Source organism: uncultured Limimaricola sp., assembly GCF_964022235.1.
Lineage (GTDB): Bacteria > Pseudomonadota > Alphaproteobacteria > Rhodobacterales > Rhodobacteraceae > Limimaricola.
Window position 1 is genome coordinate 1 of sequence record NZ_CAXHZL010000004.1, and the last position, 55,842, is coordinate 55,842.

At 66.9% G+C, this 55,842-nt stretch carries 53 protein-coding genes (1 of these 53 only partly in view); 32 read left to right on the forward strand and 21 right to left on the reverse strand.

Features of this window, described 5'->3' with window-relative positions; all coding sequences use genetic code 11:
- Positions 1 to 308: 308 nt before the first annotated feature.
- A complete protein-coding gene (locus tag AADJ02_RS06735) occupies positions 309 to 1,700 on the reverse strand; it encodes a M20/M25/M40 family metallo-hydrolase (protein ID WP_341212229.1) in 1,392 nt (463 codons plus the stop codon).
- A gap of 207 nt (positions 1,701 to 1,907) precedes the next feature.
- On the opposite strand from AADJ02_RS06735, the gene hemA reads away from it, so the two are divergent.
- The 5 genes from hemA (at position 1,908) to AADJ02_RS06760 (ending at position 7,503) form a co-directional block, all read left to right on the forward strand.
- On the forward strand, positions 1,908 to 3,131 hold the full coding sequence (gene hemA, locus AADJ02_RS06740; RefSeq protein ID WP_341212465.1) for a 5-aminolevulinate synthase: 1,224 nt from the start codon (positions 1,908 to 1,910) through the stop codon (positions 3,129 to 3,131).
- 121 nt (positions 3,132 to 3,252) lie between these two features.
- The gene (locus AADJ02_RS06745; RefSeq protein ID WP_341212230.1) at positions 3,253 to 4,548 is read left to right on the forward strand and encodes a helix-turn-helix domain-containing protein; all 1,296 of its coding nucleotides are present in this window, start codon (positions 3,253 to 3,255) and stop codon (positions 4,546 to 4,548) included.
- A gap of 47 nt (positions 4,549 to 4,595) precedes the next feature.
- Positions 4,596 to 5,729: a flavodoxin-dependent (E)-4-hydroxy-3-methylbut-2-enyl-diphosphate synthase gene (ispG, locus tag AADJ02_RS06750; protein WP_341212231.1), complete on the forward strand. Its 1,134-nt coding sequence runs from the start codon at positions 4,596 to 4,598 to the stop codon at positions 5,727 to 5,729.
- A gap of 175 nt (positions 5,730 to 5,904) precedes the next feature.
- Entirely contained in the window at positions 5,905 to 6,714 is an 810-nt protein-coding gene (locus AADJ02_RS06755) for a DUF1236 domain-containing protein (protein ID WP_341212232.1), read from the forward strand.
- A 177-nt stretch (positions 6,715 to 6,891) separates the two neighbouring features.
- The gene (locus AADJ02_RS06760; RefSeq protein ID WP_341212233.1) at positions 6,892 to 7,503 is read left to right on the forward strand and encodes a DUF1236 domain-containing protein; all 612 of its coding nucleotides are present in this window, start codon (positions 6,892 to 6,894) and stop codon (positions 7,501 to 7,503) included.
- Between the two features lie 6 nt (positions 7,504 to 7,509).
- Here AADJ02_RS06760 and AADJ02_RS06765 read toward each other — a convergent pair whose 3' ends face one another.
- Positions 7,510 to 7,704: a GNAT family N-acetyltransferase gene (locus AADJ02_RS06765; RefSeq protein ID WP_341212234.1), complete on the reverse strand. Its 195-nt coding sequence runs from the start codon at positions 7,702 to 7,704 to the stop codon at positions 7,510 to 7,512.
- 259 nt (positions 7,705 to 7,963) lie between these two features.
- Positions 7,964 to 8,713, reverse strand: coding sequence for a DsbA family protein (locus tag AADJ02_RS06770; RefSeq protein WP_341212235.1), 750 nt, complete (start codon positions 8,711 to 8,713; stop codon positions 7,964 to 7,966).
- A 139-nt stretch (positions 8,714 to 8,852) separates the two neighbouring features.
- Here AADJ02_RS06770 and AADJ02_RS06775 point away from each other — a divergent pair, with 139 nt between their 5' ends.
- Both AADJ02_RS06775 and AADJ02_RS06780 read left to right on the forward strand, forming a co-directional pair.
- A complete protein-coding gene (locus AADJ02_RS06775; RefSeq protein ID WP_341212236.1) occupies positions 8,853 to 10,013 on the forward strand; it encodes an aminotransferase class I/II-fold pyridoxal phosphate-dependent enzyme in 1,161 nt (386 codons plus the stop codon).
- A 47-nt stretch (positions 10,014 to 10,060) separates the two neighbouring features.
- Positions 10,061 to 11,239 carry an N-acetylmuramoyl-L-alanine amidase gene (locus AADJ02_RS06780; protein WP_341212237.1) on the forward strand — a complete coding sequence of 393 codons (1,179 nt, stop codon included), beginning with the start codon at positions 10,061 to 10,063 and terminating at the stop codon, positions 11,237 to 11,239.
- Positions 11,240 to 11,311: 72 nt separating this feature from the next.
- Here the strand turns inward: AADJ02_RS06780 and AADJ02_RS06785 are convergent, their stop codons facing one another.
- A complete protein-coding gene (locus AADJ02_RS06785; RefSeq protein ID WP_341212238.1) occupies positions 11,312 to 11,989 on the reverse strand; it encodes a class I SAM-dependent methyltransferase in 678 nt (225 codons plus the stop codon).
- 157 nt (positions 11,990 to 12,146) lie between these two features.
- Here AADJ02_RS06785 and AADJ02_RS06790 point away from each other — a divergent pair, with 157 nt between their 5' ends.
- From AADJ02_RS06790 to AADJ02_RS06800, 3 genes are all read left to right on the forward strand, one after another.
- Positions 12,147 to 14,669: a PBP1A family penicillin-binding protein gene (locus AADJ02_RS06790; RefSeq protein ID WP_341212239.1), complete on the forward strand. Its 2,523-nt coding sequence runs from the start codon at positions 12,147 to 12,149 to the stop codon at positions 14,667 to 14,669.
- Between the two features lie 96 nt (positions 14,670 to 14,765).
- Positions 14,766 to 15,890: a peptide chain release factor 2 gene (prfB, locus tag AADJ02_RS06795; RefSeq protein ID WP_341212240.1), complete on the forward strand. Its 1,125-nt coding sequence runs from the start codon at positions 14,766 to 14,768 to the stop codon at positions 15,888 to 15,890.
- A 141-nt stretch (positions 15,891 to 16,031) separates the two neighbouring features.
- Positions 16,032 to 16,409 (forward strand): DUF4260 family protein, encoded by a 378-nt coding sequence (locus tag AADJ02_RS06800; RefSeq protein ID WP_341212241.1) that lies wholly within the window; start codon positions 16,032 to 16,034, stop codon positions 16,407 to 16,409.
- 81 nt (positions 16,410 to 16,490) lie between these two features.
- Here the strand turns inward: AADJ02_RS06800 and AADJ02_RS06805 are convergent, their stop codons facing one another.
- From AADJ02_RS06805 to bcp, 4 genes are all read right to left on the reverse strand, one after another.
- Entirely contained in the window at positions 16,491 to 17,000 is a 510-nt protein-coding gene (locus AADJ02_RS06805) for a polymer-forming cytoskeletal protein (protein ID WP_341212242.1), read from the reverse strand.
- Entirely contained in the window at positions 16,990 to 18,315 is a 1,326-nt protein-coding gene (locus AADJ02_RS06810; protein ID WP_341212243.1) for a M23 family metallopeptidase, read from the reverse strand. Before AADJ02_RS06810 ends, AADJ02_RS06805 begins: the two co-directional genes overlap by 11 nt.
- A 212-nt stretch (positions 18,316 to 18,527) precedes the next feature.
- Complete coding sequence (locus tag AADJ02_RS06815) at positions 18,528 to 19,355, reverse strand: ferritin-like domain-containing protein (RefSeq protein ID WP_341212244.1); 828 nt, start codon at positions 19,353 to 19,355, stop codon at positions 18,528 to 18,530.
- On the reverse strand, positions 19,352 to 19,837 hold the full coding sequence (bcp, locus tag AADJ02_RS06820; RefSeq protein WP_341212245.1) for a thioredoxin-dependent thiol peroxidase: 486 nt from the start codon (positions 19,835 to 19,837) through the stop codon (positions 19,352 to 19,354). Before bcp ends, AADJ02_RS06815 begins: the two co-directional genes overlap by 4 nt.
- A gap of 166 nt (positions 19,838 to 20,003) precedes the next feature.
- On the opposite strand from bcp, the gene AADJ02_RS06825 reads away from it, so the two are divergent.
- The 7 genes from AADJ02_RS06825 (at position 20,004) to uvrA (ending at position 31,445) form a co-directional block, all read left to right on the forward strand.
- On the forward strand, positions 20,004 to 23,252 hold the full coding sequence (locus tag AADJ02_RS06825; protein ID WP_341212246.1) for an AsmA-like C-terminal region-containing protein: 3,249 nt from the start codon (positions 20,004 to 20,006) through the stop codon (positions 23,250 to 23,252).
- 14 nt (positions 23,253 to 23,266) lie between these two features.
- Positions 23,267 to 24,325, forward strand: coding sequence for a tRNA preQ1(34) S-adenosylmethionine ribosyltransferase-isomerase QueA (queA, locus tag AADJ02_RS06830; protein WP_341212247.1), 1,059 nt, complete (start codon positions 23,267 to 23,269; stop codon positions 24,323 to 24,325).
- Positions 24,326 to 24,423: 98 nt separating this feature from the next.
- Positions 24,424 to 25,701, forward strand: coding sequence for an MFS transporter (locus AADJ02_RS06835; RefSeq protein ID WP_341212248.1), 1,278 nt, complete (start codon positions 24,424 to 24,426; stop codon positions 25,699 to 25,701).
- A 108-nt stretch (positions 25,702 to 25,809) separates the two neighbouring features.
- The gene (locus AADJ02_RS06840) at positions 25,810 to 26,424 is read left to right on the forward strand and encodes a DUF924 family protein (protein WP_341212249.1); all 615 of its coding nucleotides are present in this window, start codon (positions 25,810 to 25,812) and stop codon (positions 26,422 to 26,424) included.
- Between the two features lie 108 nt (positions 26,425 to 26,532).
- Positions 26,533 to 27,927, forward strand: coding sequence for a dihydrolipoyl dehydrogenase (gene lpdA / locus AADJ02_RS06845; protein WP_341212250.1), 1,395 nt, complete (start codon positions 26,533 to 26,535; stop codon positions 27,925 to 27,927).
- 139 nt (positions 27,928 to 28,066) lie between these two features.
- Entirely contained in the window at positions 28,067 to 28,387 is a 321-nt protein-coding gene (locus AADJ02_RS06850; protein ID WP_341212251.1) for a peptidoglycan-binding domain-containing protein, read from the forward strand.
- 175 nt (positions 28,388 to 28,562) lie between these two features.
- Complete coding sequence (gene uvrA, locus AADJ02_RS06855; protein ID WP_341212252.1) at positions 28,563 to 31,445, forward strand: excinuclease ABC subunit UvrA; 2,883 nt, start codon at positions 28,563 to 28,565, stop codon at positions 31,443 to 31,445.
- A 70-nt stretch (positions 31,446 to 31,515) separates the two neighbouring features.
- Here the strand turns inward: uvrA and AADJ02_RS06860 are convergent, their stop codons facing one another.
- The 4 genes from AADJ02_RS06860 to AADJ02_RS06875 form a co-directional block, all read right to left on the reverse strand.
- Positions 31,516 to 32,190: a hypothetical protein gene (locus AADJ02_RS06860; protein WP_341212253.1), complete on the reverse strand. Its 675-nt coding sequence runs from the start codon at positions 32,188 to 32,190 to the stop codon at positions 31,516 to 31,518.
- 69 nt (positions 32,191 to 32,259) lie between these two features.
- Entirely contained in the window at positions 32,260 to 33,411 is a 1,152-nt protein-coding gene (locus AADJ02_RS06865) for a carboxylate-amine ligase (RefSeq protein WP_341212254.1), read from the reverse strand.
- A 66-nt stretch (positions 33,412 to 33,477) separates the two neighbouring features.
- On the reverse strand, positions 33,478 to 33,876 hold the full coding sequence (locus tag AADJ02_RS06870) for a cupredoxin family copper-binding protein (RefSeq protein WP_341212255.1): 399 nt from the start codon (positions 33,874 to 33,876) through the stop codon (positions 33,478 to 33,480).
- Between the two features lie 90 nt (positions 33,877 to 33,966).
- Complete coding sequence (locus AADJ02_RS06875) at positions 33,967 to 35,466, reverse strand: CoA-acylating methylmalonate-semialdehyde dehydrogenase (protein WP_341212256.1); 1,500 nt, start codon at positions 35,464 to 35,466, stop codon at positions 33,967 to 33,969.
- 119 nt (positions 35,467 to 35,585) lie between these two features.
- On the opposite strand from AADJ02_RS06875, the gene AADJ02_RS06880 reads away from it, so the two are divergent.
- The 6 genes from AADJ02_RS06880 to AADJ02_RS06905 all read left to right on the forward strand — a co-directional run bounded on the left by AADJ02_RS06880 (position 35,586) and on the right by AADJ02_RS06905 (position 40,498).
- A complete protein-coding gene (locus tag AADJ02_RS06880; protein ID WP_341212257.1) occupies positions 35,586 to 36,491 on the forward strand; it encodes a LysR family transcriptional regulator in 906 nt (301 codons plus the stop codon).
- Positions 36,492 to 36,536: 45 nt separating this feature from the next.
- The gene (locus tag AADJ02_RS06885) at positions 36,537 to 36,971 is read left to right on the forward strand and encodes a CBS domain-containing protein (protein ID WP_341212258.1); all 435 of its coding nucleotides are present in this window, start codon (positions 36,537 to 36,539) and stop codon (positions 36,969 to 36,971) included.
- Between the two features lie 127 nt (positions 36,972 to 37,098).
- Positions 37,099 to 37,593, forward strand: a complete 495-nt coding sequence (coaD, locus tag AADJ02_RS06890) for a pantetheine-phosphate adenylyltransferase (protein WP_341212259.1) — start codon at positions 37,099 to 37,101, stop codon at positions 37,591 to 37,593.
- Between the two features lie 61 nt (positions 37,594 to 37,654).
- Complete coding sequence (locus AADJ02_RS06895) at positions 37,655 to 39,016, forward strand: L,D-transpeptidase family protein (protein WP_341212260.1); 1,362 nt, start codon at positions 37,655 to 37,657, stop codon at positions 39,014 to 39,016.
- An 8-nt stretch (positions 39,017 to 39,024) separates the two neighbouring features.
- Positions 39,025 to 39,960, forward strand: coding sequence for an extensin family protein (locus AADJ02_RS06900; RefSeq protein WP_341212261.1), 936 nt, complete (start codon positions 39,025 to 39,027; stop codon positions 39,958 to 39,960).
- A 133-nt stretch (positions 39,961 to 40,093) separates the two neighbouring features.
- Complete coding sequence (locus AADJ02_RS06905) at positions 40,094 to 40,498, forward strand: ACT domain-containing protein (protein WP_341212466.1); 405 nt, start codon at positions 40,094 to 40,096, stop codon at positions 40,496 to 40,498.
- A gap of 106 nt (positions 40,499 to 40,604) precedes the next feature.
- Here AADJ02_RS06905 and gap read toward each other — a convergent pair whose 3' ends face one another.
- Together gap and AADJ02_RS06915 are read right to left on the reverse strand one after the other, a co-directional pair.
- Complete coding sequence (gap, locus tag AADJ02_RS06910) at positions 40,605 to 41,606, reverse strand: type I glyceraldehyde-3-phosphate dehydrogenase (protein ID WP_341212262.1); 1,002 nt, start codon at positions 41,604 to 41,606, stop codon at positions 40,605 to 40,607.
- A 126-nt stretch (positions 41,607 to 41,732) separates the two neighbouring features.
- Positions 41,733 to 41,876, reverse strand: a complete 144-nt coding sequence (locus AADJ02_RS06915; protein WP_341212263.1) for a hypothetical protein — start codon at positions 41,874 to 41,876, stop codon at positions 41,733 to 41,735.
- Between the two features lie 61 nt (positions 41,877 to 41,937).
- Between AADJ02_RS06915 and AADJ02_RS06920 the strand changes: the two genes are divergently transcribed.
- Entirely contained in the window at positions 41,938 to 42,303 is a 366-nt protein-coding gene (locus AADJ02_RS06920; RefSeq protein WP_341212467.1) for a DoxX family protein, read from the forward strand.
- On the opposite strand, the gene AADJ02_RS06925 is transcribed toward AADJ02_RS06920, so the two are convergent.
- Both AADJ02_RS06925 and tkt read right to left on the reverse strand, forming a co-directional pair.
- Entirely contained in the window at positions 42,300 to 43,112 is an 813-nt protein-coding gene (locus AADJ02_RS06925; protein WP_341212264.1) for a class I SAM-dependent methyltransferase, read from the reverse strand. The genes AADJ02_RS06920 and AADJ02_RS06925 overlap by 4 nt on opposite strands.
- A gap of 134 nt (positions 43,113 to 43,246) precedes the next feature.
- On the reverse strand, positions 43,247 to 45,262 hold the full coding sequence (tkt, locus tag AADJ02_RS06930; RefSeq protein ID WP_341212265.1) for a transketolase: 2,016 nt from the start codon (positions 45,260 to 45,262) through the stop codon (positions 43,247 to 43,249).
- A 222-nt stretch (positions 45,263 to 45,484) separates the two neighbouring features.
- Here tkt and AADJ02_RS06935 point away from each other — a divergent pair, with 222 nt between their 5' ends.
- Together AADJ02_RS06935 and AADJ02_RS06940 are read left to right on the forward strand one after the other, a co-directional pair.
- On the forward strand, positions 45,485 to 45,952 hold the full coding sequence (locus AADJ02_RS06935; RefSeq protein WP_341212266.1) for a hypothetical protein: 468 nt from the start codon (positions 45,485 to 45,487) through the stop codon (positions 45,950 to 45,952).
- Positions 45,952 to 46,359: a cell division protein ZapA gene (locus tag AADJ02_RS06940; protein WP_341212267.1), complete on the forward strand. Its 408-nt coding sequence runs from the start codon at positions 45,952 to 45,954 to the stop codon at positions 46,357 to 46,359. Before AADJ02_RS06935 ends, AADJ02_RS06940 begins: the two co-directional genes overlap by 1 nt.
- A gap of 5 nt (positions 46,360 to 46,364) precedes the next feature.
- Here the strand turns inward: AADJ02_RS06940 and AADJ02_RS06945 are convergent, their stop codons facing one another.
- The 5 genes from AADJ02_RS06945 to AADJ02_RS06965 form a co-directional block, all read right to left on the reverse strand.
- Positions 46,365 to 46,754 carry a hypothetical protein gene (locus tag AADJ02_RS06945; protein ID WP_341212268.1) on the reverse strand — a complete coding sequence of 130 codons (390 nt, stop codon included), beginning with the start codon at positions 46,752 to 46,754 and terminating at the stop codon, positions 46,365 to 46,367.
- Between the two features lie 135 nt (positions 46,755 to 46,889).
- Positions 46,890 to 47,270 (reverse strand): Grx4 family monothiol glutaredoxin, encoded by a 381-nt coding sequence (grxD, locus tag AADJ02_RS06950; protein ID WP_341212269.1) that lies wholly within the window; start codon positions 47,268 to 47,270, stop codon positions 46,890 to 46,892.
- A 26-nt stretch (positions 47,271 to 47,296) separates the two neighbouring features.
- Positions 47,297 to 47,539 carry a BolA family transcriptional regulator gene (locus AADJ02_RS06955; RefSeq protein WP_341212270.1) on the reverse strand — a complete coding sequence of 81 codons (243 nt, stop codon included), beginning with the start codon at positions 47,537 to 47,539 and terminating at the stop codon, positions 47,297 to 47,299.
- An 82-nt stretch (positions 47,540 to 47,621) separates the two neighbouring features.
- A complete protein-coding gene (gene purL, locus AADJ02_RS06960) occupies positions 47,622 to 49,811 on the reverse strand; it encodes a phosphoribosylformylglycinamidine synthase subunit PurL (protein WP_341212271.1) in 2,190 nt (729 codons plus the stop codon).
- A gap of 297 nt (positions 49,812 to 50,108) precedes the next feature.
- The gene (locus AADJ02_RS06965) at positions 50,109 to 51,014 is read right to left on the reverse strand and encodes a LysR family transcriptional regulator (protein ID WP_341212272.1); all 906 of its coding nucleotides are present in this window, start codon (positions 51,012 to 51,014) and stop codon (positions 50,109 to 50,111) included.
- A gap of 295 nt (positions 51,015 to 51,309) precedes the next feature.
- Here AADJ02_RS06965 and AADJ02_RS06970 point away from each other — a divergent pair, with 295 nt between their 5' ends.
- From AADJ02_RS06970 to AADJ02_RS06995, 6 genes are all read left to right on the forward strand, one after another.
- Positions 51,310 to 52,122, forward strand: coding sequence for an aspartate/glutamate racemase family protein (locus tag AADJ02_RS06970; protein WP_341212273.1), 813 nt, complete (start codon positions 51,310 to 51,312; stop codon positions 52,120 to 52,122).
- A 50-nt stretch (positions 52,123 to 52,172) separates the two neighbouring features.
- Positions 52,173 to 53,201: an N-acetyl-gamma-glutamyl-phosphate reductase gene (argC, locus tag AADJ02_RS06975; protein ID WP_341212274.1), complete on the forward strand. Its 1,029-nt coding sequence runs from the start codon at positions 52,173 to 52,175 to the stop codon at positions 53,199 to 53,201.
- Positions 53,201 to 53,659 (forward strand): cytochrome c maturation protein CcmE, encoded by a 459-nt coding sequence (gene ccmE / locus AADJ02_RS06980; protein ID WP_341212275.1) that lies wholly within the window; start codon positions 53,201 to 53,203, stop codon positions 53,657 to 53,659. Before argC ends, ccmE begins: the two co-directional genes overlap by 1 nt.
- 44 nt (positions 53,660 to 53,703) lie before the next feature.
- A complete protein-coding gene (locus AADJ02_RS06985; RefSeq protein WP_341212276.1) occupies positions 53,704 to 54,315 on the forward strand; it encodes a holin-associated N-acetylmuramidase in 612 nt (203 codons plus the stop codon).
- Positions 54,306 to 54,869: a holin family protein gene (locus tag AADJ02_RS06990; RefSeq protein WP_341212277.1), complete on the forward strand. Its 564-nt coding sequence runs from the start codon at positions 54,306 to 54,308 to the stop codon at positions 54,867 to 54,869. Before AADJ02_RS06985 ends, AADJ02_RS06990 begins: the two co-directional genes overlap by 10 nt.
- A gap of 79 nt (positions 54,870 to 54,948) precedes the next feature.
- On the forward strand, positions 54,949 to 55,842 hold the start of the coding sequence (locus AADJ02_RS06995) for a heme lyase CcmF/NrfE family subunit (RefSeq protein ID WP_341212278.1). The gene runs 1,080 nt beyond the window's last position; the window shows 894 of its 1,974 coding nt (coding positions 1–894); its start codon is at positions 54,949 to 54,951; the stop codon falls past the right edge of the window.

Consider the following 55,842-nt stretch of genomic DNA (forward strand, 5'->3'; position numbering starts at 1 on the left):
TGTAGCTCAGTTGGTTAGAGTACCGGCCTGTCACGCCGGGGGTCGCGGGTTCGAGCCCCGTCAACCGCGCCATTAGATTGCCATGATGGCCCCGTCGCTCCTTCGAGCGCGGGGCCGTCTGCGTTTCTGGCCCTTGAGTGTGGCTCCAACCGATGCCGGTGGGCCCGAGTATTCCAAGAGCAAAGTTGCCCCACACCCGTCCAAGAAGGGCGGCACGGGCCATGAGCGCCGCCCTTGGGCCACTTTACTCCTCAAATACTCATGCTCTCCGGCCGGCCATCCGTGCCGTCGGCCAAGGCCCCGGGCGCTCAGCCCCGCTCGGACAGTGCCGCCAGCACCCGCGCCCAGCTGCGGATGCCCTTGTGAAAGCTGCGCAGGTCGTACTTCTCGTTCGGGCTGTGGATCAGGTCGTCGTCATTGGCAAAGCCGATGAGCATCGAATCCATGCCCAGCTCGGTCTTGAAATACCCCGCGATCGGAATCGAGCCGCCCGCGCCCACGAAGGCCGCCGGCTTCGGCCATTCGGCGCTCAGCGCCTTGCGCGCCGTCTCGAAGGCCGGGTCGTCGGTGGACATGACGCTGGCCGGTGCGGCGCCGTGGCCATGGAACTCGACCGTGCAATCGGGCGGCAGCAACTCCTGCACATGCGCGCGAAACGCCTCGCGGATGGCTATAGGGTCCTGCTGGCCGACAAGCCGGAAGCTGATCTTGGCGCTGGCCTGCGACGGCAGCACCGTCTTGAAGCCCGCCCCCGCATAGCCGCCCGAGATGCCGTTGATCTCGCAGGTCGGGCGCGCCCAGATCATTTCGAGCGCGGTGCGGTCCGCCTCGCCCGCCGGATGGCTCAGGCCGACACCGCCGAGAAACGCGCCTTCGTCGAAGCCCAGACCCTCCCACTGCGCACGCAGTTCGGGCGTGATCTCGGGCACACCGTCGTAGAACCCGGGCAGGGTGACGCGGCCATGGTCGTCGTGCAGCGCCGCTATGATCCGCGCCAGCACCTTGATCGGGTTCACTGCCGGGCCGCCGTAGGACCCCGAATGCAGGTCGCGGTCGGGGCCGGTAATGATGATCTCCTCGCCCACGAGGCCGCGCAGCATGGTGGTGATCGCGGGGGTGTCGCGGTCGAACAGCCCGGTGTCGCAGATCAGCGCGAGGTCGGCCTTCAGCTCAGAGGCATGCTCGCGCAGGAACGGCACCAGCGACGGCGAGCCCGATTCTTCCTCGCCCTCGAACAGGATCGAGACACGGGCGGGCAGGGCGCCATGCACCGCCACCCAGGCGCGGCAGGCCTCGAGGAAGGTCATCAACTGGCCCTTGTCGTCCGAGGCGCCGCGCCCGCGGATCACGGGGCCATCTGGCGTGTCCTCGACCGAGGGTTCGAAGGGCGGCGTCTTCCACAGGCCGAGCGGATCGGCGGGCTGCACGTCGTAATGGCCATAGAACAACAGATGCGGGCCGCCGGTGTCCTTATCGCCCATGCCGCCCGTGACCATCGGATGGCCGGGGGTGTCGCGCACCGCCGCGTCGTCAAAGCCGATGGAGCGCAGATCCTCGACCAGCCATTCGGCGGCGGCGCGGCAATCGGCACGATGCGCGGGGTCGGTTGAGATCGAGGGGATGCGGAGCAGCCGCAACAGTCGCCCGGTAGCGGCCTCGAGATCGGCGTCGATGCGGGCGAGAACGGGGTCGAGTGTCATCAGAGCTCCTGCTATGCTTGCGGCGAAGGGTGACCGCACGCGGCGGCCCTGTCCAGCATCGTGGCGATCTTGCGTCCCTTGCATGGCCAATCTGCGGCCGCGTGGCAAATTGTAGCGTGTTGTCCGCAGGCTCCAGCGTCTATAGGGGACCGGACGGCCAACCGCCGGGGCGATCTGCCCCGTCAGACGAAGAAGGGAAGCATGCCCGTGGATTATCAAGCAGGGCTCGACGCCGCCATCGGCAGGCTCCACAGCGAGGGCCGCTACCGCACCTTCATCGACATCTCCCGGCACAAGGGCCAGTTTCCGCATGCCACATGGCACAAGCCGGATGGCACAGAGGCCCCGGTGACCGTCTGGTGCGGCAACGACTATCTCGGCATGGGCCAGCACCCCGCCGTGCTCGGCGCGATGCACGAGGCGCTCGACGCCGTGGGCGCGGGCTCGGGCGGCACGCGCAACATCTCGGGCACCACGATCTACCACAAGCGGCTCGAAGCCGAGTTGGCCGATCTGCATGGCAAGGAAGCGGCGCTGCTGTTTACCTCTGCCTACATCGCCAACGACGCGACGCTGTCGACGCTGCCGCGGCTGTTTCCCGGTCTGATCATCTATTCCGACGCGCTCAATCACGCCTCGATGATCGAGGGCGTGCGCCGCAACGGCGGCGCCAAGCGGATCTTCCGGCACAATGATCTCGCGCATCTGCGGGAGCTTCTGGAAGCCGACGATCCGGCCGCGCCCAAGCTCATCGCGTTCGAGTCCGTCTATTCGATGGACGGCGATTTCGGCCCGATTGCCGAGATCTGCGACTTGGCCGAAGAATTCGGTGCGCTGACCTATCTCGACGAGGTGCACGCGGTCGGCATGTACGGCCCGCGCGGCGGTGGCGTGTCCGAGCGCGATCGGCTGGCGCACCGGGTCGACCTGATCAACGGCACGCTCGGCAAGGCCTACGGCGTCATGGGGGGCTATGTCGCGGCCTCGGCCAAGATGTGCGATGCGGTGCGCTCCTATGCGCCGGGCTTCATCTTCACGACGTCGCTGCCGCCGACCGTGGCGGCGGGGGGCGCCGCGAGCGTCGCGCATCTCAAGACTGATCAACTTCTGCGCGAGCAGCACCAGACACAGGCGAAGATCCTCAAGACGCGCCTGCGCGCTCTGGGCCTTCCGATCATCGACCACGGCAGCCACATCATCCCGCTGATCGTCGGCGATCCGGTGCATACCAAGCTGCTTTCCGACATGCTGCTTGCCGATTACGGCATCTACGTGCAGCCGATCAACTTTCCGACCGTGCCGCGTGGCACCGAGCGGCTGCGCTTTACGCCGTCGCCCGTGCACGGTGCGCGTGAGATGGACGCATTGGTGCGCGCACTTGATGCGCTCTGGTCGCATTGTGCGCTGAATCGCGCCGAATTGACTGGATGATGAGATCTACCCGTGCGGGTGGCTCGCCCACATGCTAAGGTGAACCCCAAGGCCTTTCGGGAGTTGTGCACAAGACAGCCCTGGATTGCCACCGGGGGCGGGCAGAGACGGGAACACCGATATGATCGGGCGGAGCTTCAGGCGCGCTGGCGCCGCACAGGAGGTCGAGGCCAAGGGCTTTGACGCTTTCGAGCTTCGGCTTGGCGACCTCATGCGTGGCGAACGTGCGACTCTCGGCAAAAGCCTGCTCGACGTACAACGCGAACTCAAGATCAAGGCGGCTTATATCGCCGCGATCGAGAATTCCGATTCCACCGCTTTCGACACCCCGGGTTTCATCGCAGGCTACGTGCGCTCTTATGCGCGCTATCTCGGCATGAGCCCCGACACCGCCTATGAAACCTTCTGCCGCGAGTCGGGGTTCACCACTGCGCATGGCATGTCGGCGGCCGCCTCGACGGTGCGCGCCTCGCGCGCCACGCAAAGCACCAGTCTCGGCAAGGATATTTTCGCCGACTCCACCACGCCCTTTCTGCCGCCGGCCGAGCGTATTCTAGCGGGCTTCGAGCCCCGGGCACTGGGCTCCGTGGTCGTGCTGCTCGCGCTAATGGGTGGGCTTGGCTACGGTGGCTGGTCGATCCTGCAAGAAGTGCAGAAGGTGCGTCTTTCCCCCGTGGAGCAGACTCCGATGATCCTCGCGCAGGTCGATCCGCTTGCCGGTGGCGGCCGCGCCGAGGCCAACGACGCCGCCGCGGCCGAGACGCTGATGCTTGCCTCCGCGGCACCCGACGCTCTGGATCGCCTCTATCGCCCCCAAGCGCTCGACGTGCCGGTGATGACCCCGCGCGACGGCCCGATCGCGGCGCTGGTCACCACGCCGCGCCGCCCCGGTCAGGACGCGCAGGTCTCCTTGGCCGGTCTCGAAGACGCGACGCCGCCGCAACAACCTGTCATGGGGCCGAGCCCGATGCTTGCCGCCCTCGATGCCAATCCCGAGCCGAGCATTGCCATCCCCGATATCGAACTGGCTCTCGCCGAGGCCGGTGTCGAAACCCCCAGCGTGCGCGTGACCGAAGACCCCGCGCCGACGCTCAGCATGGTCGCGGTGCGCCCGGCTTGGGTGCGCGTGAAATCGGCCGATGGCACGACGCTCTTTGAAGGCATCATGAACGCCGGCGACGAATTCGAAGTGCCTTCGCTCGAACAAGCGCCGACGCTGCGCATCGGCGAATCCGGGGCCGTCTATTTCGCCATGAACGGTCAGCATTATGGCCCCGTGGGCGATGCCGGCACCGTGACCTCGAACCTGGCCTTGTCGGTGGACAATCTGACCGCCACCTATCAGGTTGCCGACCTGCAGAGCGATTCCGATCTTGCCAAGCTGGTTCGAGTGGCAGAGGTCGCGACCACAGAATGATGCCGCGCCGGTCCTGACCCCGCGGCCCGATCCGCGAGAGGTTTTCCATGTCCCTTCACGCCCACCGTCCTTGGCGCGAGATCCTGCGTCGTCCATCGCGTCAGATCATGGTGGGCCGTGTTCCCGTGGGCGGCGATGCGCCGATCTCGGTGCAGACGATGACCAACACCGACACCACGGACGTGCGGGCCACGCTGGACCAGATCATCCGTGCCGCCGATGCCGGTGCCGACATCGTGCGCGTTTCGACCCCCGACGAGGACAGCACCCGCGCGCTGCGGGAGATCTGCGCCGAAAGTCCGGTGCCGATCGTCGCGGACATCCATTTTCACTACAAGCGCGCCATCGAGGCTGCCGAGGCGGGGGCAGCCTGCCTGCGGATCAATCCGGGCAACATTGGCGATGCCAAGCGCGTGGCCGAAGTGGTGCGCGCGGCCAAGGACCATGGCTGTTCGATCCGGATCGGCGTCAATGCGGGCTCGCTCGAGCGGCACCTCCTTGAAAAATACGCCGAGCCCTGTCCTGACGCGATGGTCGAAAGCGGGCTCGATCACATCAAGCTGCTGCAGGATCACGACTTCCACGAGTTCAAGATCTCGGTGAAGGCCTCGGACGTGTTCCTGGCCGCCGCCGCGTATCAGCAACTTGCCGACGCGACCGACGCTCCCATCCACCTTGGCATCACCGAGGCGGGTGGGCTGATGTCCGGCACGATCAAATCCGCGATCGGCATGGGCAACCTGCTCTGGGCCGGGATCGGCGACACGATCCGCGTCAGCCTCTCGGCCGATCCAGTGGAAGAGGTGAAGGTCGGCTTCGAGATCCTCAAATCCCTCGGCCTGCGCCATCGCGGCGTCAACATCATCTCCTGCCCCTCCTGCGCGCGTCAGGGCTTTGACGTCATCAAGACGGTCGAAGCGCTGGAAAAGCGTCTGGAGCATGTGAAAACGCCGATGTCGCTGTCGATCATCGGCTGCGTCGTGAACGGCCCCGGTGAGGCCCTGATGACCGATGTCGGTTTCACCGGCGGCGGAGCAGGGAACGGCATGGTCTATCTCGCGGGCAAACAGAGCCATCGCATGTCCAATGAACAGATGGTCGACCACATCGTCGAGCAGGTGGAAACAAAGGCTGCGGAAATCGAAGCACGTGCCGCCGCCTCCTCCGAAGCGGCCGAATAACCTCACCTAAGGTCAGGAAGACATCGGTTGGTTTCTGCCGAAAGATCGGCGGAAACCCCCGGTTTTCCACGGAATTTTCGCGCACTCGAATGGATCCATCCACGGCCCTCGACCGTTTCTCTCCCAATCGCGACCGGCCATGTGCCGTCGCACTTAAGAGAACGGAAGAAACCAAATGACCAAGCAATCGCTCCTGATGACCACCGCCGCCGCCCTCGTGGCTGCGATGCCGGCCTTCGCCCAGACCAGCGTAACGGTCGAGACCAGCAACGGCACACAAGTCAAGGCATCCACCGAAGCCGAGGCCACCGCCGAAGCTGAGGCCACTGCCGAGACTGAAGCCACCGGCGAAACCACGGCCAATGCCGAGACCGCTATGTCGGGCACCACGGCCATCGCGGCCACCGAGTTGAATCTGCGCGCGGGCCCCGGCCCCGACATGGAAATCATCGACGTGATCCCCGCCAATGGCGAAGTGATGGTCGAGGGCTGCCTCGACGCCGCCAACTGGTGCCGAGTGACCCTCGATGGCACCACCGGCTGGGCTTACGGCGACTACCTGACCGTGCAGATGGCCGAAGCCCCCGAGCCCGTCGTGCTCTATGAGAACCGCAGCGAGCTCGAAGTCGAGACCGTGACCTACGACAACACCGGCAACAATGCCGCCGCGACGGCCGCTGGTGCCGCGACCGCAGCCGCAGGTGCCGCCGTTCTGGCCGCCGGTCCCGTGGGCATCCTTGGTGCCGCCGTCGTCGGTGCCGCTCTTGGCGACAGCGCGACGCCGGATGAGCAGACCATCACCTACGTCCGCGAGAACCCGATCGATCCGGTCCTTCTCGAAGGTGAAGTCGTGGTAGGTGCCGGCATCCCGCAAGAGGTCGAGCTGAGCCCGATCCCGGACGCCGAGTACAGCTACCTCTACGTGAACGGCACCCCGGTGCTGGTCGAGCCCGAAGAGCGCCGGGTCGTCTATATCGTTCGCTGATCGCAGCGACTTGAATGATAGAGAGGGCGGCCTTCGGGTCGCCCTTTTTCGTGCGTGGCGGCAGCTCCGCCACGTCCGGCGCCTCATGTGCGGGGTCGCGGATCAAAGTGTCGGTTCTCGGCGTTGGAGCGACAACAAGCATGGGCCATGGCGGCCCTTGCAGTCCGGAGACCTTCCATGAACCGCATGATGTCCACTCTACTCGCCACAGGCGCACTCACCGTTGCGGGCCTGCCGGCCTTCGCCGAAGCCACCGCCAACGCCACCGTCGATCTCAACATCCGTGCAGGGGCCGGACCCGCCTATGACGTCGTCGGCGTGATCCCGGCGGGTGAGGAGGTCGTGGTCACGGGCTGTCTCGAGCCCGCGACCTGGTGCGAGGTCACTAGCGACGGTATTACCGGCTGGGCCTCCGGTGGCTATCTTACCGCCATCGTCGAGACCACGCCCGTGGTGATCTATGAAAACGCCGATGCCGCCGGCATCACCACCGTCACCTACGACCCGACGCTGCCGGATGGCACGGTAACCCTGAACGGCGCCGTGATCGCCGCCGATCCGACCGGTGAGACGACGAGCCTCGAGATCGAGGACAATGCCATCACCTATCTCAACGACAACCCGGTCGAGCCGATCTATCTCGAAGGTGAAGTGGTCGTGGGCGCGGGCCTGCCCGAGACGGTGGTGCTGACCCCGATCCCCGAAAGCCCGATGGCCTATGCCAACGTCAACGGCCAGATCGTGATGGTCCAGCCCGAGACCCGTCGCGTGACCTATATCGTTCGCTGAAGTAGGCTAGTCCCGGTTCAGGTGCTTCTTGAAGCCCAGATGCGAGGGGCTGTAGCCCAGCCCCTCGTAAAACCCATGCGCCGCATCGCGCACCATGTCCGACGTAAGTTGCAGCAGAGCGCAGCCCGCCGCGCGGGCCCGCGCGGCGGCATCCTGCATGGCATACCGTCCGACCCCGGTGCCGCGCCGGCTGAGGGCCACGCGGACCGTCTCGATCTATGCACGGCGGGCTCCGCCCCGCGACAGCCCTCGATCATGGTGATCTGGTAGCAGGCCACGATCTCGTCTCCGATCACACCGACGATGACGCGGTTACCGGGCTGTGCTGTCAAACGGTTGAAGGCGTCGAGATAGACATCGGCCTTGGCCGTCTCGCGGCTACGGCCCAGTGGATCCTCGGCCAGCAAGGCCATGATCGCGGCGACATCGCCGCGATCTGCCTCACGAAAGCGCGGTGCGCTCACTCGACGCGTTGTTCCGCCACCATCTCGCGCATCTGCGCCAAGGGCACATAGCCGCGCAACATCTGGTCGCCCATCACGAAGCTCGGCGTGCCGCTGATCTGCATGGCTTGGGCCAATTGGTGGTTCTCGGCAATGATGCCGGCGACGCGCGGGCTCGCCATCTCGGCCTGCACCGCGTCGAAATCGGCATCGAGGCTGTCAGCAAGGGCTTCGAGCGAGTCTTCGGAGACATCCGCGCGCATGGTCATCAGTGCGTTATGCGCCTGCTTGTAGGCCTCGTCACCCTCGAGCGCGCGCACCGCCAGAGCGAATTGCGACGCCATCAATGACTGCTCGCCCAGAATGGGGAATTCCTTGAGGATATAGCGGATCTCGCCATCGCTCTCGATCAGCTCCTCGACCTCGGGAAAGGCGCGACGGCAGTAGCCGCACTTGTAGTCCATGAACTCCACGACCGTGATGTCGCCCTCGGGGTTGCCGCCCTGCCAGTCGCCCTCGCTTTCGAACAGCGCCTTGGCGTGGCTGTCGATCATCGCGCTGTCGCCCTGTGCCGCGACCTCGGCCTGCTTTTGGTCGAGAACGGCGATCGCCTCCATCAGCACTTCGGGGTTCTCGAGCAGGTAGGCGCGCACTTGGCTGCCGAAAGCCTCGCGCTCGGCGTCGGTCATCGCATCGAGATCGAGTGCCACGGCGGGGCCGGCAAGGGCCAGCGTGACGGGCAGGGCGCGGATGAGGCTGCGCAGCATAGGGAATGTCCTTTCCTCGTGTCGGGCCTTGCAGAGCACATCGCCGCGCCAGTGCCAAGTTCCCGCGCAGGAAGGCGCGGGCCATTGACGGCGGGGGCACGGGATTGGCACAACCCGGCCAAACCTTAGGGAGTGCGGCATGCGAAACTCAAGGCGCGGAGAGGTCGATCCCTTCATCGTGATGGACGTGATGGAGGCGGCGCGGCAGGCCGAAGAGGCCGGGCGGCACATCATCCACATGGAGGTGGGCCAGCCCGGCACCGGTGCGCCGCGCGAGGCAGTCGAAAGGGTGGCGCGCGAAATGGCGGCCGGACCGATGGGCTACACGGTCGCGCTCGGCCTGCCGGAGCTGCGCGCACGCATCGCGCGACACTACGGCGATTGGTACGGCGTCGATCTCGATCCTGCGCGTGTCGTGGTGACGGCGGGGGCTTCGGGGGCGTTCCTGCTGAGCTTTACCCAGCTCTTCGACACCGGCGCACGGGTGGGCCTCGGTGCGCCCTGCTACCCGTCCTACCGGCAGATCCTCAAGGCGCTCGACATGGCGCCGATCGACATGCCCACGACGCTGGCCAATCGGATGCAGCCCGTGCCTGCCGATGTCGAAGCCCATGCGCTCGACGGCCTGGTGCTGGCCTCGCCCTCGAACCCGGCGGGCACGATGCTCGACCGCGCCGGGCTCGCCGCGCTGGCCGAGGCCTGTGCCGCGCGCGACGCGGCGCTGATCTCCGACGAGATCTATCATGGCATCGGCGGGCGCGGCGCCTCGGCGCTCGAAGTCACCGACGAAACCCATGTGATCGGCTCTTTCTCCAAGTATTTCTCGATGACCGGCTGGCGCGTCGGCTGGCTTATCGTGCCGCCCGAGCACGTGCGCGGCATCGAGAGGATCGCGCAGAACATGTTCATCTGCACCTCGCACGCCTCTCAACGGCTGGCGCTGCACGCGATGGATTGCACGGAGGAACTCGAAGCCAATACCGCCGTCTATGCCGCCAACCGCGCGCTGATGCTGGAGCGGCTGCCGCAGGCGGGCTTCACGCGCTTTGCGCCGCCCGACGGGGCCTTCTATGTCTATGCCGATGTCTCGGCCTTCACCGATGACAGCCGCGCTTTTGCCGCCGAGATCCTCGCAGAGGCGGGCGTCGCGGTGACGCCAGGTCTCGATTTCGATCCCGCCGACGGGCATCGCTGGATCCGCTTTTCCTATGCCCGCTCCACCGCCGACATCGAGGAAGGGCTGGAGCGTCTGGGGCGCTTCATGGCGGCACGCGGCCACGCAGAGCTCGGCGTGGCATGAGGCTTCGGCGTGTAGCCCGCGGCAGGCCGGGTCGGCACATCCGGGGCATGGCGGCGGGGCTTGCGCTGCTGTTGTCCGGGCCGCTTGCCGCGCAGGAGTTCAGCGGGCTGGCGCGATTCGACGCGAGCGAGAGCCGCGTGGCCGACACGCGCCGCGGCGTCGAGATTGACCTCGCACTCAGCCAGCCGGTGCCGTGGCGCGTCTTCACCCTCGACGCGCCGCGCCGCCTCGTGCTCGACTTTGGTGAAGTCGACTGGGCCGGGGCCGATGCCGCGGCCCTTCTGACGGGCGCGCGGGCGACGACCCTGCGGCTGGGGCGTGGCCGGCCCGGCTGGTCGCGTCTCGTGCTCGACCTCGCCGAACCGCTTGGGCTGACCAGCGCCGAGATGCGCAGCACGGCCTCGGGGTCGGCACGCCTGCGGGTCGTGCTGGACCCGGTTACGGAGGAGGCGTTCGCCGCCGCCGCGAAATCCGCTGACCCGGCGGGCGAAACCCTGGCAGCGCCAGACATCAGCCCGCCCGGTCCTCTGGTCGTGGCGGTCGATCCCGGTCACGGCGGGGTCGATCCCGGCGCCATGCGCGAGGGGCTGATCGAGGCCGATGTCATGCTGCGTCTGGCGCGCGAGACGGTCGAGGCGATCAACCGCTCGGGCACCATGCGCGCCGTGCTGACCCGCGACAGCGATGCCTTCGTGCCGCTGGCCGAGCGCATGACCATCGCCCGCGCCGCCGGGGCGGGGCTGCTCTTGTCGCTGCACGCCGACGCGCTGGAAGAGGACGAGGCCTCTGGCGGCTCGGTCTATACGCTCTCGGACGAGGCGCAGGACGCCGCCTCGGGCCGCATGGTCGAGCGGCACCAGAGGGGCGACTTGCTCGCAGGGCTCGATCTGAGCCGGCAGGATGACCGGGTCGCCACGGCGCTGATGGATCTGGTGCGGCTCGACACCGCGCCGCAGAGCGAGCGTCTGGCGCAGGCGCTGGTGGCCTCGCTGCGGCAGGCAGGCGCGCATCTGAACTCGCGACCGCGCCGCAGCGCACCGCTCGCCGTGCTCAACGCCGCCGATTTCCCCTCGGTGCTGGTCGAGGTGGGATTCCTGTCGAACGCGGGCGACCGCGCGCGGCTGTCTGATCCGGCGGGGCGGGCGCGCATCGTGTCGGGGCTGGTCGCGGGAATACAGGGCTGGGCCGCCGAGGAGGCCGCGCGCGCCCCGCTCAGGCGTCGCTGAAAGACGGTGCTGAAACGCGAAAGGCCCGCGCCAACCAGCGCGGGCCTTTCTGTTTTGGCGCTCGCGCCCGGCTCAGCCCTTGCGCGCCGGCTTCGGGCCTTCCTCGCGCGGCAGGCCGTCGAAACGGGCAAGCCAGACCGAGTGCATGCCGCAATCGGGGTCTTCGGGGATGAAGGCCAGCGGCATGAAGCCGTGCATCTCCAGAAGGCCCTTGTAGGTCTTGGGGCTCAGGCTCTCGTGAAAGATCGGCTTGCCGGCGACGTCGCCGATCGCCGTTCCCGCCGAGGGGCCGGAGGTGAACATCAAGGCGCAGCCGGGGGCGGCATGTTCGGCAAAGGTCGGGAACATAGACTGCTGATCGGGGCCCGACAGGTGAAAGAAGCTGTCCCAAGCGAGAATGGCGTCGAACTTCTCGGACAGGCGCAGACCGCGCATGTCGTGGTGAAAGGCCCGGGCGCGCGGCATGTTCCGCTGGAACATCTCGAGCATCACCCGCGAGGCGTCGACGCCGGTCACTTCGGCGCCGCGATCGGCGATGTACTGCGCGATCGGCGCGCCGGTGCCGCAGCCAAGGTCGAGCACCCGGCGGCGTCCGCCGTTGCGGGGGGCCGCAGCGAGCATCCGGTCGATCCAGCGCCGCTCCATGAGGCGACGATCACGCGCCTTGGCCCACTCGGGGCCAACGGCGTCATAGGTCGCGATCACGTCATCCGGCGTGGCGCGGCGGGGGGAGGGGGTTTCGGTTGCCATCATGTACGCCCTTTTGGGTCCCAGCTGTCGAGAGCGCAATCCCCTCGCCAAAGAGTGACCCTGCTTTCAAGCGTTTTGCTGCCGATTTCAAGCCCTGCGCTTTTGACCCGGAGCAAGGCCTTGCCTATAAGCCACCAAGTCCTCCCGGAGAAATATCGTGCTGCGTTTCATAATGTCCTTCTTTGGCGGCATCTTCTCGATGCTCACCCTCGGCCTTGCCATGGGGGCGCTGACGCTGGGCGCGATCTTCTATGTCTATGGCCGCGACCTGCCCAGCTACGAGACGCTTGCGCAATACACGCCGCCGACGATCAGCCGGGTCTATGACGGCGAGGGCAACATCCTCGACGAGTTCGCCTCCGAGCGGCGGCTGTTCACCCCCGCCGAGGAAATCCCCGATCTGGTCAAGCATGCCTTCGTCTCGGCCGAGGATCAGAATTTCTACGTGCATTCGGGCTTCGACCTGAAGGGCATCGCCGCCGCCGGGGTCGAGGCGGTGCGCTCGCGCGGCGCCGACATCCGCGGTGCTTCGACCATCACCCAGCAGGTGATGAAGAACTTCCTGCTCGACGGCTCGCGCACGCTCGAGCGCAAGATCAAGGAATTGATCCTCGCCGTGCGCATCGAAGGCGCGATGGACAAGGAGCGGATCCTCGAGCTGTATCTCAACGAGATCTTCCTCGGTCAGAACTCCTACGGCGTCACCGCTGCAGCCCAGACCTATTTCAACAAGCCACTCGCGCAGCTCGAGCCGGGCGAGGCCGCTTATCTCGCCGCCCTGGCGCAGCGGCCTGGCAACCTGCACCCGGTGCGCCAGTACGCCGATGCGGTGAACCGCCGCAACTACGTGCTGCGCCGCATGTGGGAGGATGGCTACATCGACGAGGCCGCCTATCAGCGCGACCGGGGCCGCACCCTCGACACGGTGCAGTCGGGCGATATGGAAAGTTTCCGCGCCGCCCTGCCGCCGCGCGATTATTTCACCGACGAGGTGCGTCGCCAGCTCTCCGCCGAGTTTGGCGAGGACGAATTCTTTGGTGGGGGCCTCTCGATTCGCGCCACCCTCGACAAGGAGCTGCAGATCGAGGCGGCGCACGCGCTGCAGCGCGCGCTCGAGCAGTACGATCGGGGACTGGGTCGCTGGCGCGGCACCGGCAAGACCATTCCCGTCGAGACGCTGGGCGACGAGATCGCGTGGCGCAAGGCGCTGTCGGAGGTCGACGTGCCGCGCGACGTGACGCTGGAGAGCCCGTGGTACCCGGCGGTGGTCATAGAGGTGGGCGACAGCCAGATGCGTCTCGGTATCGAGGGCCTCGCCGACGACGGCTCCGAGCCGCATGTGGTGCCGCGCGACGATATCTCTTGGATGCAGGGCGGCTTTGCCGACAACTTCGCGCCTGGCGACGTGGTGCTGGTGCGCCGTATGATCACCGACGATAGCGGCGACTTCATCCGCTGGACGCTGCGCCAGACGCCTCGGGTGCAGGGCGGCTTCATGGCGATGGACGTCAACACCGGCCGCGTGCTGGCGATGCAGGGTGGCTTTTCGTATCAGGACAGCGTGTTCAACCGCGCCACGCAGGCGATGCGACAGCCCGGCTCGTCCTTCAAACCCTTCGTCTATGCCACGGCGCTCGACAGCGGCTACACCCCCGCCACGATCATCGTGGACGCCCCGATCGAGATCAACACGCCCCAAGGCATGTGGCGGCCGCAGAACGCATCGAACAAGTTCTACGGGCCGACGCCGCTCAGGACCGGCATCGAACAGTCACGCAACATCATGACAATCCGCCTCGCGCAGGAGGTCGGCATGGACACCATCGCCGACTACGCCGAAAAGTTCGGCGTCTACGAGGATCTCGGCCCCTACCTGTCGAACGCGCTGGGTGCGCAGGAGACGACGCTGTTCAAGATGGTCGCGGCCTACGCCATGTTCGCCAACGGCGGCGAGCGGGTGGAACCGACGCTGGTGGACCGCGTACAGGATCGCTATGGCAACACCGTCTACCGCCATGATCAGCGCAACTGCGTCGATTGCGGTCTCGCGGCCCTGCCCACGGGCGAGGCGCCGACGATCCAGTCGAACCGCGAGCGGATCATGAACGCCGTCACCGCCTATCAGCTCACCTCGATGATGGAAGGCGTGGTCAAGCGCGGCACTGCGCGCGGCGTCAACCTGCCGGTGCCGATCGCGGGCAAGACCGGCACCACCAACGACGCCAAGGACGTGTGGTTCGTCGGCTTTTCGTCCAACATCGTCGCCGGCTGCTACATCGGTTACGACAACCCGCGCTCTTTGGGATCGGGCGCCTCTGGCGGCGGCATCTGTGGCCCGGTGTTCGAAAGCTTCATGAGCACCGCGATCAAGCGGTTTGGCGGCACCGAGTTCCCGGTGCCCGACGAGTGCCAGTTCATCAAGATCGACCGGTTCTCGGGCGCGCGCTTGCCCGACGGCGCTGCGGGCGACAACGTGATCTCCGAATGCTTCCGCATCGGTGAAGAGCCGCTCTTCGGCGTGGCCTTCGACGGCGGCTTCAAGATGTCGGGCGATCTGCCGCTCTACGAGGAGGCGGGCGGCAACAAGCCCGCCAAGAAGGTCACGACCTCGACCGGCAACACCGCCACGGTCGGCCCCAAGGCGAGCTTCGGCACGCTGTCCTCGGGCGGTCTTTACTAGGGCGGCCCGCCTCGCGTGCCTCGCTTGCCGGGGCGCGCGGAGCGCGCTATCACGCCCCACAATTCCAAGCCCACAACTCCTAGCGAGGGACCGATCATGCGCGCAGAGACGCAAGCCAACATCGCCGCCATCGAGAAGTCGCTCGGGCTGCTGGCCAAGCGCATGGACCGCGAGACCGCAGCGCACCGGCTCGAAGAGTTCGATGCGCGGGTCGAGGATCCGACGCTGTGGGACGACCCCGCCGCCGCACAGAAGCTGATGCGCGAGCGTCAGGAACTGCTCGACAAGATCGGCACCTACGACCAGATCAGCCAAGGTCTGCGCGACAACGTCGAGCTGATCGAAATGGGCGAGATGGAGGGCGATGACGAGATCGTCGCCGAGGCCGAGGCCGCGCTCAAGGCTCTGCGCCAATCGGCGGGGGCCAAGGAACTCGAGGCATTGCTCGATGGCGAGGCCGATGGCAACGACACCTTCCTCGAGATCAACGCGGGCGCCGGCGGCACCGAGGCCTGCGACTGGGCCGCGATGCTGCAGCGGATGTTCGTGCGCTGGGCCGAGAAGAAGGGCTACGAGGTCGAGATGCAGTCCGAGGAAGCCGGGGCCGAGGCGGGCACGAAATCGGTCGCCTACAAGATCTCGGGCCCCAACGCCTATGGCTGGCTCAAGTCGGAATCTGGCGTCCACCGCCTCGTGCGGATCTCGCCCTTTGGCAAGGGCACGCGCGAGACCTCCTTTGCCTCGGTCTGGGTCTACCCGGTGGTCGACGACAACATCGACATCGAGGTGAACCCCTCGGACATCCGCGTCGACACCTACCGCTCCTCGGGCGCGGGCGGCCAGCACGTGAACACCACCGACTCGGCGGTGCGGATCACCCACATGCCGACCGGCATCGTCGTGACCTCCTCCGAAAAGTCGCAGCACCAGAACCGCGACATCGCCATGAAGGCGCTGAAATCGCGGCTCTACCAGATGGAACTCGATCGCCGGAACGCCGCGATCAACGAGGCGCATGAGGCCAAGGGCGACGCGGGCTGGGGCAACCAGATCCGCTCCTACGTGCTGCAACCCTACCAGATGGTGAAGGACCTGCGCACCGGCTACGAGACCTCCGACACTCAAGGCGTGCTCGACGGCGATCTCGACGGCTTCATGGCTGCCACCTTGGCCGGACAGGTTTCGGGCAAGAGCCGCGCCGAGGCGACTGCCGAAGACTGATCACGCGATCCCGCTTGGCGGAGGGGAAGGGGCCTGCGGGCCCCTTTTTCGTATCTGGTGGCCAGCGGCATGGGCTGGACCTCGCCGTCTGTGACCGCCAAGCTGCGTGGCAGGAACAGCATGCAAGCGGGGACAGGGCCCATGCGGGATTTCGTGATCTGGCAACGGGTCGAGGGGGCGTTGGTTCTGGTGGCTGCGCTATGGATCTACCTGATCATCGACGGTGGCTTCCCGATCTGGGCCGCCATTGCGCTGTTCTTCGCACCCGACATCGGTTTCGCCGCATATCTCTTAGGGCCGCGCTGGGGTGCCGTGGGCTACAACCTCGTGCATCTCTATGGCTTTGGCCTGGTACTGCTCGCCTTGGGTCTGGGTTTGGGAATACCGCTTTGGGCGGCGCTGGGGGCGCTCTGGCTCGGACATGCAGGGTTCGACCGGATGCTGGGCTACGGGCTGAAGTCGCGCGCGGGGTTCACCGACACGCATCTGGGCACGATTGGCCCCCGGGCGCGCGGCTAGGGGCGGCCTTAAGGCCATACATGCAAAAGGGGCGCTCCGGTTTCCCGAAGCGTCCCGATCCGTGCAATCCCGTGACTGGCGTCAGTCGTGGCCGCCTTCGGCCGCCGACGGCTTGGGCAGCGGCTTCGGCGCGCCGGTGGTGTTCAGTGGGTCTTCCTGACGCTGCACCGAGCCTTCGAAATGCGCACCGCTCTCGATCGCGATGGTCTTGTGGATGATGTCGCCTTCGACACGGGCGGTCGAGGTGAGGCGGACCTTGAGGCCGCGCACCCGGCCGACGATGCGGCCGTTGATGACGACGTCGTCCGCAACCAGCTCACCGCGCACGGTGGCGCCTTCGCCGACGGTCAAGAGATGCGCGCGGATGTCGCCCTCGATCTGGCCCTCGACCTGGATGTCGCCGGTGGTCTTGACGTTGCCCTTGATGTGCAGGTCGGCCGACAGCACCGATGCCGGCGGCTTGGCCTTGGGGGCGGCAGGGCGGTAGTCCTGCGATCCTTGCGGCTGCGCGGGCTTGGTCGTTGCGTCCATGGTGGGCGTCCCTTCGGCTGTCCTGGGTCCGGGCTCGTTGATTTTGCTCTTAGAAAACATCTTGTCCAGCTCGTATGTAGGTCATGGGATTGACGGGAGTCCCACCGACGCGCACCTCGTAGTGGAGGTGGGGCCCGGTCGATCGTCCGGAGTTGCCCATATCACCGATCCGCTCGCCGCGCGATACCCTTTGGCCGACCTTGACGCTGATCTTGTTGAGGTGTGCGTAACGGGTCTCGATCCCGAACTCGTGTTGGATCTTGATCAGCCGGCCATAGCCCGAGGCCCAGCCCGCGCTCACCACCACGCCGTCGGCGGTAGAGTAGATCGGCGTACCGATCGGTGCTGCGAAATCAGTGCCCGCGTGCAGGCGGCCCCAACGCTGGCCAAAGCCCGAGGTGAAGCGGAAGCTCGACTTCACCGGTTGCGCGAAGGGCGCCTTGGACGCCGCGATGCGGTAGAGGTTGATCTCGTCCATCTTGCCCAAGAGCGCGTTGGCGCGCGCGGCGTTCTCGTCCGCGTGGCCCGCATGCGCGCCCATGGTCGAGAACTGGATCGGGGTGAGCGGGCCGCCAACGCCGCTGTAGCCCTTGCGAACCTTCTTGAGCATCGCGTCGGGGTCCATGCCGGCAGCGCGGAACATATCGCCCAGAGGCTCGACCGAGACGGTCATCGCTTCTTCGAGCTGACGGAAGATCTCGTCGTTGCGCTCGGTCATGAGGCGCAACTCGAGCTGCATTTCATTGGCCTGCTCGAAGGCGAGCTCGGCATCCTCGGCGATGCGGTCGCGCTCTTGAGCGGTGTCCGCCAGAGCGCCCGAAAGGATGTCCAGCGTGCCTTCGACCGAGGCCGCGTCAGCGCCGCCGGGCAGGGCACCGCCCTCGGCCATCGCCACGGTCATCTCCTCGGCGGCGTCGCGTGCGGTCTCGCGCTCGATCATGGTGCGGCGCAGCGCAGCCTGCACCACCTCGAGCCCGGTCTCCATTTCGCGGCGGCGGTCCTCGGAGGCGAGCAGCTCGCTCTGCATGGTCGAGATCTGCGCCAGAGCGGTCGAGAACCGGTCCTGCGCGGCGGCGGCCTCGGCGGCGCGCAGGTCGCGCTCGGAGGACAGCGCGTTGAGCCGCTCCTCATAGATCATCTGGTCGCGCTGCGCCTGTGCGCGGAAGTTGCCGGAGCCGATCGAATCCATCAGCAGGATCGCGGTGGAGGTGATGGTCCAACCGACCACGAGCGTCGCGCCGCTCCAGGCGATCAGCTGAGTCGAGGGGTGCAGTCGGATGAACCGGGTCTCGGTGTCCGAGCGCAGAAACAGCCGCCGTTCGGGAAACCGGCGCTCGAGCGCCGCATGAAGTTTCTGTGCCAGTTTGATCCGCACTCGTCCGTCCCCGTGTTGTCCCGGTCACAGCCTCTCTTTTTCGAGAGTGCCGCGATGGAGGTGTTACCGAGGCGACCGCCATGTCGCAACTGCTTTGACCCGGAGGCGTCCACCGGCGGGCGAAAGCGGCCTAAAAGCGGCGAGATATCGCCGACCTTGTCGCCTTTCCGCCCAGTGTGGCCGTGGTGCAACGGCCTGCCGCGCCATGATTTTCAATCGCCGCGCCGTGCCGTTTCTTCGGCCAGCGGCCAATAGAAGTCAGGCGGAATGCCCGCCTCGGCACGTTTTTCCTCGTTGAAGGGCGGCTTGAGATTCGCGTGGAAGTGGCGGCGCACAAGGTCGCGAAACACCGGGGCGGGATCGAGGTCGTGCCGCCCGCAAAGGAAGTGGAACCACTTCGAGCCGTAGGAGACGTGGTGCACCTCCTCGGCATATATGATGTCCAGCGCCGCGACGGTGTCCTCGTCCTTGGCCTTGCGAAAGATCTCGATCATCCCCGGCGTCACGTCGAGCCCGCGCGCCTCGAGCACCATCGGCACCACGGCGAGCCGCGCCAGAAGATCCTCCGCCGTATCCTCGGCGGCGCGCCACATGCCTTCATGCGCGGGCAGGGCGCCATAGTGGCTGCCCAGCGCCTCGAGCCTGTCGCACAACAGGTTGAAGTGCTTGGATTCCTCATCCGCCGCCTTCACCCAGTCGTCAAAATACCCCACCGGCAGCGGCACGGCAGCAAAGCGCGCCACCGCGTCCCAATGTAGATCGACGGCGTTCAACTCGATATGCGCCACCGCGTGAATGAGGGCGATCCGCCCGTGCTCTGACCCCGGACGCCGCTTGGGCATCTCGCGCGGTGCGAGAAGTTCGGGGCGCGCGGGCCGGGCGGGGCGGTCGGGCGGGGCGCTCGTGCCGATCTCGAGCGGCGTGCCGGCGGCGCGGCTGTCGCGCCATGCTTTTGCCGCGGCGTGGCTGCGGGCAGTCTTGAGGCGTCCATCGGCTGTGGTCAGCACCTCGACCGCCAGCTCGGTAAGAGTGCGGCTCACAGCGCGCGCACCGCGTCGAGAACCTCCTCGGCGTGGCCCGCGACCTTCACCCGTGGCCAGACCCGCGCCACATGGCCCTGCGCGTCGATCAGAAAGGTGGTCCGCTCGATCCCCATGAAGGTCTTGCCGTACATCTTCTTTTCGACCCAGACGCCGTAACGCTCGCACACGTCGCTTTCGGCATCCGACAACAGCGCCACCTTCAGCGCGTATTTGTCGCGAAATTTCTCGTGCTTGCCCACCGTGTCCTTGGAGACGCCGAGCACCCGCGCGCCGAGAAGCTCGAACTCGCCCCCGAGGTCGCTGAAGCCCTGCGCCTGCTTGGTGCAACCCGAGGTGTCGTCGCGCGGATAGAAATAGACCACCACCGGCGCGCCCAGATGCGCCGAAAGCCGGACCTCTTCGCCGCCGTCGCGGGGCAGGGAAAACTCAGGCGCGGTCTGGCCCGGTTCGGGCCGGGTGGCCGACATCGTGTCGCTCATGGCGCATCCTCGCTTGCGTGATCGGGCGGCAGTGGCCCTCGGGGGCTCAGGCATCTACGCTGCGGGCGATGAAATCAAGGGGCCATGGCCTGTCTTGCCGCAGCATCGGATCAGCTCACGACCCGCGCCGCCGCGCCGCCCGCGTGGGCGGCGTGTGGCTGCGGTGTTGCGACGAGGGCTGGCGCTCGCGCTGACGCTGGTCACGCTGCCGGTCGCCTTCGCTCTGGCGCTGCCCCTGCTGCTGGTGGGCCAGACCGTCACCGCGCCCAGCTGGATCACCGAAAGGGTCGAGGCGCAGGCCGACAGCCTGCTTGCGGGGGGATCGGTAGACTTCGGGACCATCGCGCTGACGCTGGGCACGGATCTGCACCCGCGTGTGGCGCTGCGCGACACGGTGCTGCGCGACGCGGGCGGCGCGGTGCTGGCCCGCGTGCCGGAGATCGACGCGCTGGTCAGCCCGCGCGGCCTCGTGTTCCAGCGTACGGTTCTGGCGCAGGAGGTGCTGCTGCGGGGGGCCGAGATCGCGCTGGCGCGGGATGTGGCGGGGCGCGTGGCGGTGCGCTTCGAGCCTTCGGGGCCGTCACAGGACACCGTGGCCTTGCCCGCCTCCGCCGCACCGGCCGGGGGCCTTGCGGGGTTGCTCGCGCGCGTCGATCACCTGCTCGACCGCCCCGCCCTCGACGGGTTGGAGCGGATCGAGGCCGAGGATCTGAGGATCGATTATTCGGACGCGCGCGCCCGGCGGCGCTGGCGCGCGGAGAACGGCCGGCTGAACCTCGATCTGCGGGATGGCACGCGGCTGTCGGCGCGGTTGCAGATGCGCTCGGGCGCGGAGCAGGTGACCGGGCTCTGGGTCGGCTATGACCGGCCCGAGGCCACGCCCGAAGCCGAGGTCACCCTAAGGGTCGAAAAGATGGCGAGCCGCGATCTCGCCAGCCAACACCCGGCGCTGAGCTTTCTGTTGGTGCTCGACGCGCCGCTCTCGGCCAGCCTGCGGGGCCGGATCGAAGCGGACGGCGCGCCCACCGAGCTTGGCGCCGCGCTGCGGATCGGGGCGGGGGCGCTGTCACCGGGCCGGGGCGTGGAGGCGCTGCGATTCGATGGGGCCGAGCTGGCGCTGCGTTTCGACCCCAGCCGCGATCGCATCGACTTCGAGCGCATCTCGGCACGTGGCGATCTGGGCCGGATCGAGGGGTCAGGCACCGCTTGGCTGCGCGAGGTCGAGGCGGGTTGGCCCGGCGCGCTTGTGGCGCAGCTGCGAATCGATGAGGCGGCGCTGGCGGCGGGCGCAGGCCTGCCCGGCCCAGTCAGCCTGCGCGACGCCTATGCCGATCTGCGGCTGCACACCGCGCCCTTTGCCCTCGATATCGGCGGCCTTGGCGCCACCGATGCCGCGAGCGGCGCGCGGATCGAGGCGCGGGGGCGGATCGGCCATGCCTCCGACGGCTGGGACGCCGAGATCGACGCCCGCGCCGCCCGGCTGTCGCGCGACAGCCTGCTCGCCTATTGGCCTACCGCCTTCAAACCGCGCACTCGCGAGTGGATTGAAGGGCATGTGCTGGACGGAGACCTGCGCGATCTTTCGGCAGTGCTGCGCCGTGCCCCGGGACAAAACCCGCAGGTCGCCCTGACCCACGGGTTCGAGGCGGCCACGGTGCGCCCGCTCGATGGGCTGCCACCGATCACAGGCGCGGCGGGCTACATAAGCCTTGGCGATGGCCAGTTTTCCGTGACGATGACGAGCGGCGGCGCGCAGGCTCCGCAGGGCGGGCGGGTCGATCTTTCGGGGACCAGCTTCACCATTCCCCAGCTCGGGCCGAAGAACCCGCAGGCCAGCATCGCTATCGAGGCCGACGGCCCGGTCACGGCGATGCTGTCGCTGATCGATCAGCCGCCGTTTCGTTTCCTGCAAAAGGCCAACAAGCCGGTCGACCTGATCGATGGGCAAGGCAGCGTCCATGCTCATGTGGCGCTGCCGCTCGGCGCGCCGGTCACGCCCGCTCAAGTGGACTGGTCCGTGGCCGGGACGCTGCGTGACGCCACCAGCACCGCCATCGTGCCGGGGCGCCGGGTCGCGGCGCGCGAGCTTGGCGTCGCGGTCGACGCGCGGGCGCTGGAGGTCTCGGGCCCGGTGAGCATCGATGGCCTGCCCGCCGATGTGCGCTTTCGCCAGCCCTTGGGACCCGGCGCGGCCCCCGCCGCACTCGACGGCACGGTCGAGATTTCGCAGCGGTTCCTCGACACCTTTGGCATCGCGCTGCCCGATGGCTCGCTCGACGGGCAGGGGCAGGGCACCGTCGCAATGAGCCTGCCGAAAGGCGCGCCGCCCCGCGTGAGCCTCGGCACCGATCTGTCGGGGCTGAGCCTGTCGATCCCGGCGCTGGGCTGGAGCCTTGCGCGGGGCACCACGGGTCGGCTCGAGATCGAGGGACAGCTCGGTCAAACGCCGCGCATCGACCGGATCGCGCTGGATGCGGGGGGGCTGTCGGCGCGTGGCACCTTGGCCTTGCGTCCGGGCGGCGGGTTGGAGCGCGCCCGCTTTTCACGGCTGCGCCTCTCGGATTGGCTCGACGTCGAAGCCGACCTCGTGGGCCGTGGGCCGGGCGAAACCTTGGGGGTCGAGATCAACGGCGGCACGCTCGATCTGCGCCGCGCGGGCTTTGGCAAGGGCGGCGGCGGCGAGGGCGGGCCGATCAGCCTTGCGCTCGATCGGCTGCGCGTGACCGACGCGGTGTCGCTCACCGGCCTCAGGGGCGCGTTTTCCTCGCGCGGCGGCTTCTCTGGCCGGTTCGACGCGGCTGTCAACGGCGGCGCGCCGGTGTCGGGGCTGGTGGTGCCGGACCGGGATGGCACGGCGGTGCGGATCACCGGGCCGGACGCGGGGGCGGTGCTGCGCTCGGCCGGGCTCTACGGCACCGCCACGGGTGGCGCGCTGGACCTGACGCTGCTGCCCGAAGCGCGGCCCGGTCACTACACCGGCACCCTTGACATCGCGGGGCTCCGGGTGCGCGACGCTCCGGCGATGGCGCAGCTTCTCGATGCGATCTCGGTGGTGGGGCTGCTACAGCAGCTCGACGGCAAGGGGCTGGCCTTCGACCGGGTGCTGGCGGACTTCCGGCTTGGCCCCGACACGCTCGAGATCACGCAATCGAGCGCCACCGGGCCGGGCCTTGGCATTTCTCTCGACGGGCGCTACAGCCTCGCCTCCAGACGCATGGCCTTTGCGGGCGTCGTCTCGCCCTTCTACCTCGTCAATTCGCTGGGCTCGTTCCTGACCCGTCCCGGCGAGGGGTTGATCGGCTTCAACTATACGCTTGGCGGCACGCCCGAAGACCCCGATGTCTCGGTCAACCCGCTCTCCGCGCTCACCCCCGGCCTGTTCCGCGAGATCTTCCGCAGGCCGCCACCGACCTGACCTGAGGCCCACCGATGAAGCTCTCGGATTTCGATTTCGACCTGCCCGACGAGCTGATCGCGACCCGCCCCGCGCGCCCGCGCTCCTCGGCGCGGCTGCTCTTGGCGCAGGGCGACGCGATCGCCGATAGGGTGGTGACGGATCTGGTCGAGATCCTGTGCCCCGGCGACCGGTTGGTGCTCAACGACACCAAGGTGATCCCCGCGCGTCTCACCGGCATTCGCACCCGGCCGGGCGCTGCGGGCGAGGGCACGGCCAAGATCGAGGTGACGCTGCTCGGGCCGCGCCCCGACGGTTGCTGGAGCGCGTTGGTCAAACCGCTGCGCAAGCTGCGCGAGGGCGAGGTGATCGAGTTCTCCGATCGTCTTTCGGCCGAACTGGTGGCGCGCGAGGAGGGTCAGGGCGTGCTGCGCTTCGATCTGGAAGGCGACGCCTTCGACCGGGCGCTGCAACAGGTCGGCGCGATGCCGCTACCGCCCTATATCGCCGCCAAGCGCGCCGCCGACGAGAGCGACCGCGCCGATTACCAGACCGTCTGGGCCGCGCGCCCCGGCGCCGTCGCCGCCCCCACCGCGTCGCTGCATTTCGACGAGCCGCTGATGGCGGCGCTGGCCGCGCGCGGCGTCGATGTCACCCATGTGACGCTGCACGTCGGGGCGGGCACCTTTCTGCCGGTCAAGGTCGACGATATCCGCGACCACAAGATGCACGCCGAATGGGGCGAAGTGAGCGAGAAAGCCGCCGCCGAGATTGCCGCCACCCGCGCGGCGGGCGGGCGGGTGATCCCCGTCGGCACCACCGCGCTGCGCCTGATCGAGAGCGCGGCCCGGGGAGCCGGGATCGCGCCGTGGTCGGGCGAGACCGACATCTTCATCACGCCGGGATTCGCTTTCCGCGTGGCCGATGGGCTGATGACCAACTTCCACCTGCCCAAATCGACCCTGATGATGCTGGTCTCGGCTTTGATGGGGGTCGAGGAGATCCGCCGGATCTATGACCACGCCATTGCGAATCGCTACCGTTTCTTTTCCTACGGGGATGCGTCGCTGCTGCTGCCGCGTCGCCACGACTGAGCACGCTTCGCTTCCGTCACACGATCCGTCGCGTTGATATCAGACCAGCGCCGCCAGCTCGGGTAGCCGGGCCGTAGGCCGGCAGAAAGGGACATGTCATGATTCAGGTTCTCGGGAGTTCCTGGGCGCTCTTCCTCGGCATGTTCATGCTGATGATCGGCAATGGTCTGCAGGGCACGCTTCTGGGTCTGCGCGGCGAGGTCGAGGGGTTCTCGACGCTCGAGATGTCGGTAATCATGTCGGCCTATTTCGCGGGCTTCCTCTTTGCCTCGCGCTACGCGCCCCGGATGATCCGCCGCGTCGGCCATGTTCGGGTTTTCGCGGCGCTGGGCTCGACCATCTCGGCGGTGCTGATCCTCTATCCGACGCTGGCCGAGCCTTGGGCCTGGACGCTGGGCCGGGTCGCCATCGGTTTTTGTTTCTGCGGGGTCTACATCACCGCCGAAAGCTGGCTCAACGACGCCGCCTCGAACGAGAACCGCGGCAAGGCGCTGTCGCTTTACATGATCGTGCAGATGGCCGGCATCGTCATGGCGCAGTATCTGGTGACGCTGGGCGACGTGTCGGGTTTCATCTTGTTCATCATCCCTTCGGTGCTGGTGTCGATGGCCTTCGCGCCGATCCTGCTGTCGGTGAGCCCGGCACCGGTGTTCAACACCACCAAGCCGCTGCCGATCCGTCGCCTGATCGAGGCCTCGCCTCTGGCCTGCATGGGGATGTTCCTGCTCGGCGGCGTCTTTGCCGCGCAGTTCGGCATGTCGGCGGTCTATGGCGCGCGCGCGGGGCTCTCGGTGGCGCAGATCTCGCTTCTGGTGTCGGTGACCTATGTGGGTGCGCTGGTGCTGCAGTTCCCGATCGGCTGGCTGTCGGACCGGATCGACCGGCGCTGGCTGATCCTCGGTCTTTCGGGCGTGGGCGGCGCGGCGGCGCTCATGGCGTTCCTGCTGCCGGGTCATATCGGTCTCATTCTCGCCTCGTCGGCGCTGGTGGGCGGCACCTCGAACCCGCTCTATGCGCTGCTCATCGCCTATGCCAACGACTACCTCGACCGCGAAGACATGGCCGCGGCCTCGGGCGGGCTCTTGTTCATCAACGGTGTCGGCGCCATCGCCGGCCCGATCGTGGTGGGCTGGATGCTCGACAACGTCGGGGCGCATGGTTTCTGGGCCTTCATCGCGGTGCTGATGCTCGGGCTTGCGAGCTACGCGGGCTGGCGGATGCTGCGGCGTCCGGATCGCGGCGTCGAGGTCGGCGACACGGTCAGCTACGCGCCGATTTCGGCAGCGGGTACGGCGGTGGCCGCCGAGGTGGCGCAGGAGGTCTATATCGAACATGAGATCGAACAGCTCGAAGAGGCGCGCGACGACGCCGCCTGACGGCAACCTGGGCTGATCGAGGCGGTTACGCACCGAAAACTACCTTCGTGCTTGACCCGTGACGGGGTTGGGGCAGGTTTGGGGGGACCACCGAAAAGGAGGACCACCATGACCGCCACCCCCGTCACCGCCCAGGCCGAGGCGCCGACCGAGGCCGAGAGGGTGCTGACCTTCTGGCTCGAAGAGGTCGAGCCGAAGCAGTGGTACATCGCTGACGACGATCTCGATGCCACGATCCGCGACCGCTTCGGCGCGCTGTGGGACAAGGCGGCCGAAGGCGCGTTGGGCCACTGGCTGACCGAACCGAACGGCGCGCTGGCCTATCTCATCGTCACCGACCAGTTCGCGCGCAACCTGTGGCGCGGCGACGCCCGCTCCTTCCAGCTCGACGAAAGCGCCCGCTCGGTCGCCAAGCTGGCGATCGACAACGCCTGGGACCGCGAGATAGTGCCGCCGGGGCGGCAGTTCTTCTATCTGCCCCTGATGCATTCCGAAAATCTCGTCGATCAGGATCGCGCAGTGCGCTTGTTCTGCGAACGTATGCCCGACGCCGAGAGCAACCTGCTGCACGCCCGCGCGCATCGCCAGATCATCCGCGACTTTGGCCGATTCCCGTTCCGCAACGCGGCGCTGGGTCGCGAGACGAGCGAGGCCGAAGCCGCGTGGATGGAGCAGGGGGGCTATGGCTCGGTGCTGGAACGGCTCAAATCGGAGACGAAATGACCTAGAGGCATTCCGTGCAACCCGGACATGCACCGGGGTGTCTGGCAGCCCGGTGAAAAGTGGTTTAGCGTCAAACCAATTTTGCGGGACCGCCGAGGAGGAACACCGATGGCCGCCAAGAACTTCGACGTGATCGTGATTGGCGCGGGTCCGGGCGGCTATGTCGCCGCGATCCGCGCCGCCCAGCTGGGCAAGAAGGTCGTGATCGTCGAGCGCGAGAATCTGGGCGGCATCTGCCTCAACTGGGGCTGTATCCCCACCAAGGCGATGCTGCGTTCATCTGAGGTGTTTCACCTCATGCACCGCGCCAAGGAGTTCGGGCTCAAGGCCGAGAGCATCGGCTACGATCTCGACGCGGTGGTCAAACGCTCGCGCGGGGTGGCCAAGCAGCTCTCCTCGGGCATCGGTCACCTGATGAAGAAGAACAAGATCGAGGTGGTGATGGGCGAAGCCACCATCCCCGCCAAGGGCAAGGTCACCGTCAAGACCGAGAAGGGCACCGAGGAGCTCACCGCCAAGTCCATCGTGCTGGCCACCGGCGCGCGCGCGCGCAACCTGCCGGGGCTCGAGGCCGATGGCGATCTGGTCTGGTCCTACCGCCACGCGCTGGTGCCGCCGCGGATGCCCAAGAAGCTGCTGGTGATCGGCTCGGGTGCAATCGGGATCGAATTCGCCAGCTTCTACAACACGCTGGGCGCAGAGACGACCGTGGTCGAGGTGATGGACCGGATCCTGCCGGTCGAAGACGCCGAGATCTCGGCCTTCGCCAAGAAGCAGTTCGTCAAGCAAGGCATGACGATCATGGAGAAGGCGATCGTCAAGAAGCTCGATCGCGGGCAGGGCAAGGTAACGGCTCACATCGAGACCAAGGGCAAGGTCGAGACCCATGAGTTCGACACGGTGATCTCCGCTGTCGGCATCGTCGGCAACACCGAAGGTCTCGGTCTCGAAGAGCTGGGCGTCAAGATCGACCGCACCCATGTCATCACGGATGAGTACTGCCGCACCGGCGTCGAGGGGCTCTATGCCATCGGCGACATCGCGGGCGCGCCGTGGCTGGCGCACAAGGCGTCCCACGAGGGCGTCATGGTGGCCGAGCTGATCGCAGGCGAAAAGCCGCACCCGGTGAAGCCCGAAAGCATCGCGGGCTGCACCTACTGCCAGCCGCAGGTGGCCAGCGTGGGCTATTCCGAGGCCAAGGCCAAGGAGATGGGCTACGAGATCCGGGTCGGACGCTTCCCCTTCATCGGCAACGGCAAGGCGATCGCGCTGGGCGAAGCCGAGGGCATGGTCAAGACGGTGTTCGACGCCAAGACCGGCGAACTTCTGGGCGCGCACATGATCGGCGCCGAGGTGACCGAGCTCATTCAGGGCTATGTCGTGGGCCGCACGCTCGAGACCACCGAAAAGGAGCTGATGGAGACGGTGTTCCCGCATCCGACCCTGTCGGAGATGATGCACGAAAGCGTGCTCGACGCTTACGGCCGCGCCATCCATTTCTGATCCACGCTGCATTGCAGGATCACGAATGCCTCCGACCCGACCGGTCGGGGGCGTTTTATGTTAAGGTGAAACCCTCCGGGAGTGTTTTTCCGGGATAGGGGGTTTTATGCGTTTACCGTTATTTTGTGTCGCCGCGAGCATGGTGGCCTTCGTCGCACCCGCTCACTCGATGGAAGCCGACCGCGAGTCGACCTTCGAAATTCAGGTCCTGTTGCAACATCTGGGCTATGAGCCGGGCAGGATCGACGGTATTTCCGGGCCGCGACTGGCCCGCGCCATCCGCGCCTTCGAGATGGATCAGGGCCTGCCGATCACCGGCCGGGCCGACATGGCTCTGATCGATCTGTTGCACGATCTCGTCGCACTGGACCCGTCGCGCGCGCTGCTCGAGGCCCGCGCGCCGCAGCCCCAGGGTTTCTGGCAGCGGCACAGCTGGCCCGCGCGGATGGGGGGCTACTGACCACACCGCCGCGCTCTGGACGCGCTTCGCAGACCATGCCGCGACCTGCCTTTACGGAAGCAGGTTGCGGCATTTCGCGCAGTCCCGCCATGTGTTACCCTTTCGTTCTCATTTCGCGGTTGGAGATCGGGCCCCGAGGCCCTATCTTCCGGGCTGGATACTGGTGGGGACCTGAATGCCGGAACTGAAGCAGATCGAGGTGCGCGGCGCGCGCGAGCACAATCTCAAGAACGTCGACGTGGATATTCCGCGCGACCAGCTGGTGGTGATCACCGGCCTGTCGGGCTCGGGCAAGTCTTCCCTCGCTTTCGACACGATCTATGCCGAAGGCCAGCGCCGCTATGTCGAGAGCTTGTCCGCCTATGCGCGGCAGTTCCTCGACATGATGGAAAAGCCCGACGTCGATCACATCTCGGGCCTCTCGCCCGCAATCTCGATCGAGCAGAAGACCACTTCCAAGAACCCGCGCTCGACCGTCGGCACCGTGACCGAGATCTACGATTACATGCGGCTTTTGTTCGCCCGCGTCGGCACGCCCTATTCCCCCGCCACGGGCCAGCCGATCGAGGCGCAGCAGGTGCAAGACATGGTCGACCGCGTGATGGCCATGGAGGAGGGCACGCGCGGCTATCTCCTCGCGCCCATCGTGCGCGACCGCAAGGGCGAGTACCGCAAGGAGTTCGTCGAACTGCGCAAGCAGGGTTTCCAGCGGGTCAAGGTCAACGGCGAGTTTCACGAGTTGGAGAACCCGCCGACCCTCGACAAGAAATTCCGCCATGACATCGACGTGGTCGTCGACCGGGTCGTGGTGCGCGAGGGTCTCGAGACGCGCCTTGCCGACAGCTTTCGCACGGCGCTCGATCTCGCCGACGGCATCGCAATCCTCGAGACCGCACCCACCGAGGGGGAAGGCGAGCGGATCACCTTCTCCGAGAAGTTCGCCTGTCCGGTTTCGGGCTTTACCATCCCCGAAATCGAACCCCGGCTGTTTTCGTTCAACGCGCCTTTCGGGGCCTGCCCGTCCTGCGACGGCCTCGGCGTCGAGCTGTTCTTCGACGAGAGGCTCGTAGTGCCCGATGTGACGCTCAAGGTCGCCGACGGGGCCATAGCGCCGTGGCGCAAGGGCAAGACGCCCTATTTCCTGCAGACCATCGAGGCGATCTCCAAGCACTATGGCGTCTCGAAGACCGCGCGCTGGAAGGATCTGCCCGAAAAGGTGCAGCAAGTGTTCCTGCGCGGCTCGGGCAAGGAAGAGATCGACTTTCGCTATGATGACGGCGGTCGCGTCTACAAGGTGTCGCGCCCCTTCGAAGGCGTGATCCCCAACCTCGAGCGTCGCTACCGCGAGACCGACAGCTCCTGGGTCCGCGAGGAAATGGAGCAGTACCAGAACAACCGCGCCTGCGGCACCTGCGAGGGCTACCGCCTGCGCGCCGAGGCGCTGGCGATCAAGATCGGCCCCGTCAAGGGCGCGCCCGAAGAGCGCCTGCACGTGGGTCAGGTCGTGAAGATGTCGATCCGCGAGGCGCATGAGTGGTGCGAAACCGTGCCTGCCGCGCTGTCCAAGCAGAACAATGAGATCGCTCGCGCCATCCTCAAGGAAATCCGCGAGCGGCTGGGCTTTCTCAACAACGTCGGCCTCGATTACCTGACGCTATCTCGCAACGCCGGCACGCTTTCGGGCGGCGAGAGCCAGCGGATCCGGCTGGCAAGCCAGATCGGCTCGGGTCTGACGGGCGTGCTCTACGTGCTCGACGAGCCGTCGATCGGCCTGCACCAGCGCGACAACGACCGGCTGCTGACAACGCTCAAGAACCTGCGCGATCAGGGCAACTCGGTGATCGTGGTCGAGCATGACGAAGAGGCGATCCGCGAGGCGGATTACGTCTTCGACATGGGGCCGGGAGCCGGTGTGCACGGCGGCGCGGTCGTGGCGCAGGGCACGCCGCAGGAGATCATGGCCAACCCGGACTCGGTCACCGGCCAGTACCTTGTCGGCACCCGCGAGATCGCGGTGCCGAGCGAACGTCGCCCCGGAAACGGCAAGACGCTGACGGTGGTGAAGGCCACCGGCAACAACCTTCAAGGCGTCACGGTCGACTACCCTCTGGGCAAGTTCGTGGCCGTCACCGGCGTGTCGGGCGGTGGCAAGTCGACGCTGACCATCGAGACGCTCTACAAGAACGCCGCCATGAAGCTCAACGGCGCTCGGCAGGCGCCCGCGCCCTGCGAGACCATCAAGGGCTTCGAGCATCTCGACAAGGTGATCGACATCGACCAGCGCCCGATCGGCCGCACCCCGCGCTCGAACCCGGCGACCTATACCGGGGCCTTCACCCCGATCCGCGATTGGTTCGCCGGGCTGCCCGAGGCCAAGGCGCGTGGCTACAAGCCGGGTCGCTTCTCGTTCAACGTGAAGGGCGGCCGCTGCGAAGCCTGCCAGGGCGACGGCGTCATCAAGATCGAGATGCACTTCCTGCCGGATGTCTATGTCACCTGCGAAACCTGCAAGGGCGCGCGCTACAACCGCGAAACCCTCGAGGTGAAGTTCAAGGGCAAGAGCATCGCCGACGTGCTCGACATGACGGTCGAGGATGCACAGGAGTTCTTCAAGGCGGTGCCGTCGATCCGCGAGAAGATGGATGCGCTGTGCCGTGTGGGGCTGGGCTATATCAAGGTCGGCCAGCAGGCGACGACGCTGTCGGGCGGTGAGGCGCAGCGGGTTAAGCTGTCCAAGGAGTTGGCGCGCCGTTCCACGGGCCGCACGCTCTATATCCTCGACGAGCCGACGACCGGCCTGCATTTCGAGGACGTGCGCAAGCTGCTCGAGGTGCTGCACGAACTGGTTGAGAGCGGCAACACGGTGGTGGTGATCGAGCACAATCTCGACGTGGTGAAGACCGCGGACTGGATCATCGACATCGGCCCCGAGGGCGGCGATGGCGGCGGCACGGTGGTGGCCACGGGCACGCCCGAGCAGGTGGGCGAGGTCGAGGCGAGCCATACGGGCCGCTATCTCAAACCAATGTTGAAGCCGCGCAAGATCGCGGCCGAGTAAAACGCTTTCCGGCCTATGTAAAAGGGCCGCCCCTCGGGGCGGCCCTTTTGATGTGTCCCGGATGGCGGGATCAATAGCCGGTCGGGCCGCCGAAGATCGTCGCGTCGCCGCCCGCATTCGCTTCGAGCAAGACCGGTTGCGGCTCGCTCGTCGTCTCGAGACGCTCGGCTTCGGTCAGAACCGGTTGATCATCGTCGAACGTCGTTTCGGTCGAGACCTGATCGCCTTCGATGCGGATCATCTTCGGCCCAGTCGTGGTCACGCTAGTATCAGCCACTTCGGTCGGCGCAGTGGAGATGACACGGCGCGCGACGGGGGTGACATCAGGCTCGGCCACGAGGGTCGAGGTTTCGATCCGTGCACCGTTCTGCACCGTGGTTACGGGCGGTGTCACGGCGTCGTCGGTCAGGCCGGCATAGCCGATGGCCTCGGGGCGCAGGCGCGGTCGCACGGTCACCTGCTGGGGGGCGAACCGCGGCGCCGGTTGCGCTGCAACGGCGCTGGCGGCCCCGCCGCTGGCAGCGACGGCGACAGTGCCAAGAGCGACCGGCACGCCCGCCTTCTTTGCGGCCTTGCGCAATTTCTTCTCGATCTTGCGCACCTCCTTGGCGTTCACGGCGACGGCGCCATTGAGAAGCTGCGCCACGGCCGCGTTGCCACGCACCTTGAACTTCGGTTTGGCGTCAACGGCCATGGGGGCGAAGGCGAGGGTCAGCGCGGTGCCGAGGCCAATGATGGTCTTCATGGTGCTGCACTCCTGAAACGGATTTGACCATATAACGAAACCACCGCCCGCGCGTTCCCGGAGCCACGCCTAGCTCGGCGAAACACCGCGTTCCACGCCTTCCATGAACTCGGCAGAGACGCCGCGCAGCATCTTGCGCAAGGCCTCGCGCGGTTCGGCCCCACCCGAAATCGCGGCATCATAGGCGCGGCGCTGGCGCGTGGCCGAAGACCCCTGCTGCGCAATCCGCTTGGTGCCACGCAACTCGTCGAGACAGCCCAGCGCGCGGGCATCGGGCTCCATCATCTCCTCGAGCTCGCCCAAGAGCTCCTCCATCGGGCGCAGCTCGTTGCGACCCAGATCGAGCAGCGTGCCTTCGGTGCCGTAGCGCTGCGCGCGCCAGCGGTTTTCCTCGATCAGGAACCGCTCGTAGGTGCGCCAGCGCTTGTTCTCGGTCTTGAGCCGCCACAGCATCCGCATCACGCATTGCACGAAGGCCGCGACCGACAGCGCCTCTTCCATGCGCGGCATCACGTCGGCGATCCGCGTCTCGAGCGTCGGCCAAGCCTCCGACGGGCGCAGGTCCCACCAGATCTTGCTGGCGTCCTCAATGATCCCGGCGCTGACCAGCGCGTCGACCATCTTGCGGTACTCGGCCCAGCTTTCGATACGCGGCGGCAGGCCCGAGCGCGGGCACTGATCGAAGATGTTGAGCCGCCAGGACGACAGCCGCGTGTCCTCACCGCGCCAGTAGGGCGAGGAGGCCGAAAGCGCCAGAACGAAGGGCAGGAAGTAGCTCGCCTGCGCCATCAGGTCGGCGCGCAGCTCGTGATCCTCGCCAAGACCCACATGCACATGCATGCCGCAGGTCATCAGCCGCCGCGCGATGCCGCCAATGTCCTCGGCAATCTTGTCATAGCGGTCGGCGTGACCGGTGCCCTGACTTTCGGGATCGCCCCACGGGTGGCACGACACGGCGACGAGGGCGAGGCCATGATCCTCGGCCACCTCGGCCAGACCGCCGCGCAGATGCGCGAGATCGGCGCGCGCCTCGTGGATGTCGGCGGCGACGGAGGTGCCGATCTCGATCTGGCAGTCTCGGAATTCCGGGCTGACCTGATCGCCAAGCCGCGTCTTGGCTGCGGCGAGCATCTCGTCGGGCACGGCGGCGAGGTCCATCGTCTTTGCGTCGACGACGAGGTATTCCTCCTCGATTCCGAGGGAAAAGGCGGGGTTTGACATGGGCGCGGCCCTCCGGTGATGTTGCCGGGGCCAACGCCGCGTGGCGCGCTACGGGTCCGAACCGCGTCAGGTGACGCTGATCGAGCCGCGCATTCTGGGGTGGATCGTGCAGAGGTAGGGGTAGGTGCCGGGGCTGGCAAAACTCATCCGCACCGATTGCCCCATGCCAATGCGTCCGCTGTCGAACAGCCCCGTCTCGGAGGTGACGGTGTGCGGTGCGAGATCGCGGTTGGTAAAGACCACTTCATCTCCTGCCGCGATGGTCAGGGCAGCGGGGACGTAGGCAAAGCTCTTGATCTCGACCGCATGGACCTTGCCCATGGCCGGTCGCAAGGGCGGCGCGCCCGGTGGCGTGACGGGGGTGGTGGCGGGGCCGAGCCCGCCCGCCCGCGCCGCCAAAACCATCAGCGGCAGGGCAGCAGCGGCGGCAAGCCCGCGAAGGACGAATTGGCGACGCGTCGGCATGACAGATACTCCGCGCGCTAAATGCGCGATGGGGACAGCGTCTCGCGGACGCCGCCCCCTGTCGAGCCACATCGCCGTGAGGCGGGGGCGTCAGTCCATCGGCTTGAAGTTGAACTCGCCACCGTCCTTGATGCCCGAGGGCCAGCGCGCGGTGACGGTCTTGGTCTTGGTGTAGAACTTGAAGCTGTCGGTGCCATGCTGGTTCAGGTCGCCGAAGGCCGACTTCTTCCAGCCGCCGAAGCTGTGATAGGCCAGCGGCACCGGGATCGGCACGTTGATGCCCACCATGCCGACGTTCACGCGGTTGGCGAAATCGCGCGCGGCATCCCCGTCGCGGGTGAAGATCGCGGTGCCGTTGCCCATCTCGTGATCCATGGCGAGCTTCAGCGCTTCCTCGTAGGAGCCCGCGCGCACGGTCGAGAGCACCGGGCCGAAGATCTCCTTGCGGTAGATATCCATGTCGGGCGTCACGCGGTCGAACAGGTGTGCGCCGACGAAAAAGCCATCCTCGTAGCCCTGCAAGCCGAAGTCGCGCCCGTCGACGACCAGTTCGGCCCCCGCATCGACGCCCGACTGCACCATCTTGAGAATGTTCTCTTTGGCGGCGGCGGTGATGACGGGGCCGAAATCCACGTCGTCGCCCGAGGTGTAGGGCCCGACCTTCAGGCTCTCGATCCGCGGCTTGAGCGCGGAGATCAGCCGGTCGGCGGTCTCGTCGCCCACGGGCACCGCGACCGAGATCGCCATGCAGCGCTCGCCAGCGGCGCCATAGCCCGCGCCGACCAGCGCGTCGGCGGCCTTCTCCATATCCGCGTCCGGCATGATGATCATGTGGTTCTTGGCGCCACCAAAGCACTGCACGCGTTTGCCGTTGGCGCAGCCCTTGCCGTAGATGTACTCGGCGATCGGGGTCGAGCCGACAAAGCCGATCGAAGCGATGCCCTCGTGCTCGAGGATCGCGTCCACCGCATCCTTGTCGCCGTTGACGACCTGCAGGATGCCCTTGGGCAGGCCGGCCTCTTCCATCAGCTCGGCGAGCATCATCGGTACCGAGGGCGCGCGCTCGGAGGGCTTGAGGATGAAGGCGTTGCCGCAGGCGATGGCGGGGGCGAACATCCACATCGGGATCATTGCGGGGAAGTTGAACGGGGTGATGCCCGCCGAAACGCCGAGAGGCTGGCGCATTGAATACATGTCGATGCCGGGGCCTGCGCCGTCGGTGTACTCGCCCTTGAGCAGGTGCGGCGCGCCGATGCAGAACTCGACCACCTCAAGTCCGCGCTGCACGTCGCCCTTGGCATCGGGGAGCGTCTTGCCATGCTCGCGGCTCAGCGCCTCGGCCAGCTTGTCCATGTCGCGGTTCAGAAGGCGCACGAACTCCATCATCACCCGCGCACGGCGCTGCGGGTTGGTCGCGGCCCATGCGGGCTGCGCTTTCTGCGCGGTTTCGACGGCGTGGTCGATCTCCTCGCGCGACGCCAGTGGCGCGCGCGATTGCACTTCGCCGGTGGCGGGGTTGAAGACGTCCGAATAACGGCCCGAGCGTCCTTCGACGTGTGCGCCGCCAATGTAATGGGTCAGGTTCTGCATGTCTGGTCCTCCCGAGAACGGTATTTCTTGAGGAGGTGTATAGCCTTGCGGAAATGCGGGTAAAACCGGCATGATACCAAAACAGTTTTGCATTTTTGCATGATAGGGCGGGCTGGCACGTGGAAAACTGGGACGACATCCGCGTTTTTCTCGCGGTCGCGCGCGCTGAAAGCCTGTCGGCGGCGGCACCGGGGCTGAAGATGGACCCCGCGACCTTGGGGCGACGCGTCGCGCGGTTGGAGGAGCGGCTGGGGGCCGCGCTCTTCGTAAAAAGCCCGCAGGGCTACGCGCTGACCGGGCGGGGCGAACGGCTGCAGGCCCATGCGGCGCGTGCCGAAGCCGCGCTGGCGCTGGCGGGGGAGGCGGGGGCGCCGGAACGGGGGCTGACGGGGCAGATCCGCATCGGCGCGCCGGATGGCTGCGCCAACTTCATCCTGCCGCAGGTCTGCGCCGCGATCCAGGCCGAGAACCCGGATCTGGAGCTGCAGATCCTCGCCCTGCCGCGCGTGGTCAACCTGTCCAAGCGCGAGGCCGACATGGCCGTCACCGTGAGCCCGCCACAGGCTGGGCGGCTGACGGTGCAGAAGATCACCGACTACCGCCTGAGCCTTGCCCAGCGCGCCGATGCGCCGCTTCCGCAAAGCCTCGCAGCGCTCGGTGACAGGCCTCTGGTCGGCTACATCCCTGACATGATCTTCGACCGCGAGCTCGATTACCTGGGCGATCTCGGGGCGCGCGGCGTCCCGCTCGCCTCGAACTCGGTTTCGGTGCAGCTGATGATGCTGCGCCACGCGGGCATCGGCATCGTGCATGACTTCGCGCTGCCCTTCGCGCCGGAACTGCGCCGCGTGCTGACGAATGAGCTGTCGCTGACGCGTGCCTTCTGGCTGGTGCGTCATGCCGCTGACCGGCGCTCGACCCGGCTGACCCGTTTCGCCGCGGCGCTGCTCGCGGGGGTGCGTGCCGAGGTGGCGCGTCTCGAGGCGGAATGCTTGACAGGGGGGAGCGCGGAGCGCGACGGTTGAGACATGGCCCCCGGACATCGGGGGCGTCAGCTGAGGAGGGCGTCCATGCTCGTGCAACAAATCCTGAAATCCAAGGCCAGCGATACCGTCGCCACCGTGACACCCGACACCACGGTGGCCGAGGCCGCGCGGCTGTTGTCGGACAAGCGCATCGGTGCTCTCGTGGTCTCTCAGGACGGCAAGCGCGCGCAGGGCATCATCTCCGAGCGCGACATCGTGCGCGAGATCGGAAAGCGCGGGCCAGAATGTCTCGACGAGAAGGTCAGGGAGATGATGACCGCCGACCCCGTGACCTGCCACCGTGACGAGGTCGCCGATCTCGTGCTCGCGCGGATGACCGAAGGCCGGTTTCGTCACATCCCGGTGGTCGACGGCGAAGATATGGTCGGCCTGATCTCGATCGGTGACGTGGTCAAGGCGCGGCTGTCGGAGCTGTCGATGGAGAAGGATGCGCTCGAAGGGATGATCATGGGCCACTGAGGCCTAGCGGCTGCGCCTGCCTGGGGCGGCCCGAGACGGCGCGCAGCCTTGACCGCGCGGCGCGGGGACTTGCATCTCGCGCCGCCGTGATGTCGTGTGGCGCGCGAACATGCGGCGAGGAGACGTCATGCGCATCGGGCTTTACCCCGGAACCTTCGATCCGGTCACACTCGGCCACACCGATATCATCCGTCGGGCCTGCACGCTGGTCGACCGGCTGGTGATCGGCGTGGCGATCAACCGCGACAAGGCACCTCTGTTCTCGCTCGAAGAGCGCGTGGCGATGATCGAAGCGGAGATCGCCCCGATCGCCCAAGCCTGCGGCAACGAGATCGTGGTGCATCCTTTCGAGAATCTGTTGATCGACGCGGCGCGCGACGTCGGCGCGCAGATGATCATCCGCGGGCTGCGCGCGGTGGCGGATTTCGAATACGAATACCAGATGGTTGGCATGAACCGGATGCTCGACAAATCGGTCGAGACAGTCTTTCTCATGGCCGAGGCGCGCCATCAGGCGATCGCCTCCAAGCTGGTCAAGGAAATTGCTCGGCTGGGTGGCGACGTGTCCTCTTTCGTCCCTTCGGGCGTCGAGGAGGCGCTGAAGATCCGTCTGGAGCTCTGACGCGCGGACCCTCAGCGGGGCTTGGGGCGTTGCCCTTCGAACCCGTTGCGAGGAGCGCCCGATGAGCCGAACCCTGACCCGCCTTTCCCTGTCCGTCCTTGCCCTCGCGGCCACCGGCGCACTCGCGCAACAATCGCAGGAAAGCGGGGCGGACATCGCGGCCGAGACCCGAGAGATCCTGAAAAGCGCGCCTTCGGGCGATGCGAAGGAGGCATCCACCGAAAGCAGTGCGAGCGAGGAAACTTCCGCGCCCGCGCCGGCGCCCGCGTCACAAGGCGACACGCCACCTGCGGCCTCCTCCCAGCCGCTCCCCGAGCCCACGCCCGGCGGCTCTTCTGCCCAGCCCGAGACGCTGCGGCTTTTACAGAACAACGGCGCGCAGCCGGTGGAGGCGCAGCAGGGCACGGCGGTGCCGGCGAGCGAGGGCAGCGCCGATGCGGCCCCGGCCTCGGGTAGCAGCTCCACCACGGACGCCGCCCCGGCCCCCGATGCTGCCGTGATGCAGGCCGAACCGGCCAAGAGCGTGCCCACGCCAGAGGCGATCGAGACGGCCATGTACGAGGGCGGCACGCTCCCCGATGGCCAGTCGGCGCTCACCGTCAAGGTGCAGGTGCTGCTCGACCGTGCCCATGTCTCGCCCGGCATCATCGACGGCTGGAAGGGCGGCATGAGCGAAAGCGCCATCGCCGCCTTCGAGGCGCGCGAAGGCTTCGAGGCCGACGGTCAGCTCGACCAACAGGTCTGGGACGCGCTTACCGCCAGCGCGCCCGCGCCGATGCTGCAAAGCTACACAATCACCGAGGACGACATGTCGGGCCTCAGCGATCCGTTGCCCGACGACTATGCCGAACTCGCGAAACTCGATCAGCTTGGCTACACCAGCGTCACCGAAAAGCTGGCCGAACGTTTTCACATGTCCGAAGACTTCCTGAAGGCGCTGAACGCACAAGCGGCATGGCAGGCGGGCACGACCATCACCGTCACCGATCCCGGCCCCCGGCTGGAGACCAAGGTGGCCCGCGTCGAAGTGCGCAAGGGAACCAGCCGTCTTGCGGGCTTTGATGCCGAGGGCCGGATGGTGCTGAACTATCCCGTCACCATCGGCTCGTCGCAAACGCCGTCGCCCTCTGGCACGGTCGAGGTGGTCGGCGTGGCGATGGACCCGACCTACACCTACAACCCGGACGTCAACTTCCAGCAGGGCGACAACGACGAAGTGCTGATCCTGCCGCCCGGTCCCAACGGCCCGGTGGGCTCGGTCTGGATCGATCTCAGCAAGCCGACCTACGGGTTGCACGGTACCTCCAAGCCGGATTCGCTGTTCAATGCCGCCAGCCACGGCTGCGTGCGCATGACCAACTGGGACGCCGAGGAGCTGGCGCATCTGGTGTCGAACGGTGTGACGGTCGAGTTCGTGGAATGAGGGCGCTGATGCTGGCGGTCGCGCTGTCGGGTGGCGCGGCCTCGGCGCAGCAGGCCCCTGAGACGGTGCCGCTGCCCGAGGCGCGGCCCGCCGATCTCGTGACCGATACTGCGCCGTCCCGGCCCGGTGACGCCGACCCCGGAGCCGTGTCGTTCCCCGACGCCATGTCAGAGCCGCTGGATGACGTGGCTGAGGGCACGGAGACGGGGGATGGCGAGACGGAGGCAAGTTCGGAGGGCAATGCGGACAGCTCAGGTGATGATTCAGACGCCGATGCCCCGCTGCCCGACGAGGAGGGAGCCGTGGGCGCGACCGATACCCCACCCGACGCGGGCGCTGCCCCGCGCGATGAGGTGCCGCCGATGCCCGAACGGCTCGCGGCACCTGAGTCCGATCGCGCCGCCTGCCGCGCAGCGCTCGACGAGCTGGGTGCCGTTTGGGAGGAGGGCACACCGCTCGATGACCCCGACACCGCCGATTGCGGCATCGTGTATCCGCTGACGCTGAGCCAGATCGTGCCGGGCGTGGCGCTGTCGCCGCCGGCCCCTATGCGTTGCGAAACGGCGCTGGCTCTGGCGCGCTGGACCACCGAATTCGCGCAGCCCGCGGCCACAAGGCTCGGGCGCGGCGCGCTCACGGAGGTCCGGCAAGGCACGGTCTACAACTGCCGCCGCCGCAACAACGACGCGGAAGGGGTGCTGTCCGAACATGCCTTTGGCAACGCGGTGGATATCATGAGTTTCGGCTTTGCGGAGGGTGCGGATGTCGCGGTCGAGCCGCGCGAGCGCGACGGCACCATGGCCGAGGCGTTTCAGGATGCGGTGCGCGCCAGCGCCTGTCTGGAGTTCACCACCGTACTCGGGCCGGGCTCGGACGCGGCCCATGCCGATCACCTGCATCTCGACGTGAAGGCGCGACGCGGCGGGTTTCGGCTCTGTCAGTAGCGCAGGGATCGACATCCGCCGCCCGGCCCGCCGCAGGGATGGCATCTTGCCGGTTGTACGGCGCTCTGCGAGCTTGAGGCAAACTGCGATGAAGGACCATGGAATGCCAGACGTCGCGCGAACCGCCCAGCAGATGATATCGGGAATGACACCGGTCCTGCGGCCCGGCCTGTTCGGCTTTGTCACGACGCAAGATCCCGATCTTGTCGGGGCGCTCCTTGCGGAGGCTTTCTCAGTCGTGAGGGAGGACGAGGGCGTGTCCCTGCTGCTTCCCGTCGAAGCGGCGCGGCGTGCGGGGCTGGCGGTGGATCTGCCGATGCGCTGCATCACGCTCCACGTCTTCTCCTCGCTCGAAGGGGTAGGGCTGACAGCAGCCGTGGCCTCCGCCCTCGCGAGCGAGGGTATCGCCTGCAACATGGTCGCCGCCTATCACCACGATCACGTCTTCCTGCCCGCGAAGAGGTGCGATCGGGCGATGGAGATATTGATCTCGTTGCAGAACGATACGGCAGGGCAGGCGTCGTCGCAGGGCAGCTGAGGCGGAAGCCGGACGGTGCGCCCACGCGTGGTCGCTCTGGCGACATGTCATTCGTGAAAAAGGCCGCCCCGGGGGGCGGCCTTTCGCGTCATATAGGGGAGGGCGATCAGCCCAGCTTGCCCATCGCCACGGCGGTGTCGGCCATGCGGTTGGAGAAGCCCCACTCGTTGTCGTACCACGTCAGGATGCGGCACATGGTGCCGTCCATGACCTTGGTCTGGTCGGTGTGGAACACCGAGGAGTGCGGGTCGTGGTTGAAGTCCGAGCTCACCAGCGGCTCGTCGGTGAAGCCGAGGATGCCCTTGAGCGGGCCATTGGCGGCATCGCGGATCAGCTGGTTGATCTCTTCCACCGAGGTTTCGCGCTCGGCGTTGAAGGTCAGGTCGACGACCGAGACGTTGGGCGTCGGCACGCGGATCGCGACGCCGTCGAGCTTGCCGTTCAGCTCGGGCAGCACGAGGCCCACGGCCTTGGCGGCACCGGTCGAGGTCGGGATCATCGACAGCGCTGCGGCGCGGCCGCGGTAGAGATCCTTGTGCATCGTGTCCAGCGTCGGCTGGTCGCCGGTGTAGCTGTGGATGGTGGTCATGAAGCCCTTTTCGATGCCGATGGCATCGTTGAGCACCTTGGCCACCGGCGACAGGCAGTTGGTGGTGCACGACGCGTTCGACACGACCTTGTCCTCGGCGGTCAGGCTCTCGTGGTTGACGCCATAGACGATGGTCTTCTCGGCGCCCGAGCAAGGGGCGGAGACGAGCACGCGCTTGGAGCCGTTCTCGAGGTGCATCGCGGCTTTCTCGTGGCTCACGAAGATGCCGGTGCATTCGAGCGCGACGTCGACGTCGGACCAGGGCAGCTCCTTGGGGTCGCGGATCGCGGTGACGCGGATCGGGCCGCGGCCGACATCGATCGTGTCCTCGGTGGTCTTCACCTCGTGCGGGAAACGGCCATGCACGCTGTCGTAGCGCAGCAGGTGGGCGTTGGTCTCAACGGGGCCGAGATCGTTGATGGCCACGACCTCGATGTCGGTGCGGCCGGATTCGATGATGCCGCGCAGGACGTTGCGCCCGATGCGGCCGAAGCCGTTGATTGCTACCTTGACAGCCATGGGAGTCTCCTCGGGAATTGCCGGGCTTGGGTTCGGCGCCAAGATCGGCATTTGTGGCCCCGCGTCAACCAAAGATCGCCCCGGCGGCCCCCTTGTGCGGCGACATCGTCGGCCCGAGGACCGGTTTCAGCGCCAGACCGCGAGCCAGCGCATCAGATCGAGCCCCGCACGCGCAACCGTGAGCGCGCCCCTGCCATCGAGCCAGTAGTGATCGGCCACGAGGGCGGCTAGGATGGCCGCGAATACTGCGAGGGCGATGGAGGTGCTCATGCTGGCCAATCTAGACCCTGGTGCCCCGGACGCGCAGGCCCCGACGGGCGCGGGGCTGCGCGTGGACGATTGGCTGTTGCTGATCGGTCGTCTGTTGATCGCCATGCTGTTCATCGGCGGCGCGGCGCAGAAGGCCTTCGAGCCGGATCAGGTGATCGGCCTGCTGACCGGCTGGCGCCTGCCGGGGCTGCTGGTCTGGCCGGCGCTGGCTTACAACGCCGCGGCCGGTCTGGCGCTAGCCTTCGGGGTGGCGGTGCGGCCCGTGGCGCTGTCGCTGGCGCTCTATTGCGTCGTCACCTCGGTGTTCCACTTTCTTCCCGATGACCCGTGGCAAATGACGATCTTCGTCAAGAACTGGTCGATCGCGGGCGGCTGCCTCGCGCTTGCCGTCGCGGGCGCGGGGCGGATCGCGGTGCGCCTCGACTAGGTAGCCCCAAGCTTGCGGGCCGTGAACACATGCGCCCTGAGGTCGAGCACCAACGGCGTGCCGATCCGCGCCGTCAGTTCGGCCCTCATCCGCGCGACCACCTCTTCGGGGTCGAGGCCGCGATCGGCCAGTTCACCGATGATCGGGTTGCCATAGACCAGTCCCCGCGCAAAACCCTCCGGGTCCGTTACCTCGCGGCGCAGCGGCTGCTCACTATGCTCGGCGGCAAAGCCCCCCTGCGCCAGATCCGACAGCGCCTGTTCGGGGTCGTCATAGGAAAATGGGTATTTGTAGAAACCGGGCGGGTCGTCCGGAAACGCCTGCTCCGCCACGGCTTCGGCGGCTTGGGCGAACGCGTTGTCGCGCATCGCGGCCCAGCTGCTGAACAAAAGCCGCCCGCCGGGGCGCAGCACGCGCCCCGCCTCGCGGAAGGCCGCCACCTTGTCGGGAAAGAACATCACCCCGAACTGGCAGATCACGAGATCGAAACTGGCGTCGGGAAAGGGCAGGGCCATGGCGTCGGCTTGCACGATCTTTACATCCTCGCCCGGCGCGAACTTGCCCTGCGCGACCTCGAGCATCGCGGGACTGAGATCGGTGACGACGAGGCGCGAGGGCGTGGGCAGGGTGTCGCGCAGGCGGCGGCTCAGGATGCCGGTGCCCGCGGCGATCTCCAGCACCGAAGCGGGCCTGAGCGCGACGGCGCGGCGTGCAAGGTCCTCGGCTGCGTCCGCGAAGATCCAAGGCCCGAGGCCCGTGTCGTAGTGGCGGGGGATGTCGCCGGTGAAGAAACGCGGTGCCTCGGCCATGATTATGCTCCCTGACGGGAGGGCCCCGCCGTGGTCGCAGCATAGCATGACGACTGTGCAGTGATGAGGCCGCCAATCCCAAAGCAAAAGGGGCGGCCCGAAGGCCGCCCCCTGATCTTGCGAGGTCGCGTCGCTCAGAGCAGCGACTTCACCTTCTCGACCACGGCCTGTGCCGTGATGCCGAACTTTTCGTAGAGCGTCTCGGCGGGGGCGGAGGCGCCGAAGCCCTCCATGCCCACGAAGCCCGCCTTCTGCTCGCGGCCGCGCTCGCCCAGAAGCAGACGGTCCCAGCTCTGGCGCACGCCCGCCTCGATGGCGACGCGCACCGGCCCCGCGGGCAGCACGCGCTTGCGGTAGGCTTCGTCCTGGGCCGCGAACAGCTCCATGCAGGGCACGGAAACGATCCGCACGCCGATGCCCTCGGCTTCGAGCATGTCGCGTGCCATCATCGCGACCTCGACCTCGGAGCCCGATGCCATGAGGATCGCGCGGCGCTTTTCGCCCGCCTCGCGCAGCACATAGGCGCCTTGCTCGGTGAGGTTCTTGGTCTTGTGCTCATTGCGCACCGGCATCAGGTTCTGGCGGCTCAGCGCCAGCACCGAGGGGCGGTCGGTGGTCGTCAGCGCGATCTCCCAGGCCTCGGCGGTCTCGACCGTGTCGGCGGGGCGGAATACGTAGGTATTCGGTGTCGCGCGCAGCATCGACAGGTGTTCGACCGGCTGGTGGGTCGGGCCGTCTTCGCCCAGACCAATGCTGTCGTGGGTCATCACATAGACCACCGGCTGGTGCATCAGCGCCGAGAGGCGCATCGCGCCGCGCGCGTAGTCGGTGAAGGCCATGAAGGTGCCGCCATAGGGGCGCAGGCCACCGTGCAGCGCGATGCCGTTCATCGCCGCCGCCATGCCGTGCTCGCGGATGCCGTAATGGATGTAGCGGCCCGAGCGGTTGTCGGGCGAGAACACTTCCATGTCGCCCGAACGGGTGTTGTTCGAGCCGGTCAGGTCGGCCGAGCCGCCCACGGTTTCGGTCATCACGCCGTTGACGACGTTGAGCACCATCTCCGAGGACTTGCGCGAGGCCACGGATTTCGCGTTCTCCACGGCCTCTTTCTTGAAAGCGCGGATCTTGGCGGAGAGGGCCTTCGGGGCCTCGCCGGCGAAGGCGCGCTCGAACTCGATGCGCTTGCGCTCGGACAGCGCGTCGAAGCGCTCGCGCCATTCTTCATGTGCCTTGGCACCGCGCGCGCCCATCGCTTCCCATTGCGACTTCACGTCCGAGGGGATCTCGAAGGGGGCGTGATCCCAGCCGTAGGCCTTCTTGGTGTCGGCGATGAGCGTGGCGTCGGTCAGCGCGCCGTGGCCCTTTGCGGTGTCCTGCGCCGAGGAGCCGAGTGCGATATGCGTCTTGCAAGCGATCATCGAGGGGCGCGGATCGGCCTTGGCGGCGACGATCGCGGCGTCGATGGCCTCGGGGTCATGCCCGTCGATCGACTGGACGTGCCAGCCAGAGGCTTCGAAGCGCGCCGCCTGATCGGTGATGTCGGCGATCGACACCTTGCCGTCGATGGTGATGCCGTTGTCGTCGAAGAACACGACGAGCTTCGACAGCTTCTGCATGCCGGCAAGCGCGATCGCCTCCTGGCTCACGCCCTCCATCAGGCAGCCGTCACCGGCCATGACATAGGTGTGATGGTCGACGATCTTCGAGCCGTACTTGGCGCGCAGCATCTCTTCGGCAATGGCAAAGCCGACCGAGTTGGCGATGCCCTGACCGAGCGGGCCGGTGGTGGTCTCCACGGCGTCGAGATACTCGCTCTCGGGGTGGCCGGCGGTCTTGGCGCCCCACTGGCGGAAGTTCTTCACTTCGTCGAGCGTGACCTCTTCGTAGCCGGTCAGATGCAGCACCGAATACAGCAGCATCGAGCCGTGGCCCACCGAGAGGATGAAGCGGTCGCGGTCGGCCCACTTGGGGGCCTTGGGGTCGAACTTCAGGTGGTTTTCGAACAGCACGGTGGCGACATCGGCCATGCCCATCGGCATGCCGGAGTGACCCGAGTTGGCCGCCGCGACGGCGTCGAGGGTCAGGGTGCGGATGGCCGCAGCCTTCCTCCAGTGCTCGGGATGCTTGTCGCGCAGGGCGGCGATGTCCATGGGTGTCCTCCGGTTTGCATCGGGGACGCGGCCGCGGCCCCCTCGTTGCGCATGGTATTGACAGGGGGCGCGGGCGAGTTCAAGCGAACGGGCGGAGCCGTGCTCCGGCGGGGCGCGGTTTGCGGGCTGCGCGGGCGTGGTCTAGGTTTTCCGAAGCCCGGCGCGATTCGGACGGCCCTTGGCCGATCGAGGATGCGACGGGGCAGGGCAGGCAGGGGCGCGATGACCGACATCACCGAATTTGAGAGCCGCCTTTCGGCGGCGCTGGACCGGATTGGCCAAGGGCTCGACCGGATCGAGAGCGCCGGGCCGCGCGGCGACGACGACGCGCTCGGGGCCGAACTGGACGCGCAGCAGCAAGCCAATGTCGAACTTGAACATCGGCTCAAGGCGCTGCGCGAGGAACAAGATAGCCGGCTCGCCGCCTTCGAGGCACGAATCGAGGCGCAGAACGCCCAGATGGCCGAGCTCGACGGGCAGCTTCAGGCGCTGCGCCACTCCAACGCCGAGCTGCGCGAGGTCGCGGGCGAACTGCGCGAGGCAATGGAGGCCGAATTGGCCGACCCTGAGCTGATCGACCGCGCCATGGCCGCCGAGCTGGAGGCGCTGCGTGCCGAGCGCGACGCCGAAGTGGCCGAGCTGGGCGCGGTGCTGTCGGAACTGAAACCGCTGGTCGAGGAGCGCGAGTGATGCCGCAGGTCGAGATTACCATCGGCGGACGCGCCTTCACGGTCGCCTGCCAGTCGGGCGAGGAGCCCTATCTGACCGCCGCCGCCAAGCTGCTCGACGAAGAGGCCTCTGGTCTGGCGAGCCAGGCCGGGCGGATGCCCGAGAGCAAGATGCTGTTGATGGCGGGCCTCATGCTGGCCGATCGCGCGGCGGGCCTCGAGGATCGGCTGCGCCAGGCCGAGAATTACGCGGGCCAAGTCGAGCGGCGTCTGAGCCAGACCGAGGCTACGATCAACAAGATGCGCAGCGAGCCGCAGAAGGTCCAGGTCGAGGTGCCGGTGATCCCGCATGGGCTGATCGAGATGCTGGCCGAGATGACGGCCCGCGCCGAAGCGTTGGCCGAGCGGGTCGAGAAGGCGGGGGTCTGACGCGCTCAGCCCGCGCCTTCGTGGACCTCGATGTGATCGGGCCGCCCGCCGCGGCCGATGACGCGAACCCAGACGTAATGCCCCCGACCGCTTCGGATGTCGTCGAGGATATATGCCGGTGCCCCCGGCCCGCGCGCGTATAGATCGGGAATGCGCGAACGCATGTCACGCGAGGCGAACAGCCCGTCGGTCCCGTCGCCCTCGTCCCGTCGACCGAACCGGTGATAATTTGCCCGGTCCTGTTGCAGGATCGCGGCGATGTCGGTGAGACGGACCCCGCGCGAGTTCACCATGTCATTTGGAGAGAGCCAGGCGGCGTAGGAGGTGATGACCTCCTGCGCCGAGGCGGACGGCGCCAGGATGGCCAGCGCGGCAGCAATAACAATGGACTTCATCGCAGCACCTCCACAGATCGCGATACCGCGGGAAGTGTGCAGATCAGATGGGATTGACGCAAGGGAAGCCTGTGCAAAAGGACAGGCCGCGATCTTGGAGGATCGCGGCCTGTTCCGGCATTCCTTCGGTTCGCGTCAGCCCTTGTTGGCGTCGCGGATCTTCTCGGCGGCGTCGCGGTCGAAGCTGACTCCATTGGTCTCGAGCAGCTGGTCCAATTCGCCCGACAGCGTCATCTCGGTGATGATGTCGCAGCCGCCGACGAACTCGCCCTTGACGTAGAGCTGCGGGATCGTCGGCCAGTCGGAGTAGTCCTTGATGCCCTGACGGATGTCGTTGTCCTCGAGCACGTTCACGTCCCGAAATTCGAGGCCCATGAAGTTGAGCACGCCAGCGACGCGGCTCGAAAAGCCGCACTGCGGCATGGTCTTGGTGCCCTTCATGAAGAGCACGACGTCGTTCGATTTGACGATCTCTTCGATGCGGGCGTTGGCGTTGGTGGTGTCCTGCGCGGTCATGTGCGTGTCCTTTGCGGGAATGGGGGTCAATCGGGTGCCTTAGTGGTCAGCGCCAGCGCGTGCAGATCGCCCGAGGGGCCATCCATGCGGCCCTTGAGGGCGGCGTAGACGGCGCGCTGTTGCTGCACCCGGTTCTGGCCGCGGAAGCTCTCGTCGATCACCTCGGCGGCATAATGATTGCCGTCTCCGGCGAGGTCGGTGATGGAGATCTTCGCCTCGGGAAAGGTCTCTCGCAGGAGATCCTCGATTTCCTGTGCGCTCATCGCCATGTCTGTCTTCCTCGCCTGTTCATGTCGCTTCAGATGTAGGCGGCGCCCCGGCGGCACGCAAGGCCGCCGCCGGGGCAGTATCTCAGACCGCCAGCTCTGCCTCGGCCGCCGGGATGTGCAGCGCCTCTTCGAAAGCGGTGCGATAGAGCTTTGAAAGCTCGGCCAGCGGTGCGGTGGCACCGCCGAGGCTGACGCCCGCGCCGCCAAAGCGACCGACGCGCGCCAGAGGGATGCCGGCGGAGCCCGCAGCGGCCTCCAGCGTCGCGGCACTCTCTTCGTCGGCGGCGATCAGGTAGCGGCCCTGATCCTCGCCAAACAGCGCCGCGGTGCCCGTAACGCCGATCTCGACGCCAAGTCCCGCACCCTCGGCCATCTCGAAGGCCGCAAGCGCCAGACCGCCGTCCGAGAGATCGGTGCAGGCGCGGATCAGGCCATGGTTGTCGCGCACGAAGAGGCCATGCGTCTTTTCGGCGGCGAGATCGACATGCGGCGCATCGCCCTCGTCGCGGCCCAGCATCTCCCAAAGCAGCGCCGAGCAACCCAGATGCCCCTCGGTTGTGCCAAGCATCAGCGCCACGTCGCCCTCGCGGGGCTGCGTGCCGATGGCGCGGTCGGTGGTCTCGATCAGGCCGACGCCGCCAATGGTGGGGGTCGGCAGGATGCCGGTGCCGTCGGTCTCGTTGTAAAGCGAGACGTTGCCAGACACGATCGGGAAGTCGAGTGCGGCACAGGCTTCGCCGATGCCTTTGATCGCGCCGACGAGCTGGCCCATGATTTCGGGCTTTTCGGGGTTGCCGAAGTTCAGGTTGTCGGTCGCGGCGAGCGGCTTGGCCCCCGTGGCGATCAGGTTGCGCCAGGCCTCGGCCACGGCCTGCTTGCCGCCTTCAAAGGGGTTCGCCTTGACGTAGCGCGGCGTCACGTCCGAGGTGAAGGCCAGCGTCTTGTCGGTGCCGTGCACCCGCACGAGGCCCGATCCCGCACCCGGCGCACGCGCCGTGTCGCCCATCACCATGTGGTCGTACTGCTCCCAGACCCACGCCTTGTGGGCATGGTTGGTCGAGCCGATCAGCGCGCGCAGGCCCGCGATCGCGTCGATCTCATCCACGGTCCCGAGCGGCGCGGCTTGGGGCGTCTCGATCCAAGGACGGTCGTACTCCGGCGCAGTGCCCGACAGCGCCTTGAGTGGCAGGTCGGCCTTCACCTCGTCGCCATGCACGATGAGGAACCGGTCCTCGGGGATCGTCTCGCCGACGATGGCGAAGTCGAGATCCCATTTGTCGAAGATCGCCCGCGCCTCGGCCTCCTTTTCAGGGAGCAGCACCATGAGCATCCGCTCCTGGCTTTCCGACAGCATCATCTCATAGGCGGTCATCGCCTTTTCGCGGCAGGGCACGCGGTCGAGATCGAGACGGATGCCGAGATTGCCCTTGTCGCCCATCTCCACCGCCGAACAGGTGAGACCGGCGGCCCCCATGTCCTGAATGGAGATGACGGCGCCAGAGGCCATCAGCTCGAGGCAGGCCTCCATCAGGCGCTTTTCGGTGAAGGGGTCGCCGACCTGCACCGTGGGGCGCTTGTCCTCGATCGTGTCGTCGAATTCGGCCGAGGCCATGGTCGCGCCGCCGACGCCGTCACGCCCGGTTTTCGCGCCGAGATAGACCACCGGCATGCCGACGCCCGAGGCCGCCGAGTAGAAGATCGCATCCGCATCGGCGAGACCGGCGGCAAAGGCGTTGACGAGGCAGTTGCCGTTGTAGCTCGGGTGAAACCGCACCTCGCCGCCGACGTTCGGCACGCCAAAGCAGTTGCCGTAGCCGCCGACGCCGGAGACCACGCCCGACACGAGGCGACGGGTCTTGGGGTGATCGAGGCTGCCAAAGCTCAGCGCGTTCATCGCCGCGATGGGCCGCGCGCCCATGGTGAAGACGTCGCGCAGGATGCCACCCACGCCGGTCGCGGCCCCCTGATAGGGCTCGATGTAGCTGGGGTGGTTGTGGCTCTCCATCTTGAAGACCACGGCCTGACCGTCGCCGATGTCGACCACGCCCGCGTTCTCGCCGGGGCCGCAGATGACCTGCGGGCCCTCGGTGGGCAGGGTGCGCAGCCATTTCTTCGACGACTTGTAGGAGCAGTGCTCGTTCCACATGGCCGAAAAGATGCCAAGCTCGGTAAAGCTCGGCGCGCGGCCGATGATCTCGAGGATGCGCGCGTATTCGTCGGGCTTGAGCCCGTGCGCGGCGATGAGGTCGTCGGTGATCTGGGGGTCGGACATGCGGGCGCTCTCCTGCTGGTCGCGCGCGTCATACAAGCAGGCCGCCGCAGGGGAAAGCGGGTTTAGCGCCCCGATCAAGCTTCGTGGCCCGGCCCGCTATCCGGTCCGGCCAAAAAAAAAGCCGGGCACACAGGCCCGGCAAGTCCAACAGGGAGGTATGAAGCGATGCGCCGCAAAGCAGCATCGGCTTCAATTGCCGAGATATATAGCAGTATGTGAACGATCAAGTTCAAATGTCCCGCCCATCGGACAATGCCGTCATGCGTCACATGCATGGCTGTTTTTTGGGCAATCCGCCTAATCCGCGACCTGTTCGCGAAGTTTGCGACGATGCGCCTGCACCTCTTCCTGCACGAAATCGCGGAACGCCGCGACGCGCTTGGATTGCCGCAGCTCCTCGGGATAGGCCAGAAACACGGGAACCTCGCCGGATTCAAGGTCGGGCAACACCCGCACCAGCCCCGGGAAATGTTCGTTGAGATAGTTGGGCAGCACGCCGACGCCGAGGTTGTTGAGCACCGCCTGCAGCACGCCGAAGTAGTTGTTCACTGTGAGTAGGGAGGGGATGTTGTTGGCCATCAGCTCCTGCACCATCGACGCCCCTGCGGCGACCTGCGCCGAGCTGGGGTTCTGGCAGATCAGGCGGTGGTTCTCGAAATCCTCGACCCGGTCGATCGGGCCCGCCTTGTCGAGATATTCCCGCGTCGCATAAAGCCGCATCCGCACGTTCATCAGCCGCTTGCGGATCAGGTCGGCCTGGCTCGGCTCCTTCATGCGGATCGCGACGTCGGCCTCGCGCATCGGCAGGTCGAGCACGCGTTCTTCGAGGATCAGGTCGATCTTGAGGTCGGGATAACGCTCGTAGAGCTTGGGCAGGCGCGGCGCGAGCCACAGCGTGCCAAAGCCGATCGGCGTGGTGATTTTGATCTCGCCGAAGACCTCTTCCTCGCTGTCGCGGATGCGCGCCGAGGCGGCCTCCAATCGCTTGTTCATGGCGCGGGTCGCGTCGAACAGCAGCTCGCCCTGCTCGGTGAGGATCAGCCCGCGCGCGTGGCGGTGAAACAGCGTGGTGTTGAGCTGCTCCTCCAGCGACCTGATCTGTCGGCTGACCGCCGACTGGCTCAGATGCAGCGAATCGCCCGCGTGGGTAAGGCTGCCCGCATCCGCCACCGCATGAAAAATTCGCAGCTTGTCCCAGTCCATCGCTATCCGTCCTGCCTTCATCCTTGAGCCGCGCCATCTATGACCGGGCACGGTGCTTGCAAAGCGCCTGCGCGGTTTTTCGCGCCTGCGCCAGAGAAACCCCGCGCAGCATAACGCCAAAATACGATAATTGCCGAATTTCTCGTCACTTTCGACGCAAGGTCGCGCAATGCCGCGCCCTCGGTGCACACAATGCCGCCAATTCCCCCCGCGGGCGCGCCAAAGCACCGATGGATTTCCCCTGCAAAGCCTCGTATGTCTCGGACCCTACAGGGCAAAAGAGCAAGGTGGCGCGATGGCGGTCGGGATCTTCGATAGTGGCTTGGGCGGACTCACGGTGCTGGGCGCGATCGAAAAGCGTCTGCCCGAGGTGCCCTTGGTCTATTTCGGCGACAATGCCCATGCGCCTTACGGTGTGCGCACCGCCGACGACATCTATGATCTGACCACCCAAGCCACCGAGCGGCTGTTCGACGCGGGCTGCGATCTCGTCATCCTCGCTTGCAACACCGCCTCCGCCGCCGCGCTGCGCCGGATGCAGGAGGGCTGGGTGCCCAAGGGCAAGCGGGTGCTGGGCGTGTTCGTGCCGCTGATCGAGGCGCTGACCGAGCGGCACTGGGGCGACAATTCGCCTCCGCGCGAGGTCGGCGTGAAACATGTGGCGCTCTTTGCTACCCCTGCCACGGTGCGCTCTCGCGCGTTCCAGCGCGAGCTCGCGTTCCGCGCCATCGGCGTCGATGTCGAGGCGCAGGCCTGCGGCGGCGTGGTCGATGCGATCGAGGAGGGCGACCTGATCCTTGCCGAGGCGCTGGTGCGGTCCCATGTCGACGCGCTTAAGCGCAAGATGCCCGAGCCCGACGCCGCGATTTTGGGCTGCACGCATTACCCGCTGATGGAAGAGACCTTTCAGGATGCGCTGGGCGCCGATGTAAAGGTCTTCAGCCAAGCCAGTCTCGTGGCCGAGAGCCTTGCGGATTACCTTGACCGCCGCCCCGAGATGGTCGGACCCGGCACCGAGAGCCTGTTCCTGACCACCGGCAACCCCAAGAACGTGTCGAACCGCGCCACGCAATTCCTGCGCCGCAAGATCGAGTTCATCCCGGCCTGAAGCCTGGCCCGAGCGCAAACCTGTCTCCATTCTCCGACAAGGAGCCCCACATGACCCATTCCGCCGCCATCCTTGGAGCCTCGGGCTATACAGGTGCCGAGCTTGTCCGCCTGATCGCGACGCATCCCGGCATCGAGGTCGCGGCGCTGTCGGGCGACCGCAAGGCGGGCATGGCGATGGGCGAGGTATTCCCGCATCTGGGCCATCTCGACCTTCCCAAGCTCTGCACCATCGACGAGATCGATTTCTCGACCATCGACATCGCCTTTTGTGCGCTGCCCCATGCGATGAGCCAGGCGGTGATCGCGGATCTGCCCAAGGATCTGAAGATCGTCGATCTCTCGGCCGACTTCCGGCTACGCAACGATGGCGAATACGAAAAGTGGTACGGCAAGCCGCATGCCGCGATGGATCTGCAGGCCGAAGCCGTCTATGGCCTGACCGAGTTCTACCGCGACGAGATCGCAGGCGCGCGGCTCGTCGCCGGAACCGGCTGCAACGCCGCCACCGTACAGTTCGCGCTGCGGCCCTTGATCGAAAAGAGTCTGATCGACCTCGACGACATCGTTTGCGACCTCAAGAACGGCGTCTCCGGTGCGGGCCGCTCGCTCAAGGAGAACATGCTTTTCGCCGAGCGCTCCGAGGACGTTCTGGCCTATTCGGCGGGCGGCACGCATCGCCACTTGGGCGAGTTCGACCAGGAGTTCAGCCAGATCGCGGGCCGCGACGTGCGCATCCTCTTCACCCCGCATCTTGTGCCGGTGAACCGCGGCATCCTCGCCTCGTGCTACGTGAAGGGCGATCCGCAAGCCATTCACGAGGCACTGCAATCGCGCTACGAGGCCGAGCCGTTCCTGCGCGTGCTGCCGTTTGGCAAGCTGCCGGGGATGAGCCACGTGCAGGGGTCGAACTTCTGCCACATGGGCGTCGCGGGTGACCGGGTTTCTGGCCGCACTCTGGTGGTCTCGACCCTCGACAACCTGTGCAAGGGCTCCTCTGGTCAGGCGCTGCAGAACGCTAACCTGATGCTCGGGCTGCCCGAAACCCAAGGCCTGATGCTGGCCCCGGTGTTTCCCTGATGCGCGGGCTGAAGAAAACCCGCCGCATCCAGGTGCTGGCGCTCGCGGCCGTGGCGCTGGTGCTGGCCACCGGGATCATCGGCTATGCGATGCGCGATGGCATCAACTTCTTCCGCTCGCCCGCGCAGGTCATGGCCGAGCCGCCTACGCCGACCGAGGTGTTTCGCCTGGGCGGTCTCGTCGAGGCGGGCACGCTTGTGCGCGGGCAGGGCGAGACGGTGACCTTCTCGGTCACCGACGGCGCGGCCTCGGTGCCGGTCGCCTATACCGGCATCCTGCCTGACCTCTTCGAGGAGGGTCAGGGCATGGTCGGTCAGGGCCGCTGGACCGGCGAGCGATTCGAGGCGATCGAGATCCTCGCCAAGCACGACGAGAGCTACATGCCCAAAGAGGTGATCGACGCGCTGCAGGAGCAAGGCGTCTACAAGGCACCGGACGCAGCGCCCGCGTCGAATTAACCGGGTCTTGGCACTCTTCCATCCGGGGTCACGGAGGGTGAGAGATGAAGAGCGTGGAAGAGATAGCGGCCGAAATCGTCGCGCGCGAAGGCGGCTATGTCGACGACCCGGACGATCCGGGCGGGGCCACGAACATGGGCGTCACCATCGGCACGCTGCGGCGGCTGGGCTATGATCTCGACGCCGATGGCCGGATCACCACCGCCGATCTCAAGCGCCTCAGCCGGGCGCAGGCCACCGGGATTTTCATCGAGCACTACTACAAGCGGCCCCGCATCGACGCGCTGCCTGAACCGCTGCGCGCCTCGGTCTTCGACATGTATGTCAATTCGGGTGCCAACGCGGTGAAAATCCTGCAGCGCCTGCTCGTGGCGATGCGCATTCCTGTCGCGATCGACGGCATCATCGGGCCGCAGACCATCGCGGCGGCGGCGCGCGCGCAGGCCGCGGCCCCCGATCATCTGGCGGATGCCTACGGCATCGCCCGGCGCAATTACTACTACAGCCTCGCCGATCGCCGCCCGGCGAGCCGCAAATACGCGCGCCGGCGCGACGGCGGCAAGGGCGGCTGGATCACCCGCGCCGAGGAATTCATCGCGCCGAAATACCGCCTCACCGAGGCGCAGCATCGCGAAAGGGTCGCAGCATGGGGTTGATCGGGGGGATCTTCACGACGCTGTTCGGCGCACGCCGCAACGTCGTGGTCGAAACGGTCGAGGCGTTTCGCGAGAACGCCGAAAGCGGTGCGGTGCGGGCGTCGGATCACCGCGCGGACGTGCTGGCGCAATATGCCGCCGAAATGGCGCGCGAGCGGCGCGGGCATTGGGACCGCTTCATTGACGGGCTGAACCGGTTGCCGCGCCCGGCGATGGCCTTCGGCACGCTCGGACTGATCGGGGCGGCGATGACCGACCCGGTCTGGTTCATGGCCCGCATGGAGGGGCTGGCGCTGGTGCCCGAGCCACTTTGGTGGCTGATGGGCGCGGTGGTCAGCTTCTACTTCGGGGCGCGGATGCAGGCGCATGGCCAGAGCTTCGAGCGCGAGATGGCCGAGGCGCTGGCGCGGATGCGGACGCTTCGGCCCGAGCCCGCGCCCATACCCTTGCCCGAGCCAGCGGCCGCGCCCTTGCCGCGACCGATCGGGGCCAAGGCCCGGGTCGGCGGTGAAGCCAACGCGGCGCTCGAGGATTGGCAGCGCACGCAGGCGTGACCGGCTTCCCGCGTGGGAGCGACGATCCGTCCCGCCCCCGTGATAGCGCGGGCCGGGCGGATCGGTTACAACCTTGTCCATGTTGATCGAACTTGGACACTTCGCCCTGATTCTGGCCTTTGCCACCGCCATCGTTCAGATGGTGGTGCCGCTCATCGGTGCACAAAAGGGCTGGCGCGGCTGGATGGGCGTGGCAGAGCCCGCCGCCACCGCGCAATTCGCGCTCACCGCCTTCGCCTTCGGAACCCTGACGGTGGCCTTCGTCACCTCGGATTTCTCGGTAGCACTGGTGGTGGCCAATTCGCATTCCTTGAAGCCGATGCTCTACAAGGTGAGCGGCGTCTGGGGAAACCACGAGGGATCGCTGCTCTTGTGGTTGGTGATCCTGTCGGGCTTCGGCGCGACCGCCGCCTGGTTCGGCGGCAACCTGCCCGAGCGGCTTCGTGCGCGGGTGCTGGCGGTGCAGGCCTCGATCGGCGTCGCCTTCTTCGCCTTTTTGCTGTTCACCTCGAACCCGTTCCTGCGCATGGCGGTGCCGCCCTTCGACGGGCAGGACCTGAACCCGCTCCTGCAGGACCCCGGCCTCGCGTTTCACCCGCCGTTTCTCTACCTCGGCTATGTCGGCCTCTCGATGTCGTTCTCCTTTGCGGTCGCGGCGTTGATCGAAGGTCGCGTCGATGCCGCATGGGCGCGCTGGGTTCGGCCCTGGACCCTCGCCGCATGGTTGTTTCTGACCATTGGCATCGCGCTGGGTTCGTGGTGGGCCTATTACGAACTGGGCTGGGGTGGCTTCTGGTTCTGGGATCCGGTCGAAAACGCGAGCTTCATGCCGTGGCTTCTGGCCGCCGCCCTGCTGCATTCGGCCATCGTCACCGAAAAGCGCGAGGCGCTCAAAAGCTGGACCGTGCTGCTGGCGATCCTTGCCTTCAGCTTCTCGCTCTTGGGCACCTTCATCGTACGCTCGGGCGTGCTC

Bases quoted from the DNA above. Each gene is read 5' to 3' on its own strand.
- AADJ02_RS06835 (WP_341212248.1), top strand. From the start codon at position 24,424: ATGATTCAGGTTCTCGGGAGTTCCTGGGCGCTCTTCCTCGGCATGTTC.
- AADJ02_RS06955 (WP_341212270.1), bottom strand. From the start codon at position 47,539: ATGGCGATGAGCGCACAGGAAATCGAGGATCTCCTGCGAGAGACCTTT.
- AADJ02_RS06860 (WP_341212253.1), bottom strand. From the start codon at position 32,190: ATGAAGACCATCATTGGCCTCGGCACCGCGCTGACCCTCGCCTTCGCC.
- AADJ02_RS06850 (WP_341212251.1), top strand. From the start codon at position 28,067: ATGGTGGCCTTCGTCGCACCCGCTCACTCGATGGAAGCCGACCGCGAG.
- ccmE (WP_341212275.1), top strand. From the start codon at position 53,201: ATGCGCGGGCTGAAGAAAACCCGCCGCATCCAGGTGCTGGCGCTCGCG.
- uvrA (WP_341212252.1), top strand. From the start codon at position 28,563: ATGCCGGAACTGAAGCAGATCGAGGTGCGCGGCGCGCGCGAGCACAAT.
- AADJ02_RS06985 (WP_341212276.1), top strand. From the start codon at position 53,704: ATGAAGAGCGTGGAAGAGATAGCGGCCGAAATCGTCGCGCGCGAAGGC.
- purL (WP_341212271.1), bottom strand. From the start codon at position 49,811: ATGTCCGACCCCCAGATCACCGACGACCTCATCGCCGCGCACGGGCTC.
- AADJ02_RS06755 (WP_341212232.1), top strand. From the start codon at position 5,905: ATGACCAAGCAATCGCTCCTGATGACCACCGCCGCCGCCCTCGTGGCT.
- AADJ02_RS06840 (WP_341212249.1), top strand. From the start codon at position 25,810: ATGACCGCCACCCCCGTCACCGCCCAGGCCGAGGCGCCGACCGAGGCC.
- AADJ02_RS06895 (WP_341212260.1), top strand. From the start codon at position 37,655: ATGAGCCGAACCCTGACCCGCCTTTCCCTGTCCGTCCTTGCCCTCGCG.
- AADJ02_RS06775 (WP_341212236.1), top strand. From the start codon at position 8,853: ATGCGAAACTCAAGGCGCGGAGAGGTCGATCCCTTCATCGTGATGGAC.
- tkt (WP_341212265.1), bottom strand. From the start codon at position 45,262: ATGGACATCGCCGCCCTGCGCGACAAGCATCCCGAGCACTGGAGGAAG.
- AADJ02_RS06935 (WP_341212266.1), top strand. From the start codon at position 45,485: ATGACCGACATCACCGAATTTGAGAGCCGCCTTTCGGCGGCGCTGGAC.
- AADJ02_RS06965 (WP_341212272.1), bottom strand. From the start codon at position 51,014: ATGGACTGGGACAAGCTGCGAATTTTTCATGCGGTGGCGGATGCGGGC.
- argC (WP_341212274.1), top strand. From the start codon at position 52,173: ATGACCCATTCCGCCGCCATCCTTGGAGCCTCGGGCTATACAGGTGCC.
- coaD (WP_341212259.1), top strand. From the start codon at position 37,099: ATGCGCATCGGGCTTTACCCCGGAACCTTCGATCCGGTCACACTCGGC.
- AADJ02_RS06780 (WP_341212237.1), top strand. From the start codon at position 10,061: ATGGCGGCGGGGCTTGCGCTGCTGTTGTCCGGGCCGCTTGCCGCGCAG.
- AADJ02_RS06865 (WP_341212254.1), bottom strand. From the start codon at position 33,411: ATGTCAAACCCCGCCTTTTCCCTCGGAATCGAGGAGGAATACCTCGTC.
- lpdA (WP_341212250.1), top strand. From the start codon at position 26,533: ATGGCCGCCAAGAACTTCGACGTGATCGTGATTGGCGCGGGTCCGGGC.
- AADJ02_RS06870 (WP_341212255.1), bottom strand. From the start codon at position 33,876: ATGCCGACGCGTCGCCAATTCGTCCTTCGCGGGCTTGCCGCCGCTGCT.
- gap (WP_341212262.1), bottom strand. From the start codon at position 41,606: ATGGCTGTCAAGGTAGCAATCAACGGCTTCGGCCGCATCGGGCGCAAC.
- AADJ02_RS06940 (WP_341212267.1), top strand. From the start codon at position 45,952: ATGCCGCAGGTCGAGATTACCATCGGCGGACGCGCCTTCACGGTCGCC.
- AADJ02_RS06945 (WP_341212268.1), bottom strand. From the start codon at position 46,754: ATGAAGTCCATTGTTATTGCTGCCGCGCTGGCCATCCTGGCGCCGTCC.
- AADJ02_RS06805 (WP_341212242.1), bottom strand. From the start codon at position 17,000: ATGTTTTCTAAGAGCAAAATCAACGAGCCCGGACCCAGGACAGCCGAA.
- AADJ02_RS06915 (WP_341212263.1), bottom strand. From the start codon at position 41,876: ATGAGCACCTCCATCGCCCTCGCAGTATTCGCGGCCATCCTAGCCGCC.
- AADJ02_RS06900 (WP_341212261.1), top strand. From the start codon at position 39,025: ATGCTGGCGGTCGCGCTGTCGGGTGGCGCGGCCTCGGCGCAGCAGGCC.
- AADJ02_RS06735 (WP_341212229.1), bottom strand. From the start codon at position 1,700: ATGACACTCGACCCCGTTCTCGCCCGCATCGACGCCGATCTCGAGGCC.
- AADJ02_RS06745 (WP_341212230.1), top strand. From the start codon at position 3,253: ATGATCGGGCGGAGCTTCAGGCGCGCTGGCGCCGCACAGGAGGTCGAG.
- AADJ02_RS06800 (WP_341212241.1), top strand. From the start codon at position 16,032: ATGCGGGATTTCGTGATCTGGCAACGGGTCGAGGGGGCGTTGGTTCTG.
- AADJ02_RS06885 (WP_341212258.1), top strand. From the start codon at position 36,537: ATGCTCGTGCAACAAATCCTGAAATCCAAGGCCAGCGATACCGTCGCC.
- bcp (WP_341212245.1), bottom strand. From the start codon at position 19,837: ATGAGCGACACGATGTCGGCCACCCGGCCCGAACCGGGCCAGACCGCG.
- AADJ02_RS06770 (WP_341212235.1), bottom strand. From the start codon at position 8,713: ATGCTGCGCAGCCTCATCCGCGCCCTGCCCGTCACGCTGGCCCTTGCC.
- AADJ02_RS06970 (WP_341212273.1), top strand. From the start codon at position 51,310: ATGGCGGTCGGGATCTTCGATAGTGGCTTGGGCGGACTCACGGTGCTG.
- queA (WP_341212247.1), top strand. From the start codon at position 23,267: ATGAAGCTCTCGGATTTCGATTTCGACCTGCCCGACGAGCTGATCGCG.
- grxD (WP_341212269.1), bottom strand. From the start codon at position 47,270: ATGACCGCGCAGGACACCACCAACGCCAACGCCCGCATCGAAGAGATC.
- ispG (WP_341212231.1), top strand. From the start codon at position 4,596: ATGTCCCTTCACGCCCACCGTCCTTGGCGCGAGATCCTGCGTCGTCCA.
- AADJ02_RS06925 (WP_341212264.1), bottom strand. From the start codon at position 43,112: ATGGCCGAGGCACCGCGTTTCTTCACCGGCGACATCCCCCGCCACTAC.
- AADJ02_RS06875 (WP_341212256.1), bottom strand. From the start codon at position 35,466: ATGCAGAACCTGACCCATTACATTGGCGGCGCACACGTCGAAGGACGC.
- AADJ02_RS06905 (WP_341212466.1), top strand. From the start codon at position 40,094: ATGATATCGGGAATGACACCGGTCCTGCGGCCCGGCCTGTTCGGCTTT.
- AADJ02_RS06990 (WP_341212277.1), top strand. From the start codon at position 54,306: ATGGGGTTGATCGGGGGGATCTTCACGACGCTGTTCGGCGCACGCCGC.
- prfB (WP_341212240.1), top strand. From the start codon at position 14,766: ATGCGCGCAGAGACGCAAGCCAACATCGCCGCCATCGAGAAGTCGCTC.
- AADJ02_RS06760 (WP_341212233.1), top strand. From the start codon at position 6,892: ATGAACCGCATGATGTCCACTCTACTCGCCACAGGCGCACTCACCGTT.
- AADJ02_RS06785 (WP_341212238.1), bottom strand. From the start codon at position 11,989: ATGGCAACCGAAACCCCCTCCCCCCGCCGCGCCACGCCGGATGACGTG.